General features: G+C 70.4%; 46 protein-coding genes and 1 pseudogene (1 of these 47 running past the window's edge). 11 read left to right on the top strand and 36 right to left on the bottom strand.

From position 1 onward, the window contains the following. Positions 1 to 874, bottom strand: the 5' portion of a protein-coding gene (locus ACFYXF_RS43655) for a glycerol-3-phosphate dehydrogenase/oxidase (RefSeq protein ID WP_389358367.1). 833 nt of this gene lie to the left of the window's left edge; the window shows 874 of its 1707 coding nt (coding positions 1-874); its start codon is at positions 872 to 874; its stop codon lies off the left edge, out of view. Between the two features lie 296 nt (positions 875 to 1170). On the opposite strand from ACFYXF_RS43655, the gene ACFYXF_RS43650 reads away from it, so the two are divergent. Next, positions 1171 to 2379, top strand: coding sequence for a nucleotide sugar dehydrogenase (locus ACFYXF_RS43650; RefSeq protein ID WP_389358365.1), 1209 nt, complete (start codon positions 1171 to 1173; stop codon positions 2377 to 2379). Positions 2380 to 3089: 710 nt separating this feature from the next. On the opposite strand, the gene ACFYXF_RS43645 is transcribed toward ACFYXF_RS43650, so the two are convergent. The 4 genes from ACFYXF_RS43645 to ACFYXF_RS43630 form a co-directional block, all read right to left on the bottom strand. Next, positions 3090 to 4214: a GuaB3 family IMP dehydrogenase-related protein gene (locus ACFYXF_RS43645; protein ID WP_389358363.1), complete on the bottom strand. Its 1125-nt coding sequence runs from the start codon at positions 4212 to 4214 to the stop codon at positions 3090 to 3092. 116 nt (positions 4215 to 4330) lie between these two features. Further along, a complete protein-coding gene (guaB, locus tag ACFYXF_RS43640; RefSeq protein WP_389358361.1) occupies positions 4331 to 5833 on the bottom strand; it encodes an IMP dehydrogenase in 1503 nt (500 codons plus the stop codon). Positions 5834 to 5997: 164 nt separating this feature from the next. Beyond that, positions 5998 to 6585 (bottom strand): sigma-70 family RNA polymerase sigma factor, encoded by a 588-nt coding sequence (locus tag ACFYXF_RS43635; RefSeq protein ID WP_235475437.1) that lies wholly within the window; start codon positions 6583 to 6585, stop codon positions 5998 to 6000. A 256-nt stretch (positions 6586 to 6841) separates the two neighbouring features. Further along, on the bottom strand, positions 6842 to 7453 hold the full coding sequence (locus ACFYXF_RS43630) for a response regulator transcription factor (protein WP_003948568.1): 612 nt from the start codon (positions 7451 to 7453) through the stop codon (positions 6842 to 6844). Positions 7454 to 7856: 403 nt separating this feature from the next. Here ACFYXF_RS43630 and ACFYXF_RS43625 point away from each other — a divergent pair, with 403 nt between their 5' ends. Then, positions 7857 to 8186: a WhiB family transcriptional regulator gene (locus ACFYXF_RS43625; protein ID WP_389358358.1), complete on the top strand. Its 330-nt coding sequence runs from the start codon at positions 7857 to 7859 to the stop codon at positions 8184 to 8186. A 47-nt stretch (positions 8187 to 8233) separates the two neighbouring features. Here the strand turns inward: ACFYXF_RS43625 and ACFYXF_RS43620 are convergent, their stop codons facing one another. Next, positions 8234 to 9133 carry a LysR family transcriptional regulator gene (locus ACFYXF_RS43620; RefSeq protein ID WP_389358356.1) on the bottom strand — a complete coding sequence of 300 codons (900 nt, stop codon included), beginning with the start codon at positions 9131 to 9133 and terminating at the stop codon, positions 8234 to 8236. A gap of 116 nt (positions 9134 to 9249) precedes the next feature. Between ACFYXF_RS43620 and ACFYXF_RS43615 the strand changes: the two genes are divergently transcribed. From ACFYXF_RS43615 to ACFYXF_RS43605, 3 genes are all read left to right on the top strand, one after another. Next, positions 9250 to 9912: an MOSC domain-containing protein gene (locus ACFYXF_RS43615; protein WP_389358638.1), complete on the top strand. Its 663-nt coding sequence runs from the start codon at positions 9250 to 9252 to the stop codon at positions 9910 to 9912. A gap of 131 nt (positions 9913 to 10043) precedes the next feature. After that, complete coding sequence (locus tag ACFYXF_RS43610; protein WP_389358354.1) at positions 10044 to 10817, top strand: SDR family NAD(P)-dependent oxidoreductase; 774 nt, start codon at positions 10044 to 10046, stop codon at positions 10815 to 10817. A gap of 93 nt (positions 10818 to 10910) precedes the next feature. Next, positions 10911 to 11618 (top strand): ester cyclase, encoded by a 708-nt coding sequence (locus tag ACFYXF_RS43605; protein ID WP_389358352.1) that lies wholly within the window; start codon positions 10911 to 10913, stop codon positions 11616 to 11618. 101 nt (positions 11619 to 11719) lie between these two features. Here the strand turns inward: ACFYXF_RS43605 and groL are convergent, their stop codons facing one another. The 4 genes and pseudogenes from groL to ACFYXF_RS43585 all read right to left on the bottom strand — a co-directional run. After that, the gene (gene groL, locus ACFYXF_RS43600; RefSeq protein ID WP_235475442.1) at positions 11720 to 13342 is read right to left on the bottom strand and encodes a chaperonin GroEL; all 1623 of its coding nucleotides are present in this window, start codon (positions 13340 to 13342) and stop codon (positions 11720 to 11722) included. Positions 13343 to 13489: 147 nt separating this feature from the next. Then, entirely contained in the window at positions 13490 to 13798 is a 309-nt protein-coding gene (gene groES, locus ACFYXF_RS43595; protein WP_017239619.1) for a co-chaperone GroES, read from the bottom strand. 213 nt (positions 13799 to 14011) lie between these two features. Beyond that, positions 14012 to 14770, bottom strand: a complete 759-nt coding sequence (locus ACFYXF_RS43590) for a polysaccharide deacetylase family protein (RefSeq protein WP_389358349.1) — start codon at positions 14768 to 14770, stop codon at positions 14012 to 14014. After that, positions 14767 to 14970: pseudogene (locus tag ACFYXF_RS43585) on the bottom strand (polysaccharide deacetylase family protein); the annotation flags it as partial. The gene ACFYXF_RS43590 and the pseudogene ACFYXF_RS43585, both read right to left, overlap by 4 nt. Before the next feature lie 705 nt (positions 14971 to 15675). Here ACFYXF_RS43585 and ACFYXF_RS43580 point away from each other — a divergent pair. After that, on the top strand, positions 15676 to 16929 hold the full coding sequence (locus ACFYXF_RS43580) for a methyltransferase domain-containing protein (protein ID WP_389358347.1): 1254 nt from the start codon (positions 15676 to 15678) through the stop codon (positions 16927 to 16929). Positions 16930 to 16978: 49 nt separating this feature from the next. On the opposite strand, the gene ACFYXF_RS43575 is transcribed toward ACFYXF_RS43580, so the two are convergent. The 5 genes from ACFYXF_RS43575 to ACFYXF_RS43555 all read right to left on the bottom strand — a co-directional run bounded on the left by ACFYXF_RS43575 (position 16979) and on the right by ACFYXF_RS43555 (position 22481). Continuing rightward, positions 16979 to 18253, bottom strand: a complete 1275-nt coding sequence (locus ACFYXF_RS43575; protein ID WP_389358345.1) for an RNA polymerase sigma factor — start codon at positions 18251 to 18253, stop codon at positions 16979 to 16981. A 44-nt stretch (positions 18254 to 18297) separates the two neighbouring features. Further along, positions 18298 to 18654 carry a YciI family protein gene (locus ACFYXF_RS43570; protein ID WP_389358343.1) on the bottom strand — a complete coding sequence of 119 codons (357 nt, stop codon included), beginning with the start codon at positions 18652 to 18654 and terminating at the stop codon, positions 18298 to 18300. A gap of 107 nt (positions 18655 to 18761) precedes the next feature. Further along, positions 18762 to 19844, bottom strand: a complete 1083-nt coding sequence (locus ACFYXF_RS43565; RefSeq protein ID WP_389358636.1) for an LCP family protein — start codon at positions 19842 to 19844, stop codon at positions 18762 to 18764. Positions 19845 to 19942: 98 nt separating this feature from the next. Further along, a complete protein-coding gene (locus ACFYXF_RS43560) occupies positions 19943 to 21271 on the bottom strand; it encodes an endo-1,4-beta-xylanase (protein WP_389358341.1) in 1329 nt (442 codons plus the stop codon). 157 nt (positions 21272 to 21428) lie between these two features. Continuing rightward, a complete protein-coding gene (locus ACFYXF_RS43555; RefSeq protein WP_389358339.1) occupies positions 21429 to 22481 on the bottom strand; it encodes a LacI family DNA-binding transcriptional regulator in 1053 nt (350 codons plus the stop codon). 141 nt (positions 22482 to 22622) lie between these two features. Here ACFYXF_RS43555 and ACFYXF_RS43550 point away from each other — a divergent pair, with 141 nt between their 5' ends. Genes ACFYXF_RS43550 through ACFYXF_RS43535 form a run of 4 tightly spaced genes read left to right on the top strand, consistent with a single transcriptional unit; the run spans position 22623 to position 28123 of the window. Next, positions 22623 to 23984 carry an ABC transporter substrate-binding protein gene (locus ACFYXF_RS43550; RefSeq protein ID WP_389358337.1) on the top strand — a complete coding sequence of 454 codons (1362 nt, stop codon included), beginning with the start codon at positions 22623 to 22625 and terminating at the stop codon, positions 23982 to 23984. Then, positions 23981 to 24850, top strand: coding sequence for a carbohydrate ABC transporter permease (locus ACFYXF_RS43545; protein WP_389358335.1), 870 nt, complete (start codon positions 23981 to 23983; stop codon positions 24848 to 24850). The genes ACFYXF_RS43550 and ACFYXF_RS43545 overlap by 4 nt, the downstream gene beginning before the upstream one ends. Positions 24851 to 24854: 4 nt before the next feature. After that, positions 24855 to 25760 (top strand): carbohydrate ABC transporter permease, encoded by a 906-nt coding sequence (locus tag ACFYXF_RS43540; RefSeq protein WP_389358333.1) that lies wholly within the window; start codon positions 24855 to 24857, stop codon positions 25758 to 25760. A gap of 53 nt (positions 25761 to 25813) precedes the next feature. Next, complete coding sequence (locus ACFYXF_RS43535) at positions 25814 to 28123, top strand: glycoside hydrolase family 3 N-terminal domain-containing protein (protein WP_389358331.1); 2310 nt, start codon at positions 25814 to 25816, stop codon at positions 28121 to 28123. A gap of 18 nt (positions 28124 to 28141) precedes the next feature. On the opposite strand, the gene ACFYXF_RS43530 is transcribed toward ACFYXF_RS43535, so the two are convergent. From ACFYXF_RS43530 to tsaB, 17 genes are all read right to left on the bottom strand, one after another. Next, a complete protein-coding gene (locus ACFYXF_RS43530; RefSeq protein ID WP_389358329.1) occupies positions 28142 to 29077 on the bottom strand; it encodes a DUF3152 domain-containing protein in 936 nt (311 codons plus the stop codon). After that, positions 29074 to 30033, bottom strand: a complete 960-nt coding sequence (locus tag ACFYXF_RS43525) for a hypothetical protein (protein ID WP_389358327.1) — start codon at positions 30031 to 30033, stop codon at positions 29074 to 29076. The genes ACFYXF_RS43530 and ACFYXF_RS43525 overlap by 4 nt, the downstream gene beginning before the upstream one ends. A gap of 59 nt (positions 30034 to 30092) precedes the next feature. Further along, complete coding sequence (locus tag ACFYXF_RS43520) at positions 30093 to 30596, bottom strand: SigE family RNA polymerase sigma factor (RefSeq protein WP_389358325.1); 504 nt, start codon at positions 30594 to 30596, stop codon at positions 30093 to 30095. 179 nt (positions 30597 to 30775) lie between these two features. Next, positions 30776 to 31591: a phosphate ABC transporter ATP-binding protein PstB gene (pstB, locus tag ACFYXF_RS43515; RefSeq protein WP_389358634.1), complete on the bottom strand. Its 816-nt coding sequence runs from the start codon at positions 31589 to 31591 to the stop codon at positions 30776 to 30778. A 65-nt stretch (positions 31592 to 31656) separates the two neighbouring features. Next, positions 31657 to 32571, bottom strand: a complete 915-nt coding sequence (locus ACFYXF_RS43510; protein WP_389358323.1) for a sortase — start codon at positions 32569 to 32571, stop codon at positions 31657 to 31659. Between the two features lie 105 nt (positions 32572 to 32676). Further along, the gene (locus tag ACFYXF_RS43505; protein ID WP_389358321.1) at positions 32677 to 34659 is read right to left on the bottom strand and encodes an Ig-like domain repeat protein; all 1983 of its coding nucleotides are present in this window, start codon (positions 34657 to 34659) and stop codon (positions 32677 to 32679) included. Between the two features lie 151 nt (positions 34660 to 34810). Next, positions 34811 to 37501 carry a hypothetical protein gene (locus ACFYXF_RS43500; RefSeq protein ID WP_389358319.1) on the bottom strand — a complete coding sequence of 897 codons (2691 nt, stop codon included), beginning with the start codon at positions 37499 to 37501 and terminating at the stop codon, positions 34811 to 34813. Between the two features lie 2 nt (positions 37502 to 37503). Then, positions 37504 to 39255 carry a substrate-binding domain-containing protein gene (locus tag ACFYXF_RS43495; protein ID WP_389358317.1) on the bottom strand — a complete coding sequence of 584 codons (1752 nt, stop codon included), beginning with the start codon at positions 39253 to 39255 and terminating at the stop codon, positions 37504 to 37506. Beyond that, positions 39255 to 41063, bottom strand: a complete 1809-nt coding sequence (pstA, locus tag ACFYXF_RS43490; RefSeq protein WP_389358315.1) for a phosphate ABC transporter permease PstA — start codon at positions 41061 to 41063, stop codon at positions 39255 to 39257. The genes ACFYXF_RS43495 and pstA overlap by 1 nt, the downstream gene beginning before the upstream one ends. Before the next feature lies 1 nt (position 41064). Next, positions 41065 to 42087: a phosphate ABC transporter permease subunit PstC gene (pstC, locus tag ACFYXF_RS43485; RefSeq protein WP_389358313.1), complete on the bottom strand. Its 1023-nt coding sequence runs from the start codon at positions 42085 to 42087 to the stop codon at positions 41065 to 41067. 217 nt (positions 42088 to 42304) lie between these two features. Next, on the bottom strand, positions 42305 to 42793 hold the full coding sequence (locus tag ACFYXF_RS43480; protein ID WP_389358311.1) for a hypothetical protein: 489 nt from the start codon (positions 42791 to 42793) through the stop codon (positions 42305 to 42307). An 8-nt stretch (positions 42794 to 42801) separates the two neighbouring features. Then, complete coding sequence (locus ACFYXF_RS43475) at positions 42802 to 43050, bottom strand: hypothetical protein (RefSeq protein ID WP_389358309.1); 249 nt, start codon at positions 43048 to 43050, stop codon at positions 42802 to 42804. 117 nt (positions 43051 to 43167) lie between these two features. Next, positions 43168 to 49377 carry a DNRLRE domain-containing protein gene (locus ACFYXF_RS43470; RefSeq protein WP_389358307.1) on the bottom strand — a complete coding sequence of 2070 codons (6210 nt, stop codon included), beginning with the start codon at positions 49375 to 49377 and terminating at the stop codon, positions 43168 to 43170. A 286-nt stretch (positions 49378 to 49663) separates the two neighbouring features. After that, positions 49664 to 49918 carry a hypothetical protein gene (locus ACFYXF_RS43465; protein WP_389358305.1) on the bottom strand — a complete coding sequence of 85 codons (255 nt, stop codon included), beginning with the start codon at positions 49916 to 49918 and terminating at the stop codon, positions 49664 to 49666. After that, on the bottom strand, positions 49915 to 51021 hold the full coding sequence (gene tsaD, locus ACFYXF_RS43460) for a tRNA (adenosine(37)-N6)-threonylcarbamoyltransferase complex transferase subunit TsaD (RefSeq protein WP_389358303.1): 1107 nt from the start codon (positions 51019 to 51021) through the stop codon (positions 49915 to 49917). The genes ACFYXF_RS43465 and tsaD overlap by 4 nt, the downstream gene beginning before the upstream one ends. Continuing rightward, on the bottom strand, positions 51014 to 51562 hold the full coding sequence (rimI, locus tag ACFYXF_RS43455; protein ID WP_389358301.1) for a ribosomal protein S18-alanine N-acetyltransferase: 549 nt from the start codon (positions 51560 to 51562) through the stop codon (positions 51014 to 51016). Before rimI ends, tsaD begins: the two co-directional genes overlap by 8 nt. Then, the gene (gene tsaB, locus ACFYXF_RS43450; RefSeq protein WP_389358299.1) at positions 51559 to 52215 is read right to left on the bottom strand and encodes a tRNA (adenosine(37)-N6)-threonylcarbamoyltransferase complex dimerization subunit type 1 TsaB; all 657 of its coding nucleotides are present in this window, start codon (positions 52213 to 52215) and stop codon (positions 51559 to 51561) included. Before tsaB ends, rimI begins: the two co-directional genes overlap by 4 nt. A gap of 110 nt (positions 52216 to 52325) precedes the next feature. Between tsaB and ACFYXF_RS43445 the strand changes: the two genes are divergently transcribed. Next, positions 52326 to 52883, top strand: coding sequence for a hypothetical protein (locus ACFYXF_RS43445; RefSeq protein ID WP_389358297.1), 558 nt, complete (start codon positions 52326 to 52328; stop codon positions 52881 to 52883). 369 nt (positions 52884 to 53252) lie between these two features. Here the strand turns inward: ACFYXF_RS43445 and tsaE are convergent, their stop codons facing one another. From tsaE to ACFYXF_RS43425, 4 genes are all read right to left on the bottom strand, one after another. Further along, positions 53253 to 53780 (bottom strand): tRNA (adenosine(37)-N6)-threonylcarbamoyltransferase complex ATPase subunit type 1 TsaE, encoded by a 528-nt coding sequence (gene tsaE, locus ACFYXF_RS43440; RefSeq protein WP_389358295.1) that lies wholly within the window; start codon positions 53778 to 53780, stop codon positions 53253 to 53255. Beyond that, on the bottom strand, positions 53746 to 55005 hold the full coding sequence (locus ACFYXF_RS43435) for an alpha/beta fold hydrolase (RefSeq protein WP_389358293.1): 1260 nt from the start codon (positions 55003 to 55005) through the stop codon (positions 53746 to 53748). Before ACFYXF_RS43435 ends, tsaE begins: the two co-directional genes overlap by 35 nt. A gap of 123 nt (positions 55006 to 55128) precedes the next feature. Further along, positions 55129 to 56310, bottom strand: coding sequence for an alanine racemase (gene alr / locus ACFYXF_RS43430; RefSeq protein ID WP_389358292.1), 1182 nt, complete (start codon positions 56308 to 56310; stop codon positions 55129 to 55131). Between the two features lie 43 nt (positions 56311 to 56353). Continuing rightward, positions 56354 to 57247 carry a L,D-transpeptidase gene (locus ACFYXF_RS43425; RefSeq protein ID WP_389358291.1) on the bottom strand — a complete coding sequence of 298 codons (894 nt, stop codon included), beginning with the start codon at positions 57245 to 57247 and terminating at the stop codon, positions 56354 to 56356. Between the last annotated feature and the right edge of the window lie 424 nt (positions 57248 to 57671).

Genomic DNA, 57671 nt, shown 5'->3' with positions numbered 1-57671 from the left:
GGCCCCACGGGATCACGAACAGCACGGACTTCTCGGTGCGCAGGATCAGCCCGGTCGCCGAGTGGATCCGGTCCTTGGGGACGACCAGATGGATGCCCTTGGACGCCCGGACGTGGAACTGCCCGCGCTCGCCGACCATCCCCTGGGTGTCGTCGGTCCACACACCCGTGGCGTTGACGATCTGCCGGGCGCGGATCTCGTACTCCCCACCGCCCTCGACGTCCTGCACCCGGGCGCCGACCACCCGCTCGCCCTCCCGCAGGAAGCCGGTCACCCGCGCGCGGTTGGCGACCTTCGCGCCGTACGCGGCGGCCGTGCGCACCAGGGTGGCCACATAGCGGGCGTCGTCCATCTGCGCGTCGTAGTACTGCAACGCTCCGACCAGCGCGTCCTTCTTCAAGGCGGGCGCGACGCGCAGGGCGTGACGGCGGCTCAGATGGCGGTGCGTCGGCAGGCCCCGCCCGTGCCCGCGGGCCATCGACATCGCGTCGTAGAGCGCGACGCCCGACCCGGCGTACAGCCGCTCCCAGCCCTTGTGCTGAAGGGGGTACAGGAAGGGCACCGGCTTCACCAGATGCGGTGCGAGCCGCTCAAGCAGCAGCCCGCGTTCCTTCAACGCCTCCCGGACAAGGGCGAAGTCGAGCATCTCCAGATAGCGCAGTCCGCCGTGGATGAGCTTGCTGGACCTGCTCGATGTGCCCGACGCCCAGTCACGGGCCTCCACAAGACCCGTGGACAGACCGCGGGTCACGGCGTCGAGCGCGGTGCCCGCGCCGACCACGCCCGCGCCCACGACCAGCACATCCAGCTCACGCTCGGCCATCGCTGCCAGTGACTCGTCGCGCTGCGCCGGTCCCAGTGCCGCTGTCCTCATCGCTGCCTCCCGCTGTCGGTCGCGCCGGCCGTATCCGTACGACCGGCCGCATGTGCCCCGTCGTACGGCTGCGCCTGCCCTGATCCCCCTGCCCGAATTCTGACCGGGTTGCCCGACTTCGGCCACCACCCGCCCTCAGCCTGTGGACAACCTCCACGGAAACACCTGTGGAAACTCGCCCACCCAATCCCGCATATCGGTCATATTTACTCCTAGTCTGACATTGCGCTCGCCCGTCCAGTCCACAGGGCTTGCGCACCTGTCCCGCTTCGGCTACTGGGAAGGACGGCCCACGCATGCCCGCAGACCTCGCCGTCATCGGACTCGGACATCTCGGCCTGCCGCTGGCCCAGGCCGCCGTCGCCGCCGGCATCCCCACCCTGGGGTACAAGACCGGCCCCGAGGCGGGTTCCCTCACCGCCGCCGAACTGCGCCGGATGCTCTCCAGAGGCTTCCGGACAGCGGCCGGCCCCGCCGAACTCGGCCGCGTACGCACCGCGGTCATCTGCGCCCCCACACCGCGCGGCGCCGACGGCACCCTGGACCTCAGCCAGGTGGAAGCGGCCGCCCGCACCCTGGCGGCGCACCTGCGCCCGCACACCACGGTCATCCTGGAGTCACCGGTACAACCGGGCACGACGGAGGAATTCCTGCGCCCCCTCCTCGAAGAGGGCTCCGGACTGCGGGCGGGCCGCGACTTCCACCTCGCCTACTCCCCCAGCCGCGTCGACCCCGGCAACCGCGACTTCACGCCCGCCAACACCCCCAAGGTCATCGGCGGCCTCACCCCCGCCTGCACCGAGTCGGCCGCCGCGTTCTACAACCGGCTCACCGACAAGGTCGTACGCGCGCGTGGACCCCGTGAAGCGGAAACAGTCCAACTCCTGGAGACCAACTTCCGCCACGTCAACATCGCCCTCGTCAACGAGATGGCCGTCCTCTGCAACGACCTGGGCGTCGACCTCTGGGACGTCATCCGCTGCGCGGAGACCAAGCCGTTCGGCTTCCAGGCCTTCCGCCCCGGCCCGGGCGTGGGCGGCCACGCGGTCCCCCAGGACCTCCGGGGCCACACCGGCCGCACCCTGCGCATGGTGGAACTCGCCCAGCAGGTCAACAACCACATGCCCCAGTACGTCATCCAGCGCGCGGCCACGCTCCTGAACGAGCACGGCAAGTCGGCCCGAGGCGCCCGCGTACTTCTCCTGGGCGTCACCTACAAGCCCGACCTCGCCGACCAACAGGGCTCCCCCGCCCAGGAGATCGCGATCCGCCTGATGGAACTGGGCGCCTCCGTCAGCTACCACGACCCCCACGTCCCGTCCTGGAGCGTCCTGAACCGCCCCCTCCCGCGCGCGGACTCCTTCTACGAGGCGGCGGCCGACGCCGACCTGACGATCCTCCTCCAGCAGCACCGCACGTACGACCTCCAGGGCCTGTCGGTGAAGGCACAGTTGCTGCTGGACACGCGGGGGGCTACGCCTACGGGGGCGGCGCATCGGTTGTGAAGGGGGGCGCGTGCTAGTGGCTGAGCCTCCGGGACTGGTGGCGTGGGGGGCGCTTGCGTCGGTAGCGTACGGAGTGGAGGCCGCCGCAGGGGTCACTGCGGCGGGCTTGAACGGAGTGTCCACCCCTAGTTCTCGTGGGGGTGGCCGCTCACTTTCCGTACGTCCACAGGAGGCACCTCCTGCGGCACCAGGCCGCCCGACGGCGAATCCGGTACCGTACAAAAAGGTGGAGCCCACCGCAGCGGGAACTGCGGCAGGCTCCTGAACGGATCACGGGTGTCCGCCCCTAATTTCCGTAGGGGCGGCCGCTCACCGTCCGTAAATCCACAAGACGCACCTCCTCCGGAACTTGACCGCCCGAAGACGAATCCGATCCCAGCGGGTGGGCTTGCGGTGGCGACCCATGGGCGCCCCCTTCCGCGACGCCGCCCATAGGCCCGGTAGGCGGTTTGCTGGAACTCGGGCCGGGCCCCGACGGGCGGGGGTCCGGAACCATGTCCCTGGAAGGGGGCGCTCCAGGAAACTGAGGCGCCGACACACACGCTAGCGGCCTCGCGGCCCTTGATCGGCCCGCATTCGCCCTGAAAGCAACCGTGCGCCCCCCTCCCGCAAAACACGCCCCACCAGGCCCACTTGAGCGCGCGAAAGGGGGCTGGTCACCTCAGCAGGTGACCGGCCCCCTTCTCGGGTCCTGAATCGCGTCGGACGGACTACCGCTGATGCACCGAGTCCGCCACCGCGACCTCCACCCGCTGGAACTCCTTGAGGTCGCTGTACCCAGTCGTGGCCATAGCCCGCCGCAACGCGCCGAAGAAGTTCATCGAGCCGTCCGGGATGTGCGACGGGCCCGCGAGGACCTCCTCGATCGTGCCGACCGTGCCGAGGTCGACCTTCTTGCCGCGCGGCAGCTCCTCGTTCACCGCCTCCATGCCCCAGTGGTGGCCCTTGCCGGGCGCGTCCGTGGCGCGGGCCAGCGGGGAACCCATCATGACCGCGTCGGCGCCGCAGGCGATCGCCTTGGGGAGGTCGCCGGACCAGCCGACACCGCCGTCGGCGATCACGTGCACGTACCGGCCGCCGGACTCGTCCATGTAGTCGCGGCGGGCGGCGGCCACATCGGCGACCGCGGTGGCCATCGGGACGCGAATGCCCAGGACGTTGCGCGTGGTGTGCGCGGCGCCGCCGCCGAAGCCGACCAGCACACCGGCCGCGCCGGTGCGCATCAGGTGCAGGGCCGCGGTGTACGTGGCGCAGCCGCCGACGATCACCGGGACGTCCAGTTCGTAGATGAACTGCTTCAGGTTCAGCGGCTCGGCGGCACCGGAGACGTGCTCCGCGGAGACCGTCGTACCGCGGATGACGAAGATGTCCACGCCCGCGTCGACGACGGCCTTGGAGAACTGGGCCGTGCGCTGCGGGGAGAGCGCAGCGGCGGTGACCACGCCCGAGTCGCGCACCTCCTTGATGCGCGCGCCGATCAGCTCCTCCTTGATGGGGGCCGCGTAGATCTCCTGGAGGCGGCGTGTCGCGTTGTCCACGTCCAGCTCGGCGATCTCGTCGAGCAGCGGCTGCGGGTCCTCGTACCGCGTCCAGAGGCCTTCCAGGTTCAGGACGCCGAGGCCGCCCAGCTCGCCGATACGGATCGCGGTGGCCGGGGAGACGACCGAGTCCATGGGAGCCGCCAGGAAGGGCAGCTCGAAGCGGTAGGCGTCGATCTGCCAGGCGATCGAGACCTCCTTCGGGTCGCGCGTACGACGGCTCGGGACGACGGCGATGTCGTCGAAGGCGTACGCCCTACGGCCGCGCTTGCCGCGCCCGATCTCGATCTCAGTCACGTGTGTGGCCTTTCCATCCTTGGTTCTGCGCCTCCCAGTATCCCCGACGGGCACGACAAGGGCGGTCCCGGAGTACCTCCGGGACCGCCCTTCGCCCGCCTGGTTACCGCTCGCGCCTACTTGCGGCTGTAGTTGGGCGCCTCGACCGTCATCTGGATGTCGTGCGGGTGGCTCTCCTTGAGGCCCGCCGACGTGATGCGCACGAAGCGGCCCTTGGTCTCCATCTCGGAGACGGTGGCCGCGCCGACGTAGCCCATCGTCTGGCGCAGGCCGCCGACGAGCTGGTGCAGTACGGCGGCCAGCGGGCCGCGGTAGGGCACCTGGCCCTCGATGCCCTCGGGGACGAGCTTGTCGTCGGAGCCGACGTCGGCCTGGAAGTAGCGGTCCTTGGAGTACGACTTCGCCTGGCCGCGCGACTGCATGGCGCCCAGCGAGCCCATTCCGCGGTACGACTTGAACTGCTTGCCGTTGATGAACATCAGCTCACCCGGGGACTCCTCGCAGCCCGCCAGCAGGCTGCCGAGCATCACGGAGTCGGCGCCGGCGGCGAGCGCCTTGCCGATGTCGCCGGAGTACTGCAGGCCACCGTCGCCGATGACGGGGATTCCGGCGGCGCGGGCCGCGAGGGCCGCCTCATAGATGGCGGTTACCTGCGGTACGCCGATGCCGGCGACCACGCGGGTCGTGCAGATGGAGCCGGGGCCGACGCCCACCTTGATGCCGTCGACGCCCGCGTCGATCAGGGCCTGGGCGCCGTCACGCGTGGCGACGTTGCCGCCGATCACGTCGACGTGGACGTTCGACTTGATCTTCGACATCCAGCTCAGGGCGTTGCTGTTGTGCCCGTGCGAGGTGTCGACGACCAGGAAGTCCACGCCCGCCGCGGCGAGCGCCTGGGCGCGCTCCAGCGCCTCGGGGCTGGCGCCGACGGCCGCGCCGACCAGGAGCCGGCCCTCGGAGTCCTTGGCGGCACCCGGGTACTTCTCGGCCTTGACGAAGTCCTTGACCGTGATCAGGCCCTTGAGGAGACCGGAGTCGTCGACCAGGGGAAGCTTCTCGATCTTGTGGCGGCGCAGCAGCTCCATGGCTTCGGTGCCGGAGATGCCGACCTTGCCGGTGACCAGCGGCATCGGCGTCATGACCTCACGGACCTGACGCGAGCGGTCGGTCTCGAAGGCCATGTCGCGGTTGGTGACGATGCCGAGCAGCTTGCCGTTGCCGTCCGTCACCGGGACGCCGCTGATGCGGAACTTGGCACAGAGCGCGTCGGCCTCGCCCAGCGTCGCGTCCGGGTTCACCGTGATCGGGTCGGTGACCATGCCGGACTCGGAGCGCTTCACGAGGTCGACCTGGTTGACCTGGTCCTCGATGGACAGGTTGCGGTGCAGCACACCGACGCCGCCCTGCCGGGCCATGGCGATCGCCATGCGGGACTCGGTCACCTTGTCCATCGCGGCGGAGAGCAGCGGGATGTTGACCCGGACGTTGCGGGAGATGCGGGACGAGGTGTCGACCGCGTTGGGCAGCACCTCGGATGCGCCCGGCAGCAGCAGCACGTCGTCGTAGGTGAGCCCGAGGGTCGCGAATTTGGCGGGCACTCCGTCGACGTTGGCAGTCATGACACCTTCCCCAAATGGCCTTGATCGGTGCGGATGTCCATGCTAACGGGAAGCACGGGTCCCGAATTCCACGGTACGAGGCACCCTCAGGCTTCGTATGTTCGTACGGAATCGACGCCCCGGCCGTTCAGCCCGCGGCCAGGACCACTGTTCCGCCGCCAGGACTACTGTTCCGCCAGCGCCCGCAAGCGGCTCAGCGCGCGATGTTGCGCGACACGCACCGCTCCGGGTGACATTCCCAACATCTGGCCCGTCTCCTCGGCGGTGAGGCCCACCGCGATGCGCAGCAGGAGCAGTTCGCGCTGGTTCTCGGGGAGGTTGGCCAGGAGTTTCTTGGCCCATTCGGCGTCGCTGCTCAGCAACGCGCGCTCCTCGGGGCCGAGGGAGTCGTCGGGGCGTTCCGGCATCTCGTCCGAGGGGACTGCCGTCGAACCCGGGTGACGCATCGCGGCACGCTGGAGGTCGGCGACCTTGTGCGCGGCGATGGCGAAGACGAACGCCTCGAACGGGCGTCCTGTGTCGCGATAGCGCGGCAGCGCGAGGAGGACGGCGACGCAGACCTCCTGCGCCAGGTCCTCCACGAAGTGCCGCGCGTCGCCCGGCAGTCGGGACAGCCGGGTGCGGCAGTAGCGCAGCGCGAGGGGGTGGACATGGGCGAGCAGGTCGTGCGTCGCCTGCTCGTCCCCGTCGACGGCGCGGTGGACGAGACCACCAATCACCCCATGGGCATAAGCCGCCTCGTCGTCGCGCATCGGACCATGGTGCCTTGGCGCCGCTCTCTCCGTGGCACCGCGTCCGTTGTTGTGCACCGAAGCGTTATGAGCAGGTGCGCCGGAACTCATATCCTGCGCCCTCCCCTTCCGCTCGACCGACTCGTCCCCGAGGAACTCCACACCTCAAGGATGCGGCATCCGCGGCGAAACGAGCAGCGGGCGTCCGGCGGGCTGTTTTGCCACCCCCGCCCACCTTGCGGTAGGCGGGGACTTCTTCACCCCCGCTGAGGCCCACTTATCGGACCAGACCCCACCGGAAACCGAGCGCCACCGCGTGCGCGCGGTCCGAGGCGCCGAGCTTCTTGAAAAGGCGCCTGGCGTGCGTCTTCACCGTGTCCTCGGAGAGGAACAGCTCGCGTCCGATCTCCGCGTTCGACCGGCCGTGGCTCATGCCCTCCAGGACCTGGATCTCGCGCGCGGTGAGCGTGGGCGCGGCGCCCATCTCGGCCGAGCGCAGCCGGCGCGGCGCGAGCCGCCACGTCGGGTCGGCCAGCGCCTGCGTCACCGTGGCCCGCAGTTCGGCGCGCGAGGCGTCCTTGTGCAGATAGCCGCGGGCACCGGCGGCGACGGCGAGCGCCACGCCGTCCAGGTCCTCGGCGACGGTGAGCATGATGATGCGTGCTCCGGGGTCCGCGGACAGCAGCCGCCGGACCGTCTCGACGCCGCCCAGACCGGGCATGCGTACGTCCATCAGAATCAGGTCCGAACGGTCGGCACCCCAGCGGCGGAGGACTTCCTCGCCGTTGGCCGCCGTGGTCACGCGCTCGACACCGGGCACGGTCGCGACCGCGCGGCGGAGCGCCTCTCGGGCAAGCGGGGAGTCGTCGCAGACGAGGACGGATGTCATGGCCGCCCTCCGCAGCTGATGCGCGTCACCTTGAGCCTCCAGGCTGGTACTAATCGTCACCTGTGCGGTTGACGCTCGACCGATTTTCCCGGCAGTGGGTACTGCCGCCCGTCCGAGCGCTTGTTCCTCCAACCGCCTCCGCACTCTCAACGATGGTCACTCGAAAGAGTTACGGGGCTGTGTGTCGTCTTCGGCACTCTACGTGAGGGCGTGGACACGGTGCAGACATGCACAACAGACCCTCAACGTTTCATCACAACCTATGCCCCATTCAGACTGTTTTCTTCCCATTTGTTGGTGTCTGAGGCTAGATTCGCAATGAGTCATATTTTCATCTCCTTAGATCGTAGTTGTACGGTCAGAGGCACAACCTCAGCCCAGAACGGCAACAAGGGGACACGTAATGGCAGATTTCTCCCGCCTTCCCGGTCCGAACGCGGACCTCTGGGACTGGCAGCTCCTCGCGGCCTGCCGCGGGGTCGACAGCTCGCTCTTCTTCCACCCGGAGGGAGAGCGCGGTGCGGCACGGAGCGCTCGTGAGAACTCGGCCAAGGAGGTCTGCATGAGATGCCCGGTCCGCGCGCAGTGCGCGGCGCACGCGCTGGCGGTGCGCGAGCCGTACGGCGTGTGGGGCGGATTGACCGAGGACGAACGCGAAGAGCTGATGGGGCGCGCCCGCAACCGACTGGTGGCAGCGTCGGCCGGTGGCGGGGACCTCGGCTCGAACAACTGAAGGAACGTTTCTTCCGAGGCCAGGGGCCAGCTCGGTCCCGCCTCACCTCAAGCCCGCGTCGCCGCCCGCGCCAGCTCGTCCAGCGTCGCCGCCACCGCCGGCACCTTCGCCAGGTCGGACAGGGTCAGCGCGACGATCTCCCGCCGTACCGCCGGTTCCAGCGCCACCGCACGCGCACCCCGCGGCCGTACGGAGTCGATGGCGAGCTGGGGCAGAACGGCCACGCCCAGGCCCGCGCCGACCAGGCCGACCACCGCCGGGTAGTCGTCGGTCGCGAAGTCGATGCGCGGGGTGAAGCCGGCGCTCTCGCACGCCTCGACCAGCTGACCCCGGCAGCGCGGGCAGCCGGCGATCCACGGTTCGGCGGCGAGTTCGCCGAGGGCGACCGACTCGGCACGGGACAGCCGGTGCCCTTCGGGTACGAGGCCGACGAGCCGGTCGGTGAGCAGCGGGCGGACCACCAGGTCGTCCCACTCACCGGCGCCCGCCGCGCCCTCGTACCGGAAGGCGAGGGCCACGTCGCAGTCGCCCTCGCGCAGCAGTTCGACGGAGTGCGGGGGTTCGGCCTCCTCCAGGGAGACCCGGGTGCCGGGGTGGGCGGCGCGCAGGGCGGCGAGGGCCGTCGGTACGAGGGTGGAGCTGCCGCTGGGGAAGGAGACCAGCCGGACCCGCCCGGCGCGCAGTCCGGCGATCGCGGCGACCTCCTCCTCCGCCGCCGTGAGGCCCGAGAGGATGCCGGCCGCGTGTCGCACCAGGGCCTCGCCCGCCTGGGTCAGGCGCATCTCGCGGCCGTTGCGGACGAGCAGCGGGGTGCCGACCGAGGCTTCCAGGGCCTTCATCTGCTGGCTCACGGCGGGCTGGGTGCAGCCCAGTTCACGGCCCGCCGCCGAGAAGGAGCCGGTGGTGGCCACGGCGCGCAGGACACGGAGGTGACGGGCTTCGATCATTTTTCGATCATAAGTGATTCTTGGGTATGAGGGTGAATAATGCGTCGACGCTTTGGGCAAGTCTGATTTAGCGTGGGGTCATGGATGTCGGGGCGGATACGGGGGCGAGTGCCGTGATGAAGGTGTTGTCGGTGAACGTGGGTCGTGCGCAGTCCGTGCCGTACACGGACCATCCGCAGGGCACCGGTATCGACAAGCGGCCGGTGGACGGGCCGGTGCGGGTGGCGGCGCCCGGGCTCAAGGGGATCGGCGGCAGCGGTCTGGCCGGGGACACCATCTGCTCGAAGGAGCACCACGGCGGCGACGAACAGGCGGTGTACGCGGTCGCGCGCGAGGACCTGGACGACTGGGAGCGCGAGCTGGGCCGCCCGCTGCGCGACGGGATGTTCGGCGAGAACCTCACCACGCGGGGCCTCGACGTGTCCGGCGCGCTGATCGGCGAGCGCTGGCGGATCGGGTCCGAGGTGGTCCTTGAGGTCACCAGTGGGCGTATCCCCTGTGTGACCTTCCAGGGCCATCTGGGTGAGAAACGGTGGGTGAAACGGTTCACGGAGCGGGGTGCGCCGGGCGCCTATCTGCGGGTGATCGAGCCGGGTGCGATACGGGCGGGCGACCAGGTCGAGATCGTGCACCGGCCGGAGCACGAGGTGACGGTCGCCCTGTACTTCCGGGCGCTGACGACCGAGCGGGCCCTGATGCCCCGGCTGCTCACGGCCGGTGCGGCGCTGCATTCGGAGGCGGCGGCACGGGCTCACGAATATGTGAAGAAGTACGGCTGACGCGCGGGCGCGGCACGGCTGCTGACTAGGGATTACGCCGGAGGTCCGGGCGGGGACTTCACGATCTGGAGGGAGCGTGCAGGGGGCGGACGGAAAGGGACGCGAAGAGCCCGGGTCACTAATCTTGCGCCATGACAACGGCTCTGATTACGGGATCGACCGCGGGAATCGGCGCCGCGTTCGCGCGGCGGCTGGCGGCCGACGGCCACAACCTCGTCCTGGTGGCGCGCGACGCCAAACGGCTCGGCGAGCAGGCGACCGAACTGCACGACCGGCACGGCATCGAGGCGGAGGTGCTGAGCGCCGATCTCGCGACGGACGCCGGCATCGAGGCGGTGGCCGCGCGTCTCGGCGACCGCAGGAACCCCGTCGACCTGCTGGTCAACAACGCCGGCTTCGGCAACAAGGGCCGCTATCTCGACGTGTCGATGGCGGACGAGCTGAGGATGCTGAAGGTGCACTGCGAGGCGGTGCTGCGGCTGACGAGCGCGGCGGCCGAGGCGATGCGGGAGCGCGGGCGCGGGGGTGTCGTCAATGTGGCGTCCGTCGCCGCCTTCGTGCCGCGCGGTACGTACGGGGCGTCGAAGGCGTGGGTCGTGCAGTTCACGCAGGGGGCGGCGAAGGACCTGGCGGGGAGCGGGGTGCGGCTGATGGCGCTGGCGCCCGGTTTCGTGCGTACGGAGTTCCATGAACGGGCCGGGATGGGGACGGACAACATCCCGAACTGGATGTGGCTGGACGCGGACAAGCTGGTCGCGGCGGCGCTCGCCGATCTGGCCCGGGGCAAGTCGCTGTCGATCCCGGATCCGCGTTACAAGGCGCTGATGGGCGTGGTGAAGGTGACGCCCCGCGCGCTGCTGGGCGGGATCTCGTCGAAGACGGGGCGCAAGTACGGGCCTCAGTGACGCACCTGCGGTTCTGCGTGACAGAGGTGTCGCCGTCGCTCCGGTGGGAGTATGGAGAGAGGTACCGGACCCAGGGGGGCCGGAGGCGGCGCCATGACATTCGTACAGCTGATCGATTGCAAGACCAGTCGGTTCGACGAGATGAACCAGCTGATGGACAACTGGGTCGAGCAGACCAAGGGGAAGCGGACCGCGACGCACACGCTGATCGGCAAGGATCTCTCGGACTCGACGCACTTCGTCGAGATCGTGGAGTTCCCGTCGTACGAGGAGGCGATGCGGAACTCGAACCTTCCCGAGACCGACCGGATCTTCCGCGAGATGGTCGCCCTGTGCGACGAGATGCCGACGTTCACCGATCTGGACGTCGTACGGGACGAGCAGTTGTGCGCGGACACCGCGCGGCGGTTCTTCGAGGTGATCGCCACCCGGGGTGAACTGCCCCCGCTCAACGACCTGTTCGTGGAGAACTACCACGATCACGATCCGTCCAACGAGCAGGACAACCTCGGGCTGGACGCGGCCCGGCGCGAGATGCAGATGTGGCGCGCGTCGTTCGACTTCGCGTTCACCGTCGAGGATCAGATCGCCCAGGGCGACCGGGTCTGCACGCGCTGGACATGGAACGGGACCCAGCGGGGCGAGTTCCTGGGGATCCCCAACAGCGGGAAGAATGCCTCGATGACCGGCACGACCGTCTTCCGCTTCGACCCCGACGGGAAGATCGTCGAGGGCTGGTGGCAGTACGACCGGCTGGGGCTGATGGGGCAGTTGGGGGCGCTGGAGGGCTTGGAGCAGTAGGACGTACGGGGGCATCGGACCGCCCGCGAAGGGAGAAACCCCCCGTTCCGGCCAGGAACGGGGGGTTTCTTCGTCTGCCAGTGTTCTGGCCGGTGCCTCGACTAGTGCGAGTGGCCGTGGCCGTGGCCCGCAGCCGGCTCTTCCTCTTCCTTCTTCTCGACGACCAGGGTCTCGGTCGTGAGGAGGAGGGAGGCGATCGAGGCCGCGTTCTCCAGGGCGGAGCGGGTGACCTTGACCGGGTCGATGACGCCCTGCTTGACCAGGTCGCCGTACTCGCCGGTGGCGGCGTTGAAGCCCTGGCCCTTGTCGAGCTCGGCGACCTTGGAGGTGATGACGTAACCCTCCAGGCCGGCGTTCTCGGCGATCCAGCGCAGCGGCTCGACGGCGGCCTTGCGGACGACCGCGACACCCGTCGCCTCGTCGCCGGTCTTGCCGAGGTTGCCCTCGAGGATCTTCACGGCGTGGACGAGCGCGGAGCCACCGCCGGAGACGATGCCCTCCTCGACCGCGGCGCGGGTCGCCGAGATGGCGTCCTCGAGACGGTGCTTCTTCTCCTTCAGCTCCACCTCGGTGGCGGCGCCGACCTTGATCACGCACACGCCGCCGGCCAGCTTCGCGAGGCGCTCCTGGAGCTTCTCGCGGTCCCAGTCGGAGTCCGTGTTCTCGATCTCGGCCTTGATCTGGTTGACCCGGCCGGCCACGGCGCCGGTGTCGCCACCGCCGTCGACGATGACCGTGTCGTCCTTCGAGATGGTGACGCGGCGGGCGGTGCCCAGTACGTCGATGCCGACCTGGTCGAGCTTGAGGCCGACCTCCTCGGCGATGACCTCGGCGCCGGTGAGCGCGGCCATGTCGCCGAGCATCGCCTTGCGGCGGTCACCGAAGCCGGGGGCCTTGACGGCGACCGCGTTGAAGGTGCCGCGGATCTTGTTCACGACCAGGGTCGACAGGGCTTCGCCCTCGACGTCCTCGGCGATGATCAGCAGCGGCTTGGAGGAGTTGGTCTGGATGACCTTCTCAAGCAGCGGCAGCAGGTCCTGGATGGAGGAGATCTTGCCCTGGTGGATCAGGATGTACGGGTCGTCGAGGACGGCCTCCATACGCTCCTGGTCGGACACCATGTACGGGGACAGGTAGCCCTTGTCGAAGGCCATGCCCTCGGTGAAGTCCAGCTCCAGACCGAAGGTGTTGGACTCCTCGACGGTGATGACACCGTCCTTGCCGACCTTGTCCATCGCCTCGGCGATGAGCTCGCCGACCTGCGTGTCCTGCGCGGAGAGCGCGGCCACGGCGGCGATGTCGGACTTCTCCTCGATCGGGCGGGCGGTCTCGAGGAGCTCCTCGGACACGGCCTTGACCGCCGCGTCGATGCCCTTCTTCAGGGCGGCCGGGGAGGCGCCGGCGGCGACGTTCTTCAGGCCCTCGCGGACGAGCGCCTGGGCCAGCACGGTGGCGGTGGTCGTACCGTCACCCGCGATGTCGTTGGTCTTGGTCGCCACCTCCTTCACCAGCTGGGCACCGAGGTTCTCGTACGGGTCGTCCAGCTCGACCTCACGCGCGATGGTGACACCGTCGTTGGTGATGGTGGGAGCACCGAACTTCTTGTCGATGACGACGTTGCGGCCCTTGGGGCCGATCGTCACCTTGACCGTGTCGGCAAGCTTGTTGACGCCGCGCTCAAGGGCGCGACGGGCGTCCTCGTCGAACTTCAGGATCTTCGCCATGGGAGCGGTTCAGCCCTCTCGGAAAATTGGGAGAACGAACTGCGCCCCCGGCACCCGGCTGTTGAGGTCGCGGGGGCCAGGGGCGTAGTTCACACTGCAATGCTGGTGATGCAGGCAATACCGGTGGTGCCGGTAAAACCGGGTGAATTACTTCTCTACGATCGCGAGCACGTCGCGAGCGGAGAGGACGAGGTACTCCTCGCCGTTGTACTTCACTTCGGTGCCGCCGTACTTGCTGTACAGCACGATGTCGCCGGTCTTGACGTCGAGCGGCAGGCGCTCGCCGTTCTCGAAGCGGCCCGGGCCCACGGCCAGGACGACGCCCTCCTGGGGCTTCTCCTTGGCGGTGTCCGGGATGACCAGGCCAGAGGCCGTGGTCTGCTCGGCGTCGAGCGGCTGGACCACAATGCGGTCCTCGAGCGGCTTGATGGCAACCTTGGAGCTGGTGGTCGTCACGATCCGACCTCCCCCTTCGGAGATCTCACGGGGTTAACTGTCTGAGGTGGCGACCAGGTGGATCCGTCGTCGCGGGTGCCGGACCTGCCCGTCGCTGTTGGCACTCTCCAGGGGGGAGTGCCAGACCTGAGACTATGACCGCGATTAGCACTCGGTCAAGCGGACTGCTAATTCCCTGCGTCGCGGTGCGCCGGAACGGCGACGCGGGCAGCCCTACAGATAGTCCTCCAGGCGGGCCACGCTCAGCCCCTTCTCCTGCACCTCCCTGAGCAGCCTCAGTGTCCGTTCGACCTGGGGTGGGCCCACCAGGACGATGGCGCCCGGGCGGAGGCTCGCCCCCTTGGTCCAGAGGACCAGCGCCGATACGCCGCAGTCCGCCGCCGCTCTCAGGGTCGTCGTGTCGTACGTGCCGTAGGGCGGGCGGAAGAGTCGGGGGCGGATGCCGAAGCGTTCGCGGAGTTTGTCCTGCTGGCCGCAGATCTCGGCGCGCTGGCCGGCGTACGGCAGGCCCCGCAGGGACTGGTGGTCCAGGGTGTGGTTCTGGACGTCGGCGCCGACCTCGCGCAGGCGGGCGAAGTGGGCGTAGCCCGGGCCCACGACGCTGTCCGTGAGGAACATGCTGACCGGGAGGCGCAGTTCGCGGACCAGGTCGACGAACCGGGGGTCGCGTTCGGCGCCGTCGTCGTAGGTGAGGAAGACGACCTTGTCGTGGGTCGGGATGTGGTCGACGACCGGGGGGAGGCCCGAGCCCGCCGTGCGGGGACGGGCCCTCGGGTGCGCGGGCGGGGGTGGGGGCAACGGGGCGGGCAGGCCCCAGCGACGGTAGGCGTGGGGGGCGTCGGGCGCGGAGTCGGCGGGTGCCGCCTTCTCGACCGGGCGTTCGATGGGGGCCGCGGGCCGGGCGCAGGCGGTGGCCGTCGTCGCCAGGAGTGCGGCGGCGAGTGCGGCCGCGGCCAGGGCGCGCGCGGTCACAGGTAGTCCTCCAGGCGGGCCACCGCGTACCCCTTGGCGGTGACGAGCTTCATGAAGCGGCGGACCATGTCGGGCATCGTGCCCTTCCAGTCGCCCTCGCCCCGGAAGTGGCTGAGGACGATGTCGCCGGGGTGGATGTCCCGGTCCCACTCGCGGTAGTCCCAGTGGTCGGCGAAGACCTCCTCGTTCCAGAGGGGTGGCATCTTCCTTGCGGAGGAGCGCGAACAAGGTCCTTTTAGCTCGATCGTGTGATCGTCGACTTCCAGGCTTGCGGTGTCTTGGGCCGTCCGGGTTAGCGTGGCTGTGCGATCTGGGACACGAGGTGCGGTGCCAGCGTGCGGGGCCCCTGCTCCACCAGAGGATGGTTCAGGGCCTCCCCGTCGCCTTTGGCCGTACCCACTTGGCCAGGTCGTGAGGGAACCGGCCTCCCGGGCCCGGACCACGCACAAGATGCGTGTCGCCGCCCCGGGGTCGAGTACGCCGGGGACCAGTCCGCCCAAGACCGTTCGGGGCGCGCGGCTGAACAGGCTCACCCCTGCTCGGTCCACAGGAACGGTACGTGCTTCACGCCGCACGCCGTGGCGCGCAAGCTGTCCTCGCCGTAGTTGCCGTAGGGCGGGAGGCGGGGGTGCGGTCAGGCCCCAGCGCTTGGCCGTGGCCGTGCGGGCCGCTTGTGCCCGGCCGAGTTTTCGGGCGTATGCGTCCAGGGCGCGGGCCGGGGGTGCGTGGAGGCGGAGTTCCTGGCCGGGGGCGGGGCGGGCGTTCTTCGGCGGGGCGGCGCCTTCCGCGCAGGCGGAGGCGAGGGTGGCTGCGGCGAGGGCGAGCATTCCGGCACGGGCCATTGACCTGTTTTTGTATGTTTGTCCTACTGTTCGCATGGTGCCGGATCTTCCCAGGGCGTGGCCATGGAGTACGGCCGACACCGCCGCCGGAAGCACGCCGTCCACCGGCTGGCCCACAATGAGGCGGTGAACGACCTCGCCACTCCCCTCTCCGCCTTCACCGCCCTGCTCACCCCGGCGGGCCGTGCCCTCCTCGACGAGGTGCGCGGTACCGAGCCGGCCCGTGAACTGGCCGTCGCCACCCGGCTGCGCCGCGCGCATCCCGCCGAGCTGGTCTCGGCGGCGCTCGGGCAGGAACGGCTGCGGCAGCGGGCGGTGGCGAAGTTCGGGGCCGAGGACGCCGGGCGGATGTTCTTCACGCCCAACGGGGTCGAGCAGTCGACTCGGGCGAGCGTGGCCGCGTACCGGGCGGGGCGGTTCAGGGAGTTGGGCGTGACCTCGGTCGCCGACCTGTGCTGCGGGATCGGGGGCGACGCGATCGCGCTCGCCCGGGCGGGTGTTCGTGTGCTCGCCGTGGACCGGGATCCGCTCACCGTCGCCGTCGCGCGCGCGAACGCCGAGGCGTTGGGGATCGGGGAGCTGGTGGAGGTGCGGGAGGCGGATGTCGCCGAGGTCGACGTCTCCGCCTACGACGCCTTGTTCGTCGATCCGGGGCGGCGTGGTGGGCGTGGGCGGATCTTTGATCCCGAGGCCTACTCGCCGCCGCTGTCGTGGGCCGTCGGGGCGGCCCGGAAGGCTCCGCTGGCCGCGCTGAAGATCGCTCCCGGGGTGCCGCACGAGGCGATTCCCGGTGAGGCGGGGGCCGAGTGGATCTCGGACGGCGGGGATGTGAAGGAGGCGGTGCTGTGGTTCGGGGCGGGGCCGGGGGGTGGGTCTGTGCGGGCAACTCTGCTGCCGGGGCCGCGTGTTCTGGTGGGGCGGGGGTTGCCTGATCCTGAAGTGCGTTCTGTGGGGCGGTACTTGTACGAGCCTGACGGGGCTGTTATTCGGGCGCATCTGGTGGCGGAGGTTGCCGAGGAGGTGGGTGGGGGGCTGGTCGATGCGACCATCGCCTATGTGACGGGGGATGAGTTGCGGGGTACTTCTTTTGCCTCTGCTTATGAGATCACCGATCAACTGCCGTTCGGGGTGAAGAAGTTGAAGGCGGTGCTTCGGGAGCGGGGGGTTGGGGTGTTGACGGTGAAGAAGCGGGGGTCGGCTGTTGAGCCGGAGGAGTTGCGGAAGAAGATGAGGCTTTCTGGGCCTCATTCTGCGACGGTTTTTCTTACTCGGGTGGCGGGGGCGCCGACTATGTTGATTGGGCAGCCGGTACGTTGAGTTTCGTCTGCGGGCCCGGTGGGGGCTTGTCGCGCAGTTCCCCGCGCCCCTAAGGGGCGCATTCCCTTGCCCTTGTACGTAGCAAGTTCCGTTCTCTTTCGTTCTGGGTCAGGGCTGCTGCTCTCAGGAATTCTGCTCTTGCCTCTTCCTTTCGGCCCAGGCGTTGGAGTAGGTCTCCTCTGACGCTCGGGAGCAAGTGGTAGTCGCGGAGGGTTGGGTCGGTTGTCAGGGGTTCGATGATCTGGAGGGCCTGGGCCGGGCCCTCGGACATCGATACGGCCACCGCTCGGTTCAACTCGACTACCGGGGACGGGGATCGGGCGGCCAGGGCCGTGTACAGGGCGGCGATGCGGGGCCAGTCCGTGGCGTCGCAGGAGGGGGCGTGGGCGTGGCAGGCGGCGATGGTGGCCTGGAGGGTGTACGGGCCTGGGCCTGATGTCGATGTCGTGGCGCCCGCCGCTTCCGCTCGGGCCAGGGCCGTGAAGCCTCGGGCGATCAGCATGCGGTTCCAGCGGGAGCGGTTCTGGTCCTTGAGGAGCACCGGTTCGCCTGTCGGGCCCGTGCGGGCCGCCGAGCGGGACGCCTGTAGCTCCAACAGGGCTGCCAGCGCGTGCACTTCGGGTTCCTTGGGCATCAGGCCCTCCAGTACGCGGGCCAGCCGCAGGGCGTCCTCGCAGAGGGCGGGGCGCAGCAGGTCGTCGCCCGCTGTGGCGGCGTAACCCTCGTTGAAGATCAGGTAGATGACCTCCAGGACCGAGCCGAGACGGGCCTCGCGCTGGGGGCCGTACGGGACCTCGAAGGCGACGTTCTTCGTCGCGAGGGTTCGTTTGGCGCGGACGATGCGTTGGGCGACCGTGGCCTCGGGGACGAGGAACGCGCGGGCGATCTCGGGGGTGGTGAGGCCGCCGAGCAGGCGGAGGGTGAGGGCGATACGGGCCTCGGCGGACAGCACCGGGTGGCAGGCCGTGAAGACCAGGCGGAGGAGATCGTCGTCGATGTCTTCGGGGGCGGGGGGTTCGGGGGGTGAGACCGTCGTCTCCAGGTCGCGGCCGATCTCCGTCAGCTTGCGCGCGTACGTCTCGCGGCGGCGGATCAGGTCTACCGCTCGGTTTCTGGCCGTGGTCATGAGCCAGGCGCCCGGGTTGTCGGGGACGCCGTCCCGGGGCCACTGTTCGAGGGCGGCGACCAGGGCGTCCTGGGCCAGTTCCTCGGCGATTCCTATGTCCCGGACCGTGCGGGTGACGGCCGCGATGATGCGGGGGGATTCCAGGCGGAAGACCGTCTCGATGGTTCTGCGCGGGTCCTCGGTGGGCTGTGGTGTCACAGCCCACCATCAGACACCCGTGCGGGGCTGGGGCCAAGGAGGGATCAGCCTTCGGCGATCTCCCGTACCTCGCAGGTCACCGTCCAGTACTCCTCGTGCACCTTCAGGAACCGCTTGGTCCACTCGATGGCCTCGGCCATGTCCTTGCACTGCATGACGGCGTAGCCGCCGACGATCTCCTTGGACTCCGTGAAGGGGCCGTCGGTGACGGAGATCTTGCCGTCCTGCCAGTGGACGCGCGTGCCCTGTGCTGTGGGGGTCAGGCCTGCGGTGTCGAGCATCACGCCGGCCTTGGTGATCTCCTCGATCAGTTCGCCCATGCGCTGCATCAGCTCGGGGCTGGGGCCCTCGGCGGGGGCGGTGGCCTCGTCGATCTTCACGAGAGAGAGGTAGCGGGGCATGGGGTTCCTCCTGGGGTTGTGGCGGAGCCCGGGTCCTTTCCGGGCTCTCACCACTGCGTCGAACGGGACGGGCCCGGATCGACACGGTCTCCGGAAAACCTTTCCCCCTACTTCAGAGTCGCCCACAACTCCGCCGCCTCCGGCTCCTCCGCGACCACCCGGTTGGCGTCCGACGCCGCCGTCACCACCGGCATCGTCACCGTCTTCAGGTCGTCCGCCGACAGGCCCTGGAGGCTCTGGCCCAGGCTCATCAGTTCGCTGAGGGAGTCCAGGCCGGTGTCCGTGGTCAGGCTGCCCGTCGCCACGTCGGCGACCTTGTACAGCTTGGCCGGGCTGGTCAGCAGGTTCGTCGAGGAGATCTGCTGGAGGAGGGCCTTGACCAGCTTCTGCTGGAGGCCTATTCGGCCCAGGTCGCTGCCGTCGCCTATGCCGTGCCGGGTGCGGGCCAGGGCGAGGGCCTGGGTGCCGTCGAGGTGGTGTTCGCCTGCCAGGAGGTCGAGGTGGCTGTCCTCGTCGTGGATGTCCTCGTCCGTCGTCACCGTGACGCCGCCGAGCGCGTCCACCAGGTCCGCGAAGCCGGCGAAGTCGATCTCCAGGTAGTGGTCCATGCGTACGTTCGTCATCGACTCCACCGTCTTGACCGCGCAGACCGGGCCGCCGACCGAGTACGCCGTGTTGAACATGACCCCGTACGCCTCCGCCGTCGAACTCCCGTCCGACAGGGGGCAGGACGGGCGCGTGACCAGCGTGTCGCGCGGGATGCTCACGATCGTCGCCTTCGTACGGCCCGCGTCCAGGTGGACGACCATCGCCGTGTCGGACCGCGCACCCTCGCTGCTGCCGCCGCCGAGTGCCTGGTTCCGCTTGCCGCTGCGTGAGTCCGAGCCCAGGACCAGGATGTTCAGCGCCTCGCTCGGGAGCGGTGTCGCCGAGGCGGACGCGCCCGTCGACGGCAGTGCCTGGGTCTTGGCCGGGCGGTTGTCACCGAGCGCGCTATTGATGTCGACGCTCTTGATGTTGCGGTTCAGATGCCAGTAGGCGTAGCCCCCTGCTGCCGCTGCGAGCACGAGGGTGCCGACGAGTGTGAAACCGACGGCCTTCAACCAGCGTGACGGCCGCCGGCCCGGCTGCCGGGCTGTCTGTCTCTCCGCGCCCCCGTCGTCGTCCGACGTCTGTTCCTCTTCTCCCATCACAGGGAGGAACGTACGTCCGAATTATTACGAGCGGAGGCCCGTGCCCGGCATTCTTCGGAAAATCTCACACTTCTCAGCCCGAGATCAGGCCGGGATCAGCCCAGCGTCACCGTTGGTACGGGGTTGCTCCCGCTCCATGTCCCGTTGAACCCGAAGCTCACCGAACCGCCGCTCGGCACAGTCCCGTTGTACGAGGCGTTCGCGCAGGTCACCGCCGTCCCCGACTGGGTGCAGGTGGCGTTCCAGGCCTGTGTGAGCTGCTGTCCCGCGCCGTACGTCCAGGTCACCCGCCACGACGACAGCGACCGGCCCGAGCAGGCGATCGTCACCTGGCCCGTGAAGCCGGTGTTCCACTGGTTCGGGACCGTGTACGTCGCCGTGCAGCCCTCGGTGGACGGGGTGCCGCCGAGCGACTGGGCTATCGCGTAGTACGCCGGTTTCGGGGTGAAGGTCTCCGTGTACGGGGTCGCCGCGCCGTATCCGTCGAACACGTCCGGGATCCAGGAGTCGGAGTCCGTGAAGCCCCAGACGGTCACGCCGACACACCTCGTCACGGCCACGCAGGCGTCCATGACGGCCTTGTAGTCGGCCGCCTGCTGGGTCAACTTGGCCTCTGTGGCGGGGAGTTGCATACGGATGTCCAGTTCCGTGATCGCCACGTCGACGCCCAGATCGGCGAAGCGCTGGATGTTCTGCTGGAGGGTCGAGGGGTACTGGCCGAGGATCAGGTGGGCTTGCAGACCTACTCCGTCGATCGGAACCCCGCGCTCCTTCAGGGACTTGACCAGGTTGTACAGGGCCGTGCTCTTCGCGTTGACGCCCTCGACGTTGTAGTCGTTGATGTAGAGCTTCGCCGTCGGGTCGGCCGCTCTCGCCCAGATCAGGGCCTGGGCGATGTAGTCGGTGCCGAGGTTGGTCGACCAGAGCGTGGAGCGGTACGTGCCGTCCTCGTTGAAGGGCTCGTTCACCACGTCCCAGGCTGCCAACTGGCCCTTGTAGCGCGTGACTTCGGTGGTGATGTGGTCCTGGAGGATGCTGGTGAGCTGTGCGGGGGTCCAGGTGCCGTTCGTCAGCCAGCTGGGGTTCTGGCTGTGCCAGACCAGGGTGTGGCCGCGGATCTGTTGGCTGTGGGCCTGGGCGAAGGTGACTATCTGGTCGGCCTCGGTCCAGTTGTAGGTGCCTCGGGTGGGCTCTACGGATTCCCACTTCATGGCGTTGCCGGGGGTGAGGGAGTTGAACTGGGTGCCGGCTGTGTCGCCGTAGGAGCCGGTGAGTTTGCTGCCGGTTACTGCTGTGCCGATGACTTTGCTCTTGGCTGTGGCGAGGTCTCGCAGTGGGGGGTCTTCGGCGTGTGCCGCGGTTGCCGTGCCGGCGAGGAGCAGTGCGGCGGTGAGGAGGGTTAAGGCTGTTCTGGAGGGTCTCATGCGGGGGCCTCCGAAAGTTTCGGTTGGTGTACCGATTGACTTCGGGGCAGTGTGGGGGGAGTTGTGTTGGGCGTCAATGGGTTGTGTTTCGGGTGCGGGTGCTTCGTGGCTTGTCGCGCAGTTCCCCGCGCCCCTAGGTGGGACACCGCGCCCCCAGTCAGACAGCCGGTGGCGTTGCCGTGCTGTTGCGGATCACCAGGCTTGTTGCCAGTTCCACGCGTGTCGCGCCCGGTGTGCCTTCCACGCGCCCTAGGTCCAGGACCAGCTTCGCTGCCGTTTCTGCCATTTCCATCAAGGGCTGGCGGACTGTTGTCAGTGGGGGGCCTACCCAGCGGGCGATCGGGAGGTCGTCGAAGCCTACGACGCTGAGGTCCTCCGGGATGCGTAGGCCGAGTTCGCGGGCGGCCTCGTACAGGCCCAGGGCCTGGAGGTCGTTGCCGGCGAAGACCGCAGTGGGGCGGTTCGGGGAGCGGAGGAGTTCGAGGCCGGCTCGGTAGCCCGTCTCGTGGTGGAAGTCGCCCACCTTGAGGAGGTCGGGGTCGACCGGGAGGCCCGCCGTTTCCAGGGCGGCACGGTAGCCGTCGACGCGGGCGCGGCTGCACATCATGCGGGACGGGCCGCTGATCGACGCGATGCGGGTGTGGCCGAGTTCGATCAGGTGGCGGGTGGCTGCCAGGCCGCCCTGCCAGTTGGTTGCACCTACCGAGGGCACGTCGTCGCCCGGGTCGCCCGCCGGGTCCATCACCACGAACGGGATCGAGCGGCTGGTCAGCAGCGCCCGCTGGGACTCGTCCAGGCCGGACAGGACCAGGATCACGCCGTGCGGGCGGCGGGCCGCGACCTGGTCGGCCCAGGTGCGGCCGGGAGTGAGGCGGCCCGCGCTCTCGGAGAGGACCACGCTCAGCCCCTCCTCCCGCGCCGCGTTCTCCACGCCCCGGATGACCTCCATCGCCCACGCGCTCTCCAGCTCGTGGAAGACCAGGTCGATGAGGGGTGAGCGGGTCGCCTCGGCGCGGCGGCGCCGGTAGCCGTAGGCCCGCAGCAGGTCCTCGACGCGGGTCCGGGTCGCGGGGGCGACATCGGCGCGGCCGTTGAGCACCTTCGAAACAGTCGGAGCGGAGACGCCTGCCTCGCGGGCGATCTCGGCGAGCGTCGCGGTCTGGGTGGACTGCGGTGTCGTCTGCGTTTCAGCGGGTTTCGAGGGTCTCATGGCCGCGATCGTATCCCTGCGCGACCTCTTGACGAAGACCCTGTCCCACCATAAGTTCCCGGAACATTCGAAGTACCACCCGAAAGATTCGTACAGAGACTCAGTCAGGTTTCGGTCAGAACATTCGCGAGAGGTGCTGTCATGGAGTCCAACAGAGGGCGGTCCACCGGTACCGGCGGTGCCATCGGTAACGGTGGTACGACGTTCAGTCGGCGCTGGGTGCTCGGCGCCGGTGCGTCCGCCCTGCTCACCACCGGGCTGAGCGCGTGCGGCTCGGGTGAGGGTTCGGGCGGGGGCGGGGGGACCATCACCGCGTTCGTGTACGGGGACGACGCCGTGAAGGTGCAGCAGGCGGCCGTCGACCGGTTCAACAAGTCGGCGGCGAGCAAGACGGCCAAGGGCAAGGTCAAGCTGGAGAAGATCCCGGGCTCGGACTATCTGCCCAAGCTGCGTACGGCGATGGGGTCGCCCAGTGCCCCGGACGTCTTCTTCAACTGGGGCGGCGGCTCCATCAAGGCGTACCAGGCGGCCGGGAAGATCGTCGACCTGACCGACACCATCGAGAACGACCCGGTGCTGAAGAACGGCTTCCTGCCCTCCGTACTCGCCGCCGGGGATCTCAAGGGCCGCCACTACGGCATACCGATGCGCGGGATGCAGCCGGTGATCCTCTTCTACAACAAGTCCGTCTTCGCCGAGCAGAAGCTCCAACCGCCCACCACCTGGGACGAGTTGCTCGACGTCAACACCAAGCTGAAGAAGGCGAAGATCACGCCGTTCGCCCTCGGCGGCTCCGATGTCTGGCCCGAGCTGATGTGGCTGGAGTATCTGGTCGACCGGATCGGCGGGCCCGAGGTCTTCAGGCGCATCCAGGACGGCGACGCGGAGGGCTGGGGCGATCCGGCGGTGCTGAAGGCCGCCGAGATGGTGAAGGAACTCATCGACGACGGCGCCTTCGGGTCGAAGTTCACCTCCGTCTCGTACGTCAACGGCGGTGCCCCGGCCGTCTTCGCCAAGGGCAAGGCCGCGATGCATCTGATGGGCTCGTGGGAGTACTCGACGCAGCTCGGCAAGTTCCCCGACTTCGCCAAGTCCAACCTGGGCTGGGCGGCCTTCCCGAAGATCGAGGACGGCGTCGGCGACGTCCGCAACGTCGTCGGCAACCCCACCAACTACTGGTCCATCAACCCCCGTACGCAGAACAAGGACGCGGCGATCGCGTTCCTCAAGGACTGCGCGTCCGAGGCGTACGCGAAGGATCTCGTCGCCCTCGGCGACGTACCGACCACCTCCAACGCGGCGGCCCTGCTGTCCTCCGCGCCCAACCCCGAGTACGCCAAGTTCCAGTACGACATGGTCCAGCAGGCACCCGCGTTCACGCTCTCCTGGGACCAGGCGCTCGGCGACGAGCTGGGCACCAAGATGCACACGGAGATCGGGAAGCTGTTCACGGGCAAGTCGTCGCCGAGTGAGTTCGTGTCGGCGTGCAAGGGGTTGAAGTGACGGTCGCGGTCACCGGCAAGGGCAAAGGTCGTCCCAGTGCCGTCTGGGCGCTGCCCGCGGTGCTCTTCTTCACCTTCTTCGCGATCGTCCCGATGGCCCTGGCCTTCTATCTCTCCTTCACCAAGTGGGACGGTCTCGGCGACCCGAAGCCGGTCGGGCTCGCCAACTGGCAGAAGCTGCTGGACGATCCACGCCTGACCCAGTCCCTCACCCTCACCGTCCTTCTGACGGCGGCCAGTTGGGCGTTCCAGACGGTTGTGGCGCTGCTGCTCGGGGTGTGGGCGGCGGGCCGGCAGCGGAACCGGGCGGTGCTGTCGGCGATCTTCTTCGTGCCGTTCCTGCTCTCCTCGACCGCCATCTCGGTGCTGTTCTACGCGCTGCTCGACCCGAACTTCGGCATCATCCAGAAGGACACGCTCGGCTCGTCCAGCGGGGCGTTCCTCGCGATCGTGTTCGTCGGGGGCTGGCAGTTCATCCCGTTCCACACGCTGATCTATCAGGGCGGGGCCCGGCAGATTCCCCAAGTGCTGTACCAGGCTGCGGCAATCGACGGGGCGGGGCGCTATCGGCAGTTCTTCTCGATCACGCTTCCGCAGCTGCGGCACACGATCACCACCTCCACCGTGCTGATCGTCGTCGGCTCGCTGACCTACTTCGAGACGGTGCTCATCCTGACGAAGGGCGGTCCTGGCACGGACACGGCGATCCTGCCGTATCTGATGTACGAGGCGGGCTTCAAGACGTACGACTTCGGCTACGCGAGCGCCATCGCGTCCGCCCTCGTGCTGGCCGCCACCGGACTCTCCCTGCTGCTCGTCCGGCTGACCGGTTTCGGCGGCATGCGCAGTACGCGTGAAGGGATGTGACGGAGTGTCACACGACACGCTCCCCCGCCCCGCGACGGCCGACAAGCGCCCAGAGCGACCTCAGCCGGACAGCGGCCGTCGGCGTCGGCACTGGACCAGACGCGCCAACCCCCTTGCCGGACTGGGCTCGTTCGTCTGGCTGGTGATCGTCCTCGTCCCGATCTACGCCATGCTGTCGGCCTCGCTCACCGGGCCGGACAAGGCGCTCACCGGCAACCCCCTGAAACCGCCCACCGATCCGACCCTCGACAACTACAACACGGTCCTCAACTCGGGCTTCGGGCATCTGCTGAGCAACACGGTGATCGTGGCCGTCACGGTCGTGGGCATCGTCCTCGGGCTCTGTGTCCCGCTCGCGTACGTCGCCGTGCGCACCCGTACCCGCTGGTCGGGCGCGGCCTTCCGGCTGTTCCTGCTCGGGGTGGCCATCCCGGCGCAGGCGGTCGTGGTTCCCCTCTATCTCCTGATCGCCAAACTCGACCTGTACGACAGCCTGTTGGCGGTGATCCTGCCGACGGCGGCCTTCGCGATGCCGGTCTCGGTCCTGGTCCTCACGGGCACCCTGCGGGACATCTCGGAGGACCTGTACGAGGCGATGGCCCTCGACGGCGCCTCTCCCCTGCGCATGCTGTTCCAGCTGACGATCCCGCTGGCCAAAGGCGGTATCAGCACCGTCGTGATCTACGCGGCCCTCCAGGCCTGGAACGGCTTCCTCTTCCCGCTGATCTTCACCCAGTCCGACGAACCCCGCGTCCTCACCCTCGGCCTGTTCAACTACGTGAGCCAGTTCGGCGTGAACATCCCCGCCCTGCTCGCGTCGGTCGTCCTCTCCGGCATCCCGATCTTCGCCGTCTATCTGGTGGCCCGGCGCGCGCTGATCGGCGGCCTGATGGGCGTGGGCGGCAAATGAGCGGCACCGATGACGGCGCATCCCGTCAACTCGCAGACCCTGACAGGAGTTTCATGACGACGACCGCCCCTTGGCGTGACCGGGCCCTGTCCACCGACGCCCGCGTCGCCGACCTGCTCTCCCGGATGACCCTGGAGGAGAAGACCGCCCAGCTGTACGGCGTGTGGGTGGGCGCCTCGACGGACGGCCACGGGGTCGCCCCGCACCAGCACGACATGACCGCCGACTACACGTGGGACGAGCTGATCACCCGGGGCCTGGGCCAGCTCACGCGCCCCTTCGGTACGGCCCCCGTGGACCCGGCGCTGGGCGCGCAGGCACTGGCCCGCGCCCAGCGCCGGATAGCGGAGGCGGGCCGCTTCGGCATCCCGGCGCTGGCCCACGAGGAGTGCCTGGCGGGCTTCACGGCCTGGCAGGCGACGGCGTACCCGGTCCCGCTGGCCTGGGGCGCCACCTTCCACCCCGAGCTGGTGGAGGAGATGGCGGCCCGCATCGGCCGCGACCTCGCCTCGGTCGGCGTCCACCAGGGCCTCGCTCCGGTCCTGGACGTCGTACGGGATCCGCGCTGGGGCCGGGTCGAGGAGACGATCGGCGAGGACCCGTACCTGGTGGGGACGATCGGGTCGGCGTACGTGCGGGGTCTGGAGTCGGCGGGGATCATCGCCACGCTGAAGCACTTCGCGGGGTACGCGTCCTCGGCGGGCGCCCGCAATCTCGCTCCCGTCCGGGCGGGGGTGCGGGAGTTCGCCGACGTGACACTCCCCCCGTTCGAGATGGCGCTGCGCGAGGGCGGGGCGCGTTCGGTGATGGCCGCCTACAACGAGACGGACGGTGTCCCGGCCTCCGCCGACCCGCATCTCCTCACCCAACTCCTGCGCCAGGACTGGGGGTTCACGGGCACGGTCGTCTCGGACTACTTCGGCATCGGCTTCCTGGAGACCCTGCACCGGATCGCCGGTACGCCCGCCGAGGCCGCCCATGTGGCTCTCGCCGCCGGCATCGATGTCGAGCTGCCGACGATCCGGAGCTACGGCGACGCGCTCGTGGCGGCCGTACGGGCGGGAGACGTACCGGAGTCGCTGGTGGACCGGGCGGCGCGGCGGGTGCTGGCGCAGAAGTGCGAGCTGGGGCTGCTGGACGAGGACTGGCGGCCCGAGCCGGACGGCGGGCCGATCGACCTGGACTCGGCCGGAAACCGGGCGCTGGCCAGGCGGTTGGCCGAGGAGTCGGTGGTGCTGCTCGACAACCCGGACGGGCTGCTCCCGCTCGCCCCGGACACGCGTATCGCGGTCGTCGGGCCCAGGGCGGCGGACGCGCTGGCCATGCTGGGGTGTTACTCCTTCCCCTCGCACGTTCTGCCCAGCCATCCGGAGACCCCGGTGGGGCTCGACATCCCCTCCCTCCTGGAGTCCCTGCGCGCCGAACTCCCGGACGCCAAGGTGACGTTCGCGGAGGGCTGCGACACCTCGGGGCCGGACACCGCCGGCTTCGAGGAGGCGGTGGCGCGGACCGCCGAGGCGGATGTGTGCGTGGCGGTACTGGGCGACCGGGCCGGTCTGTTCGGACGGGGTACGTCCGGCGAGGGGTGCGATGTGGCGGACCTGCAACTGCCTGGCGTACAGGCTGAGTTGCTGGACGCGCTCGTGTCGACGGGGGTGCCGGTGGTGCTCGTACTGCTCACCGGGCGGCCGTACGCGCTGGGGCGGTGGCACGGTCAACTGGCTTCCGTGGTGCAGGCGTTCTTCCCCGGGGAGGAGGGCGGCCCGGCAGTCGCGGGAGTGCTGTCGGGCCGCGTCACCCCGTCGGGGCGACTGCCGGTGAGTGTGCCGAGGGAGCGCGGGGGGCAGCCGTGGACGTACCTCCAGCCGCCGTTGGGGCTCGCGGGTGAGGTCAGCAGCCTGGACCCGACGCCGCTGTATCCCTTCGGGCACGGGCTCTCGTACACCTCGTTCGTCTGGGAGGACCTCGATGAGGGCGGTCCTGCCGAGATCGGGACGGCCGGGTCGTACGACGTGTCGGTGACCGTCCGGAACACGGGGGCGCGGGCCGGGGCCGAGGTCGTGCAGCTGTATCTGCACGATCCGGTGGCCTCGGTGACCCGGCCCGATGTCCGGCTGATCGGTTACCAGCGGCTGGAGTTGGCGCCGGGGGCCGCACGCCGGGTGACGTTCCGGTTCCACGCGGATCTGTCGGCGTTCACGGACCGCGCGGGGCGGCGGGTCGTCGAACCGGGGGCGCTGGAGCTGCGGTTGGGGGCGTCGAGTGCGGATGTGCGGCACACGGCCCGGGTCCGACTGGTGGGCGCGGTAAGGGAGTTGGGGGTGGAGCGGCGGCTGCGGTGCGAGACGGAGGTCGGACCGTAGCGGGCCGGTCCCGTCGGGTTACGGCACAGCGGGGCCGTCCAGGTAGCGGCCCTGCGTGTCGTACGGCCAGGCGTTCGAGACGCAGCCCTTGAGGCCGTCGATCTGCTGCATCATCGCGGGCGCCGGCTGGCCCGGACCCGGGCAGGTCAGATGCCCTCGGCCCAGCCAGTGGCCGACCTCATGGTTGACGATCAGGGCGCGGTACTCGGTCGCCGGACCGTCGAACTCGGGAGAACCCAGCTGCCAGCGCTTGAGGTTGATCACCACGTTGACGCCGGCCCGGCAGTTGACCTCGCCGATGTGTTCCGGCTGCCGCACGTTGCACAGCTTGTCGGTGGTGGACGCGGTGGCGACCTTGAATGTCAACTCGGCCTCCGCGCTGGTGACTTGGCGGAAGCGGGCGCCTGCCTGCCGCCAGCCTCGCTGGTCGTTGAGGATGGCGCCGATCTGGCGGGCCGCGTCCGCCGGGTCGACGCCCGCGCCGTCCTCGACCTGGACGCGGAAGGGCGTACCGGAGGCGGGCCCGGTGACGACGACCGGGGCCGTGTCGAAGGTGCCGGGGCCGGTGGCGGGGATGGTGGGCGTCGAGGAGGAGCCCTTCCCGGACCCCGAAGTGCCGGTGGCGCTCGGAGACTTGGGGGCCTTGGGCGACTCGGAGGGGTCTGGGGACCCGGCGACGGTGGAGTCGTCGGGGGGCGCGCTCGTGGCGCCCCGCGTCGCGGACGTTCCCGGGTCCGGGGTGGGCCCGGTCGTCGTCCGGACCGCCTCCGGGGAACTGGCCCGCGACGCGTTGTCCGGCAGCAGCCGGGGCAGGAGCAGCGGCACCGCCGCCGTACCGAGCGCGGCGAGACAGACCGTGGCGCCGATCGCGCCGAGCCGGACCCGCTGCTTGCGTCGCCGCCGTAAGGCGACCCGGCCGCGCGAACCGTCCACTGCACGTCGTTGCTCACTCATCGGGGGGAACCGCCTATCTCGCTCGTGCTGTCGGTACCGCTCGGGTCGTCTGCCAAGGAGGGCTCGGCGGTGGAGGGTTCGGTCGTGGCGGTCGCGGCCAGGGAGGACGGGGAATCGGATGCCCCGTCCGCGGAGTTCGGTTCGGCCTGCGCCGCGTACTGCGCCTGGTACGTCACCTCGGTCAGCAGTGCCTTGGTGCCCGCCGCGGCCACCAGTTGGTCGACGGTGACGGGCGGGGAGACCTTGGCGTCGGCGTCCGGGGTGACGGTCAGGTTCACGGTGTTCTCCGCGTAGCGGTAGCTGACGCTGAGGGACTGTCCGCCCCACAGCGTGTCGCCCGACACGATGACCCGTGCCTCGCTCCCGTCGGGCAGCCACGCCGTACGGCAGGACATGACGGTCTTGGGCAGGTCCTGGCACTCGGCGAGGCCGGCCCCTCCCGGCATGACCTGGAACGTCACGGGGAAGGCGTGGCCCTCCAGCCGGCCGACGAAGTGGTCCGCGCCGTTCGGGGTGACGGTCCCGATCCGGCCGCCCAGCGCCCGGGTCAGTGCCTCCGCCGTCCGCGCCTCGCGGGCGGTCTCCGCAGGGGCCGAGGCCACGGGCACCGGCGCTGTCACGGAGGGGGCGGGGGACGGCACGGCCGACGTCCGGGACGCGGTCGGCGGTGCGGCCGCCGGGCTGACCGGCTGCGGCGCGGCGCTGCCCGGGCCGCCGAGTGCGGCCGAGCCGATACCCCCGGCCGCGAGGACCCCGGCGACCGTGCCGACCACGGCGAGCCGCGCCCGGATCCGGCGGCGCCTGCCCAGCCGTACCGCCTCCTGCGTCAGATCGGGCAGCGGCGCGAGGCCGGCGGCGGCCCGCTCCATCAGTTCCCTCAGCTCCCCGACGAGCGCGTCGTCGGGCCCGGCGTCCGGCTCGGGCCCGTGCGGGCGGCCGGGTGGCGTGTCGTGCACGGATGTTCCTCTCTGACGCGTCGGCACTGGCGGTGTACGGGGGCCAGGGGGCCGGGGACTCAGTACTCGGCGGTGTACACATGGGCGTCGCCCAGCTCGGCGCGCAGCCGGGTCAGGGAGCGGGAGCACTGGCTCTTGACGGTGGACTCGCTGCACCGCAGCTGCGCGGCCACCTCCGACACGCTCAGGTCCTCCCAGTAGCGCAGGACGACCATCGCCCTTGCCCGGGGCGGGAGTTCACCGAGCGCGGCCATGAGCGTGACGCGCAGTTCGGGTCTGGGCGTGGCGGGCGCGGGGTCGGGGCGGGCGTGGGCGATCAGGTCGCGCAGCCGGCGCCGGCGCTCGTGCAGGAACAGCCGGGTCAGCACGGTACGGGCGTAGGCATCGAGGTGGTCGGCCCGGCTCGCCCGGTGCCAGTGCTGGAAGAGGCGGGCCAGCGTGGACTGCACCAGGTCACGGGCGTGCTCGCGGTCGCCGCAGAGCAGATACGCCGTCCGGTACAGGCGCTGCCGGCCCGCCCGCGCGTACTCCTCGAAGTCCCGCTGCCGGACCGTCGCCGACATCCACCCTCCCGTTTCCCGTCATGCGTATGGCTGAGGCTGTTGCTTTGGCTCACATGCCTCATACGCATCACGCCCCTCACACGCCTCACAGGTCTCGTCCTCACCTGTTCTTGAGCGTGCTCGGGGCGGAAAGGTTGAAGGGGTTCGGGAAAAAGTTTCCGGGCTCAGGACTTTCCGGCTCAGCCGAAGCGGCCCGCCACGTAGTCCGCCGTGCGCTGGTCCTTCGGGGAGCCGAACACGTCGTCGGTGGGGCCGTGTTCGACGATCCCGCCCGGTGTGCCCTGTTCGGCGAGGAAGAACGCGCACTGCTGGGAGACGCGGGCGGCCTGCTGCATGTTGTGGGTGACGATGACGACGGTCACCTGGCCGGCGAGTTCGTGGATCGTCTCCTCGACGCGGCGGGTGGAGGTGGGGTCGAGGGCCGAGCAGGGTTCGTCCATCAGCAGCACCCGTGGGCGGACCGCCAACGCCCGTGCGATGCACAGACGTTGCTGCTGACCGCCGGAGAGCGCGCCGCCGGGCTGCCGGAGCCGGTCGCGCACCTCCTTCCAGAGGCCCGCCCTGGTCAGCGACTCCTCCACCAGCTCGTCCTTCGCGCGACGGCTCGTACGCGCCCCGGTCAGGCGCAGGCCCGCCACCACGTTGTCGTAGATCGACATGGCGGGGAACGGGTTCGGCTTCTGGAAGACCATGCCGATGCGGCGCCGGGCGTCGGTCAGCCGCCAGGACGGGTCGTAGATGTCCTCGCCGTCGAGCAGCACCTCGCCCGCGAGCGCCGCCGCCGGGATCATCTCGTGCATCCGGTTGAGCGTGCGCAGGAACGTCGACTTGCCGCAGCCGGAGGGCCCGATGAGCGCGGTGACCTGCCCGGCGGGCATGGTGAGCGAGACATGGCTGAGCACCTGGTGACCGCCGAACCAGGCCGCCACGTCACGGGCTTCGAGCGTGGCGGGAACGGTGGCCGCACTGCTCGTACTGGCCGGTGCCGGGGGCAGGACGATCGTGTCGGTCAGGGAGTCGGTCACGTCGGGTACCTCACATGGGAACGAAGGGGGTCGGGTCACAGCAGGTTCGGCAGCAGTTCGGTGGCCCGGGTCGCGACCTGGAGGCCCAGCACGGCGACGACCGGCGCGAAGACGATCCAGGTCTGGTGCCGGCCCCACCGGTGCCAGGTCCACACCGCGCCGACCGCCGCGAGCAGCAGCGCCTGGAGCCACATCACCAGCGGCCACGGCACCCCGGAGGGACGGGCGAGGGGTTCCTCGGCCTCGGGCAGGGTGCCGGAGCGGATGACGGCCGCCGGGGTCTCGGCGGCCGCGGACACCAGGTCGGCGTCGACGCGCAGCACACCGTCCGGCATGAAGCGCGGCCCGGTCGCGGTGACCAGCACCAGGCGCCCCTTCCCGGCGGCGAGTGGCGCGGGTGCCGGATCACCGGCCCGTCGTACGCCGATGACCTGGTACGTCGCCTTGCCCTGGCCGGTGACGACGGTGAACCTGTCGCCCGCGTCGAGGTCGGCGAGGCGCCCGAAGGGGCCGCCGTACGCCGCCGCGCGCCCCATCAGGACACTGGTCCCGGCCTGACCGGGCATCGGCGTGTCCCTGCGGTGGCCGGGGCCGTCGGTGAGCACGGCGGAGTCGGTGCCCTCCAGGACGACCTGGGACATCCCCAGGGCGGGTACGTCGATCAGCGCGACCGGGGTGCCCGGCGCGAGGAGCTTGCCGTGCATGTCGACCTGGGCCACCGGGGCGGTGCCCTGGGCGAGTTGGTCGCGCAGGGCGTCGAACTCGGCCTGCTGGGCGCTGTGTTGCTGGATGCCGCTGAGCAACAGCAGCTGTGCGGTGACGCCGAGCAGCAGGGCGGCGAGGCTGAGCAGGCCGCCCCGGGCGAGATGACGGACGGCGGTGACACTCGCGACGCGCGTCCGTGACGTGGACGCTGCCGGTGCGAGCGTGGTCTGTACGGCGACCGTCACGGCGGCCCGCCTCCTTCGCGGTTCAGGGGGTTGGGGACGGCTCCGGGGGGCCGTGGCGGCGGCCCCCCGATGCCCTGGAACAGGTGAATCAGTTAAATCAGGTGATCAGGTGGACTTGATCACGAAGTTCGCGCCGTACTTCGAGAGCACGGTCGTCGAACCGGCGTAGAAGGCGCGGAGCGTGTGCCTGCCCTTGCTCAGCTTCGGCAGGGTGATGGTGACCTTGCCGGCGCTCAGCGTGCCGGTGGCGAGGACCCGGGAGCCCTCGTAGACACGGACCGTGCCGCCGGGGGTCGTGCCGGTCGCGGTGACCTTCACGGTGACCTTGGCGCGGGCGGTGTGGGCGACCGACGCCGGGGCGCTGGTGCCGACGGCCGGGGTCGCCTTGGTGACCTTCAGGGTGGCGGTCGTCGAGGACGCGTTGAGCTTGGCGGCGCCCGCGTAGGAGACGGTCAGCGCGTGCGTGGCCACCTTCAGGTGGTTCGACAGGCTGACGGTGACCTTGCCGGCGCTGTTCAGGGTGCCGGTGCCGAGGGTGGTGGTGCCCTCCTTGACGGTGACCTTGCCGGTCGGGACGACGCCGTGGGTGCCGGTCACGGTGACGGCGACCTTGGGGGCCTTGCCGTACGCGGTCGTGGCGACGGACGCCTTCGTGGTGCTGGCGTACTTGACCGCGCCGGTCCAGGTGGCGGCGTCGCCGGTGCCGATGAGGTTGGCGGCGGCGACCGAGGCGGTGTAGGTGCCGGTGGCGAGGTTCGCGAAGGTGTACGAGGTGGTGGTGGCCGGGACGTCCTTGGTGGCCACGACGCCGCCGTCGGCGCCGAGCAGCGTCACGCGGTAGTCGGTGACGGGCTGGGCCGGGGCCGGGTTCGGCGCGGTCCAGCTCAGCTTGACGCTCGCGTCGCCGAGGGTGGTCTTCAGGGCCGGCTTGGCGGGCGTCTTGGCTTCCAGGCCGGTGATCTCCAGGCCGCCGACCTTGGCGTGCTTGGCCAGGCTGATCGAGCCGTTGTACGACTCGTTCAGGAAGCCGAACTTGGCGATGACACCTTCGGCGGCGTCGGAGGCGAGGGCTGCCTCGTGGGTGCCGCTGGTGACGAAGACGTCGTACAGGTCCTTGTCGAAGAAGATGCTGCTCGGGTCGATCGCCCGGGTCGGGACCACGTTGTAGACGTCGCGGCCGAAGGTGGCGTTCTCGTAGTAGCCGCCGACCGGGGAGAGCTTGCCGTTGACCGTGGTGACCGGGCTGGTGGCGCCGCTGTCGCCGGGCAGCGTGACGCTCGCCAGGTGCGCGCCGGCGGCGATCGCGTCCTTGCTGTGGTCGGGGGCGATGTCGTTGTTCTGCGCAATCCAGCTGCCCACGGAGAACGGGACGAGGGTGCCGTCCGCGGTGAGCGCGGCGTCGGCCTGGTTCTCCTGGACGGTCGTGATGCTGGTGTCGACCGTGTTCTCGTTGAGGCCGATCGCCCCGAGGAAGAACTTGCGGGTGCCGGAGCCGCTCTGCGGGAGGACCGGGTGCACGGTCTGGCCGTTGATCTTGTGGTCGCTGCCGGCCGCGTAGACGTCGTGCAGCTGGTCGACCGTCAGGCTGTCGAGGCCGGTGCCGCGCACCGCGACGCCGACCGCGTCCCGGGCGAACGGGATGTAAGTGAGCGCGGTGCCGGAGACGCTCGGGCCGCCCGAGGAGCGCGCGAAGTCGACCTGGCCCTTGACGGAAACGCCCGTCGCGTTGGGGAAGAGGTCGCCCGTCAGCGACATGCTGAGCGCGGTCCGGCCGGGGCCGGAACCGTTGGGCCGGTTGAACGTCGTACCGCCGGAGCGGGTCTGGATGGTGGCGGAGCCGATCGCGTCGTAGGAGGCGAGGCCCGCGCCGGCCGTCGACTTCACGGCGGAGCCGGCGTAGCTGTTGTCGTTGACGGTGTCGCCGGCCAGGGCGTTCAGGACGTCCTGGGTGGTGTCGGAACCCACGCCCACGAGCTGGCGGAACGTTCCGGCGGGGGTGGGGTCGGCGGACGCCGGGCTCGCGAGAGCCAGCGTGCCGGACACCACGGCGGCGGCGACCATGGCCGCCGTGAGGCGCGTTCTGCGCATCGGGGTTCTCCTGTTGTGCGTCGTAGTGCGTATTCGGGCGAGAGAGGATCTGGCGGATCTGGCAGGGTGGTACGGGCTGTCCGCCCCGACTGCGATTCGGGGCGGGCGGCCGTCTGTGGGGAGCCGGGCCGGGTGGCCGCGGGCTCCGGGGTCAGCCCCGGCCGGGTGGCAGCAGCCTGCGCAGCCGTTCCGGGAGGGCGAGTTCGGGGATGACAGTCACCGTGCGACCACCGGGAAGCGGGACCCTGAGCGGGAGCCGCAGCCTGCTGCCGCCCGCGAAGGGCGCGCCGAGACCGGCGGCGGCACCGAGCGCGGCGCCCACCGGGACGGCGTACCGCAGCGCGTTCGCCGGGTCGGCGGGGGTGGTGCCGGCGGCGGTGGTCTGGACGGCCTGGCCGCCGTCGTACGAGGGCTTGTCGCTGGGCGAGGCGCTCGCGCCGCCCCCACCGGACGCGGCTGCACCGCCGGTCGTACCGCCGTCGGTCGCGCCCCCGGCCGCCGTACCGCCGAGACCGCCCGAGTCGGCGGAACCGCCGCCGGACGTACCGCCGTTCGCCCCGCCGGAGGTCGAACTTCCTTCTCCGGTACCCCCGTTGGTGGCCGCCGCGCCGGTGTAGTGGGCGAGGGCGGCGGCGGCCTTGGCGGTCTTCGCGCGCAGGGTCTTGGAGAGGGGGGCGTAGCCGGCCGGGAGGCGGCCCGGGTCGGCGCCGCTGATCTGGCCCTTCTCCGCCGCGTACGTCAGCAGGGTCGCGTAGTCCTTGCGGGCGGCGGAGTCGATCTTCGCCGGGCGGACGGCCGCGTAGACGAGCTGGGCGAGCGGGTACGCGCCCTTCGCGGTGGCCTTGGCCGGGCTGATCTCGGGGGCCTTGGCGCCTGACGCGCTCGCGGCGGCGGCGGTGAGGGAGGCCGTGGTGGGGGCGACGAAGGCACCGGAGGCGTTGCGCAGGCGCGCGGTCTGGAGGCCGTAGCGGGCGGCGGAGGCCGCGTCGGTGACCGTGATCACGAACCGGGAGCCGACCGTCTGCGGGCCGGGGCTCTTGTACGCGGGCGGGCTGGCCAGCGGGTCCCAGGTCGCCTTCCAGAGGCTGTCGGCGCGCCGGGTGTGCAGGGCACCGTCGTGCATGTCGGTCACGTACGGGTGGAAGTCGATCATGCACTGCTTCTGCGTGGCGCCGGTGCCCGGCGGGATCGTGCACCAGGGGTCGCTCTTGGGGTAGGTGTCGGTGTCGGCCGGGTCGAAGGCGAAGCCGCTGGGGTTCAGGTCGATGTTGGTGCTGAAGTAGGGGTTGACCCGCATGCCCCAGTCGTCGGAGACGCCCGCGAGGAAGTTGCGGGCCTCCTTGTCGGAGACGATCCACTGCCAGACCGCGCGCGCCGAGTCGCTGTGCCCGAGGGCGGTGAGCAGGTCGGTGTCGGTGGCCGGGGTCTCGGGGACGGACAGTTCGGCGAACTCCGGGTTGAGCGCGATGAATTCGGGGTCGCTGGCGAGCCCGGCCGGGTTGTTCTTCGCCCAGCCGTAGTGCTTCGCGACGGTGGTGCCGACGACCGCTCCCCAGGGGGAGTTGCGGTAGGACTCGGTGAGCAGCTTGGCGACCAGCCGGGGGGTGAGGTCGAGGGACTCGACCTTGGTCCCGGCCAGCTTGCGGACGGCTTCGGAGGCGCCGGCCTTGGGTCTGCGCTCGACGGTGAAGCCGATGACAGTGCCGGAGAGGGCAGTTGGGGCGTAGACGGTGGGGTCGGCGGGGGCGGTCGTGCCCTCGTCGGCGCCGAGTGCGCGGGTGGTGAACGCCAGACCGGACGAGCCGTCGGCGATGAGACGGGAACGGGTGTCGGGCTCGCCGAGTTCCGTGTAGCCGTACACCTTGCCGCTCGGGCAGAGGGCCGTCTGCCAACTGCTCATGGCGTCGGCGGCGAGTTCGCTGCCGGTGGTGGCGCGTTCGTCGGAACCGAGGGCGCAGTTGGCGCCGACGGTGTTGAAGCCGAGCTTGACGGCGACGCGGTTCTTCCAGTTGGTCGCGGAGACCGGGGAACCGGCGTTGACCTGGCTGGTGTCGGCGTACGGCTTGCCGTCCAGGTCGAGATGGCCCTGCGGGACGATGACCAGCCAGCAGGAGCGGGGCTTGGCGACACCGTTCTGGCGTACGGGGACACCGCAGCCGAGGTGCGGGGCCTCGTTGGCGGTCTGGACCTCGACGTACTCCGTGCCGGTGCCGTCGGCGCCGGTGCGGGCGAAGTCGACCTCGTTGGTGGTGTTGCGGTTGAACAGCGCGTTGTTCTGGGTGCCGGAGGTGATCAGGGTGCCGTCGACGGCCTTGAAGGGGACCTCTCCGAGGCCGGACACGTTTCCGGCGCCGTAGCGGTCGTCCTGGCCGTAGTTGGTGGGGTCGGCGCTGTAGAAGACCTTGCGGGTGTCGTCGTACTCGTTGCCCGGCCAGCTGCCCCGGTCGGTGGTCGGGGAGGCGCCGTACTGGCACTGGGTGCGCGGCGGGCCGGGGTTGGCGGGGACGGTGCCGTCGTCGTCGCCCCAGCACTGCATGATCTGTACGAAGTCGGTGTTGAAGAGGGTGCCCGCGAGGGTGGTGGGGGTACCGCCGGTCCAGGAGACGGTGACCGCCTGGCTGGTGAGGTGCTCGGTCTGGCTGACCGTGAACCTCATGTTCTTGAACTCGCCGCGTCCGGAGACGGTCACGGCGGTGCCGGTGCCTGAGCCTGCGGCAGCTGCGGTGGCGGGTGGGGCGGTCTGGGCGAGGGCGAGGCCGGCGAGGGCGCCCGCGGTGGCTCCGGTGAGGAGGCGCAGGAAGAGCCTGCGTATCCGGACGGTCTTGGGGTTGTTCGCTCTCATCATCAACTCCCGTCCGTCGTACCGCGGTTCGCGCCAAGGGCCCGGGCCACTGCGGACGGCAGCAGGACCAACCCGAGGATGAGCAGGGCGGCGAGGACCATCAGGGTCTGGGTGCCCGTCCAGCCGCCGCGTCCGGCCACGGCGACCGGCTGGGCCAGGGCGACCGTGCCGTCGACCGCGGTGCCGCCGCCTCCCGTGCCGGTGGCCGCGGTGCCGCCGGTGGTCAGGGCCTGCCCGGTGTCGGGGTCGACGGACGCCTGTCCGGCGCCGCCTCCGCCGGCCGCCGTGCCGCCGCCCGTCCCGCTTCCGCCGTTCGCCGCCGTACCGCCGGTGGTCCCGCCGGACGCGGTGCCGCCGGATGCCGTACCGCCGGTCGTGCCCCCGGACGACGTACCCCCGGAGCCGCCCGAACCGCCGCTGCCGGAGGCCGGTTTGGCGCCGCCGCTGCCCGTGGTGCAGGGAGCTGCGCCCTTCTTGTCGCAGGCGGCCGGGTAAGGGGCGGTCTCGGCGAGCTTGTTGTGGCCGTCGGTGCTGAAGGTGGGGTTGTTGCAGCCCTTGATGTTGATGTTCTGCGCCTTCACGCCCGGGATACGGCGGATCTGGTCGAAGCCGGCCTGGACCAGGTTGATGGGCAGCGGTGAGTAGCCGAGTTTGGGCGCCTGTTGCTGGCCCTGGCACATGAAGTAGTAGGAGAACGCGCCGAGCGTCTTGCCCTTGTCCTTGGTGAAGGTGCCCTGCACCTTCAGCGGCAGGATCATGTACGAGTAGCTGGACAGCGGGTAGTTGCGCCGGTCGGTGTCGTTGTAGACGCCTTCGAGCTTCTGCGTGAGGTAGTCGGCGGAGGCCTTGTTGGTGTTGATCTTCGCCTTGAGGAGGGAGACGGCGACGTTCTTCGGGGTCGGCTCGGTGTAGTAGCCCGCGTGGTTGAGGACCTTGGCGACGGGATAGCCCTCGTTGATGGCGTACGAGTAGTTGACGTACCCGATCGCGCCCTCGCCGTAGTTCTGGGCGACGTAGCCGGCGACGCCCGGGTCGCCGGACTGGGCGATCATGCCGGAGACGGTCGGGTAGTACGAGGTCTGGCCGCAGGCGCCCGAGCGACCGACCTTGGCGCAGTACGCCTTCCACAGCGAGGGGTGCTGGTTGGCCATCCACATCGTGAACTGGGCGGTGGAGCCGGAGCCGTCGGAGCGGACGACGGGGACGACGGCGCGGTGCGGGAGCTGGAGCCCGGGGTTGTCGGCCTTGACGACCGGGTCGTCCCAGTACTTCACAACGCCGGTGAAGATCTTGGTGACCACGTCTCCGGAGAGGCGGAGGTTGGTGACCTTTCTGCCGTTGACGGTGAGGTGGTACATGAACGAGGTGCCGCCGGCGACGATCGGCATGTAGGCGTAGCTGCCGGCGGAGGGGCGTTCGGCGGCGGAACCGTCGGTGGGGTTGGTCTGGAAGGGGATGTCCGAGACGGCGAAGTCGACGGTACCGCTGAGGAACTGACGACGACCGTCGGAGGAGCCGCTCCCCGCGTAACTGATGCGCATGCCGTACTGGTTGACGGCCTTGCGCCACTGCTCGATGGCGTTCTCCGCCCAGGTGGAGCCGGCTCCGGCGACGGGGGTGTAGCTCTCGGCGGCGGCGGGTGGTGCCGCCGGTCCGGCGAGCAGGGCGGCGACCGTGCCGAGGAGGGCGGCGAGGGTCGCCGCCCTCCTCGGCGTGCGCAGGCGCCGGAGAGCGGTGGTGAGGTGGCTGGGCATCAGTCGGTCTCTCCGGGGGCGGGGGTGGGGGTGGGGGTGGGGGCCGGTGCGTCTGCGGGTGCGGGGCGGTGGGTGGTTTCCCGGCCTTCGGCCGGGTTGTTGATCCCACCCGCACCACCCGTGCTGCTTTCGTCGTCGGGTGCGGGTGGCCCCTGTGGGGCGGACTCGCCGTTGGCGGCTGCGGCTGCCGGGGCGGGGGCGGGGCGGCCCTGCGCGGCTTGCTCGCCGTCGGCGGCTGCGGCTGCCGGGGCGGGGGCGGGGCGGCCCTGCGCGGCTTGCTCGCCGTCGGCGGCTGCTGCTGCCGGGGCGGGGGTGGGTGGCTCCTGCGGAGCGGCCTCGCCGTCGGCTGCTGCGGCCGGGTCAGGAGCGGATGGCCACTGCGTGGCGGCCTCACTACCGGCGACTGCCGCTGGGGCGGGGACGGTTGGCTCCTCGGGAGCGGCCCAAGCATCGGTCGCTGCTGCCGGGCCGGGGGCGGGTGGCCCCTGCGGAACGTATCCGCCATCGGCGGCTGCCTCCGTCTCCCGGGCGGGCAGCCTCTGTGAGGTGATCCCGCCGTCAGAGGAAGCCGCGTCGAACAGCGACAACCCGGGCCCCTGCTCGTGCAGTTCGGTGAAGCGGGCCACGTCTCGGCGTGACGCGCGCGCCGTGCGGCGTGCCTGGCGGCGGGTCTGGTGGCCGGGGCCTCGGCCGCCTATCACCCGAGCGATCACGAACAGCACCAGGACCATGGCCATCAGGACCGCCGCCGCTCCGAAGCCCCTCGCGATCATCTCCGGCTGCGGGGACTTGACGAAGTTGAAGACGGCCAGGGGGAGGGACACCATCGGGCCGGACGTCGGGTCGGCGTTGAGGGCCGCCGTGAAGCCTGCGGTCAGCAGGACCGGCGACGTCTCGCCGATGCCGCGTGCCGTGCCCAGGATGACGGCGGTCGCGAGGCCCGAGCGTGCGGTGGGCAGGACCACGTGCCACACCGTGCGCCAGCGCGGCGCGCCCAGCGCCTCCGCCGCCTCGGTCAGGGTGCCCGGCACCAGGCGCAGCACCACGTCCGAGGCCCTGATCACGATCGGCAGCATCATCACGCTGATCGCGAACCCGGCCGCGAGACCCGACTTCTGCATGCCGAGGCCGAGGATCCACACGGCGTACACCATCAGGCCCGCCACGATCGACGGCAGCGCGGTCATCGCCTCGACGATCGTGCGCACGAAGCGGGAGAAGCGCCCCGGGATCTGGTTCAGATACACCGCGCAGGCCAGTCCCAGCGGGACCGTGATCGTCAGCGCGATCGCCATCATGATCAGCGTGCCGGCCATCGCGTGGGCGATACCGCCCATCGTCAACGGGTCTAGCGGGCCCGTCGCCTGCATGTCCTGCGTGAAGAAGTTGCCGTGCGGCAGGGCCTCCTTGCCGCGCCAGGCGGTGAAGCCCACGACCAGGGCGAGCGCGGAGAACAGCAGCGAGGCCGCCGTCCACAGCACGACCGTCATCACCCGGTCCCGTACGGCCTGCCCGTCCTCCTCGAACCCGGTCAGCACCGCGTAGACGGTGAGGAAGACGACGTACGCGGTGACGGCGAAGCCCAACGTCCCCGAGAACGGGGCCAGTTCACCGAACAGCAGGATCGTCACGCAGAGGGCGGAGGCCGCCGCACCCGTCAGGGACAGTACGGCGGAACGGCTCACGCCACCTATGCGGCGCGGCTGTTCGGGGGCGGGCGGTACGGATTCCGGCGCGACGGACGCGGCAGGCCCCGCAGGCCCGGCAGGCCCACCCGCCTCGACGAAGGTTTCCTCTACGACTGTCATCTCAGGCCTCGCTCTGTGCGCCGGAGCGGGAACGGGCCGCGACGGAGGACGCGGTGAAGTTGACCGCCAGGGTGAGCAGGAACAGCGCCAGGCCCGCCGCCATCAGCGCCGACATGCCGAACTCGGAGGAGTCTCCGTAGTGCAGGGCGATCAGTGAGGAGACCGAGTTCGAGCCGGTCTGCAGGATGTGCGGCTGGATGGTGAACACCGGCGAGATGATCAGGTAGACCGCGATGGTCTCGCCGAGCGCCCGGCCGAGCCCCAGCATCGTGCCGCCGATGATCCCGCCCTTGCCGTACGGCAGGACGACCGAGCGGATCATCCCCCACCGGGTCGCGCCGAGCGCGTAGGCGCCCTCCCGCTCGCCCGCCGGGGCCTGGGAGAAGACCTCGCGCATGACCGAGCACTGGATCGGCGCGACCATGAGCGCGACGACTATCCCGGCGACGAAGGTGGACGCCGTGTACACGCTGTCGGAGGCGAGCGGATCGCCTGGCTGGATCCCGTCCACCCTGAACAGCGGTATCCAGCCGAACCAGTCGGACAGCCAGCGCGACAGCCCGATCACGTGCTGCTGGAGGAAGAACAGCCCCCAGAGGCCGTAGACCACCGACGGTACGGCGGCCATCAGGTCGACCATGCTGACGAGGGTGCGGCGCAGTCGGCGCGGGGCCACGTCGGAGATGAACAGGGCCGTTCCGACCGCCAGCGGTACGGAGATGGTCACCGCGACCAGGGCGATCAGCAGGGTGCCGGTGAGCACGGCCGCGATGCCGAAGTTGTGAACGTCCGGCTGCCAGGCGGCCGTTGTGAGGAACGCCGGGCCCCGGGCGTGCAACGCCTGCCCCGCCCTCAGCAGCAGGAACAGCCCCACGGCCGCCATGATCGCGAGGACCACGACCCCGGTGGCCGTCAACTGGATCCGGAAGACCCGGTCACCCAACCCCCTGGCGGTGTGCAGCCGCCGAGGCACGGGTCTGTCGGACTCCGGTCTGCCGAAACCGGAACCCTCCTGCGTGGACACCACTGACGCCCGCCCCTCAGAAAACGGAAACGACTCTCCCCACGCCGTACCGGAGGGCACCGCGCCGGGGAGAGTCAATGGCCGGATCCTGTCGCTCACACGCGCCAGATATGGACATTGAGTGAACGAGCCATGTCAACCTGGTGGGCCTGCTGTGGAGGCGGTTCCAGCGTTCCGGATTCCTGGATCCCGGAGAACGCGGGACGGTTCGTTCACGTCACTGGGAGCCGTACTCGGAGCCGTCTCCCTCGTCGTCGCCCCCGACGCGCCTCCGTGCCGTACGCCCGGCCGCACACCGCTGAACAACCGTCGCGCAGATCAGGGCGACGGGCAGGGAGGCCAGTCTCCAGCCATCGGGCAGCAGCCAGGCCGACAGGGCTCCGAAGACCATCAGGGTGGCGATCAGGGCGACTTGGTCGGGTCGGACAGCGGGTCGGGCCCCCACGTACAGCAAGAACGCGACGACGACGCAGCCGAACGCCGGGCCGAGGAGCACGTTGTCCCACAGGAGCCGGTGGCTGTCCGGGATGCGTGCCGCGGTGCCGAGGGCGAGTCCCGCGCCGAACAGGATGTTCGCCCACGCGCCCGTCGTAGCCCGGCGCCCCGGAGGGCCCACCGGCGTTCCGCGTCCCGCGAGGTGGAGTGCTCCTCCCCCGACGAGAACCGCGGCGACGGCGAACGCCACCGTGTACAGGGCGACTTCCACGTTTTCCCTCAGCTCCGCTCCTTCTCGCCGCTGCCCTTGCTCCGCATGACGCCGATCGTCTGGCCGGCCATGAGGAGACAGGCCACCAGGGCGAGCGGCCAGATCCACACGGGGGCGTCGGGAACGGCGAACGGAGTGAGTCCCGCCAGGAGCGACAGGGCGGCCCAGAGGGCGAGCCGGCCCCACAGGAGAGGCCAGGGGTTGGCCTGGCGGGCGTAGATGATGCGCCCGCGCGTCGAGTCCGGGTCGATGGTCATGCGTGTCTTCTCGTCTTCTTGTGCGGCGGAGGGCGCCCCGCGGCTGGTGACCGCGGGGCGCCTGTGGTTGATCGGAAAACTGACCATAGAGCTGGTCAGGGAGCTGATCAGGGTTGATCAGATGTAGGGCCGGTGATACCCGTACCGGTAGCCGGGTGCCCAGGAGGTCCGGCGGTAGCTCGTCACCGGTCCTCTTGTGTGCCAGTAGTCGAGGCCGGTGGCCACGACGCTGATCTCCCAGCCGAACGTGCGGGCGCCCAGCCGGCCGAAGAGGTGCCAGCCGCTGCTCCGGGCGTGCCGTGCGCCGTAACGGCACCACCGCTGGCAGAAGACGCCGTGGGCGTGCCCGGCCGTGACCGAACCCGTTCCACCGGACGCGTAGTGCCAGGCCTTCCGGTAGTGCCGGTGAGCCGCCGCCCCACCCGCGTCGATCCAGGAGCGGTAGCTGAAGAAGGACACCGTGTTCCAGAAGGTGCGGTGACCCCACCAGCGACCGTCCAGGTCGAGGTGGTCGACCGGGTCGGCGGCGCCGTAGTCGTACGCGTTCGCCGAACCTCCGGGTACCGGGTCCACCTGCAGGAAGCGCCCCGTCGTCGGGTCGTACAGCCGCACCCCCATCAGCGTCGCCCCCGTCACCGTCCCGCTGGAGCGCTCCTTGCCGCCGAGCCAGCCGTAGCGGGCGGTGGCGGAGTCGGGCTCGACATTGCCGTACTCGTCGTACGCCAGTGCCGTCGGGGACTGGGCCGTGTTCAGCGGGAGTTGGACCGTGACGTCGCCGTGGATGTCGGTCAGCTGGAGGACCGTGTCGCCGGTGGCGCTGGTGACCGCGTCGAGGTCGCCGTCCGTGCCCTGGACGTTGCGGGTGAGCGTCGACGAGGTCTCCTGGACCCAGTCGGGGCTGTCGCTGTCACCTCCGTAGTGGTTGGTCTTCGCGGCGCTCTGCGACCAGGTGCCGTCCGTGGCCTGGGTCTCCGTCGTCCAGGACGCCAGGCGGTCGGCCGCGTCCAGGGTCCACGTCTGGCGGTTGGTGCCCGACGTCTGCTGACGGACCAGGTCGTCGGTGTAGTAGCCGATGGTCGCGCCGGAGGCCTGGGTGGTGGTGCGGCCGAAGGCGTCGTACACCGTGCCCGAGGTCTCCAGGCGGTCGGCGCTGTCGTAGGCGTACGAGGTCGTCGTCGCGCCCGTCGAGGTGCACGCCACTCCCACGGCACCGGCCTCCGTGGCCAGCGCCGTGCGGTTGGTGTTGCCGTCGAACGTGTAGTCCCTGCGGGTGCAGGCACCGTTCGGGTCGGTGTCGTCGGCCCGGGTGAGGCGGCCGGCCGCGTCGTAGGCGTACGCCCGTGACCTGGTCTGGCCGTTGGTGTCGGTGTCGGCGACCGTCTGGTCCTGCACCGAGCGGTCGGCGGTGTCGGAGGCGACCACCGTGCCGTCGCTGTCCTTGGTGTAGACCCGGGACGTCTCCGTGCCCGTCTCGTCCTGCGCGGCGGTGAGGGTGTAACCGCCGGGCAGGGCCTCGGTGGCCAGGTCGCCGTCCGCGTCGTAGGTCGCCGCGAAGGTCCCGGCGACCGAGTCGGTGCGGGAGGTCTCCAGCCCCCGCGGGTCCTTCGACGTGTCGTAGGTGTAGGTGGTCGTCGAAGGCGCCGAGTCCGTCACCTTCGTCACCCGGCCCAGGGCGTCGTAGCTGGTCGCCGCCGTGTTGCCGGCGCCGTCCGTGTAGGAGATCTCCCTTCCGAGCTGGTCCTGGACGTGGGTGATCGTGCCCGCGCTCGACGCGACCGTCGCCACGGCGCCGTTGGAGGCGTCGTAGGTCGTCGTCACGTCGGGCACCGCCGTGCCCACGCCACCGCTGACCGACGTGGTCGTCAGCCGGCCCGCCGCGTCATAGGTGTCGGTGGTGGTGCGGGTGACGGAGTTCGCGGTCTCCGTCGTCTTCGCCGTACTGCCCCAGCGGTCGTACTCGACCGTCTTGGTGGGCAGTTGGGAGGGGTTGGAGCCGCCGCCGGTGATCGCGCCGCCCGGTCCCGTGGAGCAGACCAGGTCCGCCCACTCGGGACGGCCGTTGCACGCGCCCGTGCCGGTGGCCGACCAGTACGTGGTCACCGTGGCGCCCGCGTCCGAGCCGGACGACTTCGGCAGGGTCGTCTTGGTCACCCGGCCCTGGGAGTCGTACGACGTGGTCTTCTTCAGCGCCAGGCCGGACGGGTCGGTGACCGTGCTGGTCGGCAGACCCTTGACCCAGTCGTAGCCCGTGGTCGTCGTCCGTACGTCGGCGTCCGACGGGTAACCGGCCACGTACGCACCGGACTTGGCGGTCGTGACCTGGTTGACCACGGTCGCGGTGCCGTCGGTCGGGCGCCCCTCGTCATAGGTGTTGACGGTGTGCTCGCGCGCCGGGACCTGGCTGCCCGCCGGGAGGTCGGTGCCGCCCGAGCCCGCGGCCAGCGCCGAGGTGAGCGTGACCTGGTGGAGCGGACCGTACTCGTCGGTCTCGCGCAGCCCGTCCGAGGAGTAGACCGAGCGGGTGGAGAGCTGGTCGGCGCGGTCGGCCGAGGTCAGCTGGTCGATGCTCAGCGCGACCTGTTCCGCCTGTCCGGCGCCGCTGGTGGCGAGCGCCAACTCACGGTTCTCGGCGGTCAGTTGACGCACGGTGTTGCCGAAGCGGTCGTACTCGGTGGTGCTGATGTGCCCGCCCGGCGTGGCCGTGTTCACTTCGCGGCCGGAGGCGTCGGTGTAGGTGACCGTCGCCCGGGTGTAGTCGCCGGCGGCCAGGTCGCCGCCGGTGTGGGAGGACGGGACGGAGTCGGCCGGGAAGACCGCCGTCGCGTCGGTCGGGACGTCGGTCTGGCCCCACGCCGCCACGTCCGAAGTGCCCAGCGCGTCGGGCGCGTTGGTGCCGGAGAGCGGGACGTCGTACACCACGCTGGTGGTGGCCGTCGTACCGTCCGTGGTGCTCTTGCTGCCCGCCGCGAGGTTGGGGCGGGAGGTCGCGAGGAGCATGCCCGCACCGGCCGTGGCGGCGTTGCCCGCCTGGCCGTAGGTGAAGGTCCACGGCAGTTCGCCGGGCGGGGTCAGGGTGGCGACGCGGCCCGAACTGTCGTACGTGTAGGTGGTCTTGAGCGCGGGGCTGATCCGCGGGTCCCACTGCTCGCGCAGCCGCCCGGAGTCGTCGTAGGAGTACTGCGCGACCACGGTCGCGGTCGCCGCCGTGGCGCCCGGTGAGGTGGTCCACAGCTTGATCTGCTGGACCTGCCCGCTGTAGTCGCCGAGCGCGCTCGAAGTCGCCGTCGTCGAGGTGGCGTAGACGAACTGGAGGAGGCGGCAGCCCGCCGTCGCCGGGGTCGTCTCGCAGGTCGAGGAGGAGACGGCCGAGGTCGGCGCGATGACGTACTTCGGGCGGGCCAGCGTGCTGCTGCCCGAAGTCACCTTCTCCGAGACGACCTTGGTGGTCGAGTTGTCGGTCGGCAGATAGGTGCTGGCCACCTGCCAGGTGGTGGCCGCCGAGTCGACCTTCGCGAAGGTCGTGGTCGTACCGTCGTCGTCCTTCAGGGTGAAGGAGCCCGTCAGCGACCCGGTCAGCGTCAGATCCTCCGAGCCGGGTTCCGGCTTCCACCCTCCGGAGCTCGTGGCGGTGAACCCGGTCTCGTCGCCGTCGACGTCCACCAGCGCCACCGAGGTGGCCGACGTCTCGCGCACGTACGCCCAGTCGGAGTCGGTCAGTTCGGCCGTCGTACCCGAGGTCCACTGCGGCCCGAAGATCGCGACCTGGCCCTCGGCGTCCGAACCGGCGGTCGGCCGGCGCGAGGACGCGGTGCGCGACACCGTCAGCCCGAACGCGGAGGCGTCGGTGTCGGAGAGCGTGAAGTCACCGGTGAGGGTGTTCACCGAGCCGGGGCCGACGTCGGCGCTCGGCGCGGTACCGGCGTTGCGGTCCACGGTGATGGTGTGCGGCTGGGAGTAGGCGGTGGTCGTGCCGTCGGTGAACGCGGCCCGGATGTCGACCGGCCCGTCCTCGGTCAGCGAGGTCGTCACGTTCCAGGTCAGCGCGGCGGGGCTGCCGCCGGTGACCGCGACCGGCCAGGCCGAGACAGCCGACCCGTCCGACGACTTGGTGACATCGGCGACCGGCACACTCTGCCAGGAGTCCGTCTCACCACGCCGGTACTGGTACGTCACACCCGTGTACGTCGTCTTCCCGGTGGCCGTCAGACTCACCCGGCGCGCGGCCGTGTCACCGTCGCCCGGCGTGAGAAGCCCGGCCCCGTCACCGACGCCGAAGGCATAGGTGGTGGTCGCCGACGACAGGTTCCCGCCCGAGTCGACGGTCTTGGCGTACAGCTTGTGCCAGTCCTCGCCGGGGTTGATCGTGATGGTCAGCGCGATGCCGCCGCTGCCGCTCGCGGTGTCGTACACCCGCCCCGGGACGGTGGAGTCGTCGAGACCCCAGGCGTAGCCCATGCCGTCGGTCGAGGTGGTGTCCAGCGTGCAGGTGGCCCCGCCGGTCGCCGTCGCCGTCCAGGTGTCGGCGGTGTACGGGTCGCAGGAGATGGTGGGCGCGGCCGGCAGCGCGGTGTTCATCACGAACGTCTTGTACGAGGACCAGGAACCGTAGTCCGTCCCGTCGTACCCGCGCACGCGCAGCCGCAGATGCTTGCCCGCCGGGAACGCCGACGCGGACGGGATCGTCAGCTTGGCGGTCGCCCCGGAGGCCACGGACGCCGACGTACCCGTGTAGGTGTACGTGGTGTCGGCGTAGGCCGGGTCGGCGGTGATCTCGAACTGCCCCTTGACCGTGGAGCCGTCCGCGTCCGTCACCTTCGCCGACAAGGTCGGCGTCAGGGAGGTCACGTACGTCTTGCCGTTGTAGGGGTTGGCGTAGTTCGGCGAGACGGCCGAACTCGCGGTCGTGGCATACGAGTTGTAGGTCACCACCAGCTTAGGCGCGTACCCGGACGTCGAGTAGTTCGCCGAGCGGAAGCGCCGCCAGGTGGTGGAGTCGCTCTCCGACGCGGCCGAGATCTGGACGCCTTGGTTCGTCGAACCGTCCGCCCACGCCTGCGTGATGGCCTGGAGGTTCCAGTTGGACCAGTTCGCCGCGCAGGAGGAGTCGTAGCCCCAGTGCCCGGTGTTGGAGGCGTCACCGGTCGTCGTCGTGGTCGGCTGCGCGCCCCACGTGATCGACGAGGACGTCCAGGTGGAGGTGATCCGCTTGGCGAGCGTGGCCGCACCGGAGGTGGAGCAGGTCGCCGAGTAGTAGTTGTACAGCGACATCGTCGCGGCGGTGATGTGCTTGCCCGCGAACTTCGACACGTCGAACTTCAGATACGAGCGCGCGGTGTCCGTCCCGCCGTCGTACGTCCCCGACTTCAGCTCCTCCGAGCTGATCTGCGAGTCCGGGTAGTCCGGGTTCTGCACCCACGTGTCGGTGGTGACGGCGAGAGTGGTCGTCGGGTCGACGGTCACCGGATAGGCCGCGGTGGCCAGGAAGGACGCGTCCGGGGTCAGTACGAGGGTCTGCGCGCCGTCGGCGGCGGTCTCGACCTTCGTCGCCACCTGCTCCTGGTGCGCGGACTCGCCCGAGGCCTTGTCGATGCTGGCGTCCCACATCATGGGCGCGGGCGCCTCGGCGACCAGCTTGCCGCTGGTGTCCTTCAGCAGAAGGTGCCCGGAGGCGGCCCGGGACAGCTTCAGCCCGGCGAGGTTGAGCGGGATGCGGTAGGAGACCGCCCCGCCGGAAGGCCTGCTGGCGAGGCGGATGTTCTCGGAGAAGCCCTGCGCGAGCGCGCTCACCGACAGGGTCTGGCCGCCGCCGAGAGCGTAGGAGGCGGTGTTCGCCTTCACGGACGGCGTGGGCAACTTCGCGGCCCAGCCGAGCCCGAAGGACTCCTTGCCCTTGCTGACCGACGCCAGACGGGTGTCACCGCCGTCGGAGACGGCCACATCGGCGGGCGCGGCGGCGGGCGTGAGATCGGCGCCGGTGTCGGAGAGCGAGGTGTCGATGTTCTTCCAGACCCCGTCGACCTTCGTCCGGACGGGCCCGGCATAGGCCTGCGTCTGCAACTGCCCGTCAGGCAGCGCGTATGTCGTCGAATCGGCCGTACGGGCAGACAGCACCTCGATCTTCCGGTGCTGGAGACGGGCCATCAGTACGGCGGAGGCTTCGTCCTGCGCCTCGGCGGGCCCGGAGACCTTGGTGGCGGACTTCCCGGCCGCCGTGGACGTCTTCGCCGGCGAACCCGTGTCGGCGGCGAACGCCAGCCCGCTGCCCTGCTCCACGAGTGCGACCTGAGCCGCGAGTGCCACCAGCACGGCCACGGCCGTACGGCGCACGTTTCTCTGTCTGCGTCTGTGTCTCTGTGCCTGATGCATGATCAGCCCCCTTCATGCCCGTGTGCGGTCACACAGGCAAAAGCGGCTTGATCATCAGGGGTGGCGCGGACGCGGGCGGAGATCGTCCCAACGGCGGCCCCAGGGAACACAAAGCGGATTCAAAGGGGGCGGATGGGCAGGGAAAACCGCCCATCCGGGCCGCCCCGATTCGTCCGCTTCATCCGGCCCGTTCACCCTCACACTGGCAAAGCGAGGGTTGCCCAATCCTTGACGGGAAATGGGGACATCACTCGCCCACCACCTCAAAACGCCACCGGTGAACCGCCCGCGTCACCAACTCCGCGCCCGGCTCCGGAAGTTCCGGCAGCTCGGCGTCGAACTCCGCGTCCCACCACGTGATGACGAGGACACGGTCCTGCGGAGCCCGCAGCACCTCCCGGCGCACCGGAGCCACCGCGAGCACCTGCGCCCGCGCCCAGACGAGGAGTTCGTCGCCGCGCCCCTCGACGGCCCGGGCCTCCCACATCAGCGCGACAGTCACGTGTACAGGTTCCCCTTGCTGACCTCATGCACATGGTCATGACTGTGACTGTGCCCCGGCACATGGGGATCGGTCACCGGCAGCGAGGAGTCCGCCGACAGATCCCAGTCGGAGGCGGCCCTGTTCCGGGCGACCATCTCGGCGCCCAGCGCCGCCACCATCGCGCCGTTGTCCGTGCACAGCTTGGGCCGCGGCACCCTCAGCCGGATACCGACCGCCTCGCACCGCTCCTGGGCGAGTGCCCGCAGCCGCGTGTTGGCGGCCACGCCGCCGCCGATCATCAGGTGGTCGACGCCCTCGTCCTTGCAGGCCCGTACCGCCTTCCGGGTCAGCACGTCCACGACCGCCTCCTGGAAGGAGGCCGCCACATCGCGCACCGGCACGTCCTCCCCCGCCGCCCGCTTCGCCTCGATCCAGCGGGCCACGGACGTCTTGAGCCCGGAGAAGGAGAAGTCGTACGCCGGATCGCGCGGCCCGGTCAGCCCGCGCGGGAAGGCAATCGCGCGAGGGTCGCCCTCCTGGGCGTACCGGTCGATGACCGGACCGCCGGGGAAGCCCAGGTTCAGCACCCGCGCGATCTTGTCGAAGGCCTCACCGGCCGCGTCGTCGATGGTCGCACCCATGGGCCGTACGTCGGAGGTGATGTCCGAGGAGAGGAGGAGGGAGGAGTGGCCGCCGGACACCAGCAGAGCCATCGTCGGCTCGGGCAACGGCCCGTGCTCCAGCTGGTCGACGCAGATGTGCGAGGCGAGGTGATTCACCCCGTACAGCGGCTTCCCCAAGGCATACGCATACGCCTTCGCCGCCGAGACCCCGACCAGCAGCGCGCCCGCGAGCCCGGGACCGGCGGTGACGGCGATGCCGTCGAGGTCCCTCGCACTCACGCCCGCCTCCTTCAGCGCCCGCTCGATGGTCGGCACCATGGCTTCCAGGTGCGCGCGGGACGCGACCTCCGGCACGACACCCCCGAACCGGGCGTGCTCGTCGACGCTGGACGCGATGGCGTCCGCGAGAAGCGTGGTCCCCCGGACGATCCCGACGCCGGTCTCGTCGCAGGAGGTCTCGATGCCGAGGACGAGCGGGACGTCCTTGGAGTCAGCCATTGCTCTCGGTTCCTTGTGCAGATGGGGCTGAAGGGGCAGAGGGGGCTGACGGGACCGATGTCGCCGGGTCGCGCAGCCGCATCACCAGGGCGTCGACGTTCCCCGGCTGGTAGTAGCCGCGCCGGAACCCGATGGGCTCGAAGCCGAACCGCTCGTACAGCTTCTGCGCACGCACGTTGTCGACCCGGCACTCCAGCATGACCTCGGCGCACTCGAACGCGGTCGCCGCCCGCAGCAGCTCCGTCAGCAGCACGGCACCGAGCCCGGTGCCCCAGTGCTCGCGGGCGACGGCGATCGTCTGTACGTCGGCGACGTCACCGGCGGCGGCGAGCCCCCCGTACCCGATGATCCGTCGGCTCCCGTCCGCACTCTCGTCCTCGGCGACGAAGTACCGCCGGGTCGCCTCCGGGCCCCGCGCATGGGCGAGGTCCGACCAGAACATGCCCCGGGACCAGGCGTCCTCGGGGAAGAGGTCCTTCTCCAGCTCCAGCACGGGCTCGATGTCCCACCAGCGCATCTCGCGCAGCACAGCAGTCGTCACTTGGGGGTGACCACCTTGTAGTTCTTGGGGACCTGGGCGTCGGGGCGGCGCAGGTAGAGGGGCCGGGGTGCGGGGAGTTCGACGCCCGCCGCCAGTCGTTCGGCGGCCAGGGCGGCGAGGGCCGCGGCGGAGACGTGCTCGGGTCCGTGCGCGTCCGGGAAGGTGTCCGGGTAGAGCAGGGCGCCCGCGCCGACGGCCGGCAGGCCCGCGACCTGGTCGGCGATGTCCGCCGGCCGGTCGACGGACGGCTCCGTCACCCTCGTACGGGAGTCGCTGTAGCGGGCCCAGTAGACCTCCTTGCGGCGGGCGTCGGTCGCCACGACGAAGGGGCCGTCCTCGATCTCGGCGGCATAGGCGAGACCGTCGAGCGTGCAGACGCCGTGTACGGGGACGCCGAGCGCCAGGCCGAAGGTGTCGGCGGTCATCAGGCCGACGCGCAGGCCGGTGTAGGGGCCGGGGCCGATGCCGACGACGACGCCGGTGACGGCGTCGAGGCCCGTGCCCGCCTCGGCGAGGACCCGGTCGACGGCGGGCAGCAGCAGTTCCCCGTGCCGCCGCGCGTCGACCTGGCTCGACGCGGCGACGACGGCCGTCCCGTCGTGCAGGGCGACCGTGACGGCCGGGGTGGCGGTATCCAGAGCGAGCAAGAGCACGCGAACAGCCTACGGCGCCCACGCCTCACGTACGGCCGCCCCGGTCGGCGGTACGGCTGCTGCTACCGTCGCCACAAAACGGGACGTACGAGACGAAGAGGTGGACGCCGGTGACCAGGAGCAGCTCGGGATTCGTGGCCGGGCTCACCGTGGCGGCCCTGGCCACGGTCGGCGTCCTCGCCTACCAGGCCTCCGCGACCGTCCCGCGCCCGGAGGCCGAGCGCCTGTCCTCCTCGACTCCGGTGACGACCTCGAAGGTCCCCCGGGACACCCGGCACCCCGACGCCCTGCCGCGCGGCACCGGCAAGGGCAAGCGGGTCGTGTACTCCCTGGACGACGACCGGGTGTGGATCGTCGCCACGAACAACAAGGTGCTCCGCACCTTCACCGTCACACCGGGCACGGTCGACCCGGCACCGGGCAGCTACCTGGTCACGTCCCGCTCGAACTCGATCACGGGCACCGACGGCATCCCCATCGAACACGTCGTCCGCTTCACAGGCGTGGACGGCGTGGCCATCGGCTTCAGCGCGGCGGTGGACGATCCGGCTCCACAGCCGGAACCGGACCCGGAACTACGCACGGGCGGCATCCGAGAAACCCGCCCGGACGGAACGGCGATGTGGGAGTTCGCAACGATCGGCGAGAGGATCATCGTCATCCACTGAAGGGGGCGCAGCCCCCCTTCAGGGGCGCGGGGAACTGCGCGACCAGCCACGACGGCGCCGCGGCCGAACACTCAAGCAGCTTTGGGCCGCTGCTGAAGGGGCGCATCCGGCACACGCGGGGGCGTGGACACCGCACGGGCGGCCGCACCCGCAGCCAACAGCTCACGCATGGACACCCCGGAAACCGCGCGGCGCTTGGGCGCAGGCGTGCTCTCGGTAGCCGACATGGACGCCTCCTGAGGTCCGGGGGCGGACGTAGTTAGGTAAACCTAACCACGAACTGGATACCATGTGACCACGCGCAAGACGCCCAACGCAACATCTTGCCGACCGATTGTCGGAACATTCACGCAAACGTTCCTACGGCGCTCAGACCGAGCCGAGGTCAACCGCCGCCCACCGCTCCCCCACCCCCGTGAGGGTGACGTGCCGCACCTCGTCGGTGGTGTCACCGACGGCCCGGTGGATCAGCAGATGCAGCTGGTCGTCGGTCAGCTCCTCGACCTTGCCCTCGCCCCACTCCACGACGATCACGGACTCGGGCAGCGAGACGTCGAGGTCGAGATCCTCCATGTCGTCGAGACCGCCGCCCAGCCGGTACGCGTCCACGTGGACGAGCGGCGGGCCGTCGCCGAGGGAGGGGTGGACGCGGGCGATCACGAAGGTGGGCGAGGTGACGGCACCCCGGACCCCGAGCCCCTCGCCGAGCCCGCGCGTCAGCGTCGTCTTGCCCGCGCCCAGCTCACCGGTGAGCATCACGAGGTCTCCGGCCCGCAGGAGCTTGGCGAGCCGGAGACCCAACTCCCGCATCCGCTCGGGCGAGTCGACGACGATCTGTACTGACTCAGTCGCTGTACCCGATTCAGCCGGGTTGTGCGCTGCCGCTGGTGCTTCCATAACCGGAAACGGTAGCCCCTGCCGGCACGGCACCCGCGCGGGTGAGCAGGTCGGCGAGCCGGTCGGTGACGACCTCCGGGTGCTCCAGCATCACCAGGTGCCCGGCGTCCGGCACGAGCACCAGTTCGGCGTCCGGCAGCAGGTCGGCCATGGCCTCACTGTGCTCGCTGGGCGTGACGAGGTCGCCGACCCCGGCCAGCACCAGCACGGGCAGATCCTTGAAGTGGCCGAGCGCCTCGGTCTTGTCGTGCTCGGTGAAGGCCGGGTAGAACTCGGCGACGACGTCGATGGGCGTGCCCTCGATCATCCGCTCGGCGAACCGGGCGACGGCGGGATCGACGTCCCGCGACGAGAACGAGTACCGCTTGATGATGCCGGCGAAGAGATCGGTGGTGACCCGCCGCCCCCGCTCGACCCACTCGGCCTGCTGCCCCAGCGCCTTCAGTACGCCGGGCAGCACCCTCCGTACGGCGTTGACGCCCGCGACAGGCAGCCCGAAGTTGACCTCGCCGAGCCGCCCGGACGACGTACCGACGAAGGCGACGGCGACGACCCGCTCCCGCACGACGTCCGGGAACTGGTCGGCGAAGGCCATGACGGTCATGCCGCCCATGGAGTGCCCGACGAGCACGATCGGCCCCTCGGGCACGGCGGCGTCGAGCACGGCCTTCAGGTCCTGCCCGAGCTGGTCGATGGAGAGGGGCACCCCGTCCTCGTGCTGGGCGACTCCGCGCCCGGACCGGCCATGGCTGCGCTGGTCCCAGTACACGCTCCGCACGACCCCGCGCAGGGCGGCCCGCTGGAAGTGCCAGGAGTCCTGGTTGAGGCAGTAGCCATGGCTGAAGACGACGGTGACGGGGGCCGGGGCCTTGCGCCCGAACAGACGGCGCCGGCGCGGGGTGAGTGAAGGCGCGGCCGCCGGGTCGACGTCGTCGACCTCGTAGTACAGCTCGGTGCCGTCGTCGGCGTACGCCTTGCCCGGGGTGCCGCGCAGTGACCCGTACGGGCCCGTCGAGTCGAGCGCGAGCCGCGCCTTCTGGCGCATCCCGCGTCCCACGGTCATCCGCTCGACGGCGACACCCGCGGCGGCACCGGCGGCCACCACTCCTATGGCGACGCCCACGATGCCGGTCGCCCGGCGCCAGTTCCCGGCCGACGCACTCGTGGCGGAGGCCACGGCCGCCGTGGCGGCGCTCGCGACGACCTCCGCACTGCTCTCGCTCACGTACCGCTCCTCGCTGAAGTGACTCTGGAACAACTGACTGACTGCTGGAACAACTGACTGACTGTATGACTGATGAGGCTGGCGGGGTGACTCGTGCCGCCGGACAAAGAGCCCGTCGGGCGTCTACCCCTCTTGTTGCTCATTCACGTAGACGCGGGGCACCCGGGTTCCGATGCGGGTGACGATTTCGTACGCGATCGTCCCGGCCGCCTGTGCCCAGTCCTCGGCGGTGGGCTCACCACGATCACCGGGCCCGAAGAGCAGTACCTCCGAGCCCGCCGGGGGTTCGTCTCCGCCCAGGTCGACGACGAACTGGTCCATGGCGACCCGCCCGGCCACGGTCCGCCACTTGCCGCCGATCAGTACGGGACCGGTGCCGGAGGCGTGGCGCGGGATGCCGTCCGCGTAGCCCACGGGGACGAGGCCGAGGGTGGTGGCGCCAGGAGTGAGGTAGTGATGCCCGTAGCTGACGCCGTGGCCGCCCGGTACGTGCTTGACCAGCGCGAGCGAGGCGGCCAGCGTCATCACGGGACGCAGCCCCAGGTCGGCGGAGGTCCCGATCTCAGGACTCGGCGAGATGCCATAGACAGCCACCCCCGTCCGTACGAGGTCGAAGTGGGTGTCCGGACGGCTGAGCACGGCGGGCGAGTTGGCGAGATGCCGTACCTCGGGCCGCAGTCCGTGCCGTTCGGCGTACGCGACCATGTCGTGGAAGCGGGTGAGCTGGGCGTCGATGGAGGGGTGGTCGGGTTCGTCGGCGCAGGCGAGATGGGACCAGAGCCCGGTGACCCGGATCAGCCCGTCGCGCTCGGCGCGCAGCGCCGCGGCGACGAGCGCGCACCAGTCGTCCCCCGGCTGACAGCCGCCACGCCCGAGCCCGGTATCGGCCTTGAGCTGCACACGAGCGGGCCGACGGGCGGCGGAGGCGGCTTCCGTGACCTCCCGCAGGGCCCACATCCCACCCACCGACACGTCGATGTCGGCCTCGATGGCGGCCTGCCAGGGCCCGCCGGGCGTCCAGAGCCAGCACATGACCCGGACGTGGCCGGGAATCCCGGAGTCCGGCCGCCGCAGGGCGAGCGCCTCCTCGGGGGTGGCGGTGCCGAGCCACTCCGCACCCGCCTCGACGGCGGCCCGGGCACACCGGAGCGCACCGTGGCCGTACGCGTCGGACTTGACGACGGCCATCAGGGCCGCGCCGCGCGCGCGGGCGCGCAGGGTCCGTACGTTGGCCCGCAGGGCGGCGAGGTCGATCTCGGCGCGGGCACGCAGGGTCGCGGTGGGCGGGGCTGCTGTCTCACTCATGGCGCCCCCAGTGTCTCAGAGGGGCTTAGGAGCACGGTGGCGCCTACCCCGCGGCCCGCCGACCCCACACGTACACCCGGTCGCCCGTCTTCAGCACGTCCCACAGCTTCCGGGCGTCGGCGAGGCGCATATTGACGCAGCCCATGGAGCCGACGGTGGTGTAGATGCTGCCGTAGACGGCGTGGAAGGCCTGGCCGCCGCTGAAGAACTGGGAGTAGGGCATAGGGGTGTCGTAAAGGGTCGAGTGATGATTCTTGTGCTTCCAATAAACCTTGTGCCACCCACCCCGGGTCGCATACCCGGCCCGCCCACTACGAATGGGCACGGGCTGGTAAACGACCTTCTTCCCCTTCTGCACCCAGGTGAGCTGCCGCCCGAGATCGATACAGGCGACGCGGTAGGTCCGTACGGGGCACTTGCCGGCGGCGTTCGGATTCTTCCGCGCGGACAGCAGTTGCATACGGGACCAGGTGACGGGCCCCGCGAACCCAATGGCGGGCTTGATCTTGTACTTGAGCTGGAACGCACGGATGACCCGGCAGTCGGCGGCGGACTGCTTCCCGTCCACCTTCAGCTTCAGCCAGTACTCGACCTGCCGCTGATAGGGCCCGGTGAGCTTGGAACAGGCAACTTTACGAGCGGCTTCGTGGAGCGGCACATACTCAATGAGGTCGTACGTCCCCTGCGCGGCGTCGGCCGGCTCGACGGCGTCCTCTTTCCTGGACGGCGTGTAGACCTGCGGGGCGAGCACCTGGTCCGGGGTGTCGAAGGTCCAGGGCTGGGAAGGCGCGGGCCGCACGCCGGGAACGAGGTCGCCCACGGGGCCGGGTGAGGGCGGCGACTGGGCGAAGGCGGTGTGGGTCGGCAGGGCGGGGAGCGCGGTCAGCGCGACGAGGGCCACGGCCAGGCACCGGTGAGTGATGTTTCTGCTCATCATGCGATCAGGAGAACGCGGGGCCCGGTGTCCCTGGGTTAGCCGCGCGGCGGGGTCACCCGACCGGGGCGCGAATGGCAACGCCTGTCCAGCCCAGGTCGAGTTTCCCGCCCACCCACCCGTTTACTGCCGATCCATCAGCGCAGGTCGGGGCATGCCAGCCCGCCCGGCGCTTGAGGACGGGGGGCCACCCTCCAGCCCGTCCGGCGCTTGAGGACGGGGGGCCACCCTCCAGCCCGTCCGGCGCTTGAGGACGGGGGGCCACCCTCCAGCCCGTCCAGCGCTTGAGGACGAAGGGCCACCCCCCAGCCCGTCCAGCGCTTGAGGACGAAGGGCCACCCCCCAGCCCGTCCAGCGCTTGAGGACGAAGGGCCACCCCCCAGCCCGTCCAGCGCTTGAGGACGAAGGGCCACCCCCCAGCCCGTCC

The sequence above is a fragment of the Streptomyces sp. NPDC002680 genome (assembly GCF_042889145.1).
In the GTDB taxonomy this organism is placed as follows: domain Bacteria; phylum Actinomycetota; class Actinomycetes; order Streptomycetales; family Streptomycetaceae; genus Streptomyces; species Streptomyces adonidis.
This window is presented reverse-complemented; position numbering and strand designations above follow the sequence as displayed.

Excerpts from the sequence above, each read along its gene's own strand:
- pstA (WP_389358315.1), bottom strand. The coding sequence starts at position 41,063 with ATGACAGTCGTAGAGGAAACCTTCGTCGAGGCGGGTGGGCCTGCCGGG.
- ACFYXF_RS43425 (WP_389358291.1), bottom strand. The coding sequence starts at position 57,247 with ATGATGAGCAGAAACATCACTCACCGGTGCCTGGCCGTGGCCCTCGTC.
- ACFYXF_RS43500 (WP_389358319.1), bottom strand. The coding sequence starts at position 37,501 with ATGAGAGCGAACAACCCCAAGACCGTCCGGATACGCAGGCTCTTCCTG.
- ACFYXF_RS43535 (WP_389358331.1), top strand. The coding sequence starts at position 25,814 with ATGACGACGACCGCCCCTTGGCGTGACCGGGCCCTGTCCACCGACGCC.
- ACFYXF_RS43505 (WP_389358321.1), bottom strand. The coding sequence starts at position 34,659 with ATGCGCAGAACGCGCCTCACGGCGGCCATGGTCGCCGCCGCCGTGGTG.
- ACFYXF_RS43495 (WP_389358317.1), bottom strand. The coding sequence starts at position 39,255 with ATGCCCAGCCACCTCACCACCGCTCTCCGGCGCCTGCGCACGCCGAGG.
- ACFYXF_RS43650 (WP_389358365.1), top strand. The coding sequence starts at position 1,171 with ATGCCCGCAGACCTCGCCGTCATCGGACTCGGACATCTCGGCCTGCCG.
- tsaE (WP_389358295.1), bottom strand. The coding sequence starts at position 53,780 with ATGGAAGCACCAGCGGCAGCGCACAACCCGGCTGAATCGGGTACAGCG.
- groL (WP_235475442.1), bottom strand. The coding sequence starts at position 13,342 with ATGGCGAAGATCCTGAAGTTCGACGAGGACGCCCGTCGCGCCCTTGAG.
- guaB (WP_389358361.1), bottom strand. The coding sequence starts at position 5,833 with ATGACTGCCAACGTCGACGGAGTGCCCGCCAAATTCGCGACCCTCGGG.
- ACFYXF_RS43560 (WP_389358341.1), bottom strand. The coding sequence starts at position 21,271 with ATGAGACCCTCCAGAACAGCCTTAACCCTCCTCACCGCCGCACTGCTC.
- ACFYXF_RS43625 (WP_389358358.1), top strand. The coding sequence starts at position 7,857 with ATGGCAGATTTCTCCCGCCTTCCCGGTCCGAACGCGGACCTCTGGGAC.
- ACFYXF_RS43630 (WP_003948568.1), bottom strand. The coding sequence starts at position 7,453 with ATGACATCCGTCCTCGTCTGCGACGACTCCCCGCTTGCCCGAGAGGCG.
- ACFYXF_RS43635 (WP_235475437.1), bottom strand. The coding sequence starts at position 6,585 with ATGCGCGACGACGAGGCGGCTTATGCCCATGGGGTGATTGGTGGTCTC.
- ACFYXF_RS43570 (WP_389358343.1), bottom strand. The coding sequence starts at position 18,654 with ATGCCCCGCTACCTCTCTCTCGTGAAGATCGACGAGGCCACCGCCCCC.
- ACFYXF_RS43565 (WP_389358636.1), bottom strand. The coding sequence starts at position 19,844 with ATGGGAGAAGAGGAACAGACGTCGGACGACGACGGGGGCGCGGAGAGA.
- alr (WP_389358292.1), bottom strand. The coding sequence starts at position 56,310 with ATGAGTGAGACAGCAGCCCCGCCCACCGCGACCCTGCGTGCCCGCGCC.
- tsaD (WP_389358303.1), bottom strand. The coding sequence starts at position 51,021 with ATGGCTGACTCCAAGGACGTCCCGCTCGTCCTCGGCATCGAGACCTCC.
- ACFYXF_RS43610 (WP_389358354.1), top strand. The coding sequence starts at position 10,044 with ATGACAACGGCTCTGATTACGGGATCGACCGCGGGAATCGGCGCCGCG.
- ACFYXF_RS43555 (WP_389358339.1), bottom strand. The coding sequence starts at position 22,481 with ATGAGACCCTCGAAACCCGCTGAAACGCAGACGACACCGCAGTCCACC.
- ACFYXF_RS43580 (WP_389358347.1), top strand. The coding sequence starts at position 15,676 with ATGGAGTACGGCCGACACCGCCGCCGGAAGCACGCCGTCCACCGGCTG.
- ACFYXF_RS43520 (WP_389358325.1), bottom strand. The coding sequence starts at position 30,596 with ATGTCGGCGACGGTCCGGCAGCGGGACTTCGAGGAGTACGCGCGGGCG.
- ACFYXF_RS43475 (WP_389358309.1), bottom strand. The coding sequence starts at position 43,050 with ATGACCATCGACCCGGACTCGACGCGCGGGCGCATCATCTACGCCCGC.
- ACFYXF_RS43615 (WP_389358638.1), top strand. The coding sequence starts at position 9,250 with ATGAAGGTGTTGTCGGTGAACGTGGGTCGTGCGCAGTCCGTGCCGTAC.
- ACFYXF_RS43605 (WP_389358352.1), top strand. The coding sequence starts at position 10,911 with ATGACATTCGTACAGCTGATCGATTGCAAGACCAGTCGGTTCGACGAG.
- ACFYXF_RS43550 (WP_389358337.1), top strand. The coding sequence starts at position 22,623 with ATGGAGTCCAACAGAGGGCGGTCCACCGGTACCGGCGGTGCCATCGGT.
- ACFYXF_RS43620 (WP_389358356.1), bottom strand. The coding sequence starts at position 9,133 with ATGATCGAAGCCCGTCACCTCCGTGTCCTGCGCGCCGTGGCCACCACC.
- ACFYXF_RS43530 (WP_389358329.1), bottom strand. The coding sequence starts at position 29,077 with ATGAGTGAGCAACGACGTGCAGTGGACGGTTCGCGCGGCCGGGTCGCC.